Below are 57091 nucleotides of genomic sequence, written 5' to 3'. Positions count from 1 at the left end.
ACCACCCCCGCGCACGCGGCGAAGCCTACCGGCGCCTCGCGGAGCTGCTTGGCATCGAACCGAGCCAGTGTCACATCGGGATGATGGACGTCGAGGACTGCAGGCGGGTCGTGGAGGCGTGCACCCGCGAGGCGCTGACGCCCCGTCCGCCCGGCCGAAGAGAGTGACATGGATCGCCCGTGCGGCTCCGTGCCGCTCCGCTCTCCCCGCGTCGCGATCCGCGGACGCGGCCACTGTTCCGGCGCGGCGCATGGGGACCGGGGTTCGCGGGCGCGTGTGCAGCCGTCCTGAACACGCGGTCCATGCCCGGACGGCTCCCTCGGCGGTACGTACGCGACGCGGAACCAGTGAAGAGGGGCCGTCCAGGATGGACGGCCCCCTCTTCACTGGTTTCCTCTGGGCCGAACGTTCAAGCAAAGATAGTCAGGTCCCGACCCTGAACCTCACCTTCATGTCCCGTCCCAGGATGTAGACCCCCCCGTCCGGCCCGTCGATCATGATGCGGTCCGGATCGGAGGCCGCCACGAAGAACAAGGCACCCGAGCGGAAAAAGGCGAGCCGGATGGTCCGGGAGAGCGCACCTCTCCGGTGCCGCTCCACCGCGGAACGCAGCGCCGCGCACGTCGCCGCGTCCGCCGGATCCGTGAGGGCCGCGATCTCCTCGACGCTGGCAGAGTCAAGACCAAGATCCTCCCGGGCACCGGGGAACGAGAGCACCACCGTCTGGTGCACTCTTGCGCTGTCACTTACCGAGGCCGCCGGGCACCCGCGCGTCTGCTGGGCAGCCGCCGTTTCCGAGTACCAGGCCACCGAGCCGGTCACGATCATCGTAAGAAGGCTGATCCTCATCGCGGATCTCCGGAGGTTAGTATCTGCAACGCGATTTCCGAATCGTTTCGGTACCGACGGTCTTGTCCGTCACGACGCCGATCCCCATTTCGTCCAGGATGTATGCTCTGTCGAAACCCCACAGCCTCATCGTGTCGATGTCGGCGCTGCTGGCAGTGCCGCCGTAGTAGATGTCGCAGATCGGTACGTTGCCCAGGCCGTACGGGTGGGTATGAATGTACCCGACGGCCCCCGGCGGAGGCGGCTCCAGGGACGGAGCGGAGCAGGGCGTGCTTTCGGTGAGCATAGGGACCGCCGTAAGCACCCCGTTCCGCTCCAGAATCCAGGCCGCCTGCTCCCGCCGGTCCGCGTGCTGCGCCCTCGGGTTGCTGCGATCCCACAGATCCGTGAAGATCGCGTTTACTCCCGGACTGTCAATCGTCCGATCACCGCTGGTGCACGGCGTATTCGGATCCGGCTGCTGACACTCCCAGCACAAGGATGGCGGCGGCGGTCCCCCGGTCGGAGTGGCAGGAGAGGGGGTGCCTCCCGCGTCTCCGCCGCATGGATTCCACCAGTCGCAGGTCTCGTACTCCACGGGGAGAGCCCCGCAGCCGGTGCCGGGGCTTCCCCGCTCCATCTGTTACTGCGTTCGGGCCGGGTGTGCGAACGGCTGCACAGGAGAGCCGTGCAGCCTGTGGAACGGCGAGTAATCTCGCTCGCAGCATAAGAGTACGAGCGGTCCTGTATTCAATGGTGTAGGGCCGCCCTTACCGTTCCGACGCTTCTTCCGGATCAGGGCCGGCAGTCGCCCTGCGCCCCAGCGCAGCGAAAGTAGGTGGCGGTGGGGGGCTCACCCACACGGAGACCGGGCGAGGCGGTGGCGCCCGGATCGAAGGTCGCTGTGAGCTGCGCCGTGCCTCCCGCGAAGAGCCCCCATTCCTGGGTGGCGTCGCCGCGGACTACATCCGCCAACCCAATGGCCGCCGTGTTGGGGGGCAAGGAGCCCTCGTTGTGCGCCCGTATCACAATCACGTTTCGTCCGCGACGGTACTCCACGGGAATGGTCATCCCCGCATTCGTGAGCGAGAGCGATGAAGCCACGGTCGCCCCGTTCACCGTCACTGTCACGATATCGCCGTCCTGCGTGCCGTAGTCCCACAACCGCAGGGTGGACTGCCCCCGGTTCACCACCACGGACGACAGCTGCGGCCGCACCCCCACCCGCAGGTACGTCCACGCCACCACCCGCCCGTCCTGCATGGCCACGATCGGAACGATCTCCTGCGACTCGGGCGCTGAGGAGTGGATACTGGCAGCGATCCGCACCGTCCGCGATTGCCCCGCGGAAATCGACGACGGCGCGCCGGTGATGGACACCTGCATCCACGGATACGGCTCCCAAGCACCCGTCCGGGGATGCGCCAAGCGGAAAGTAATAGGCCCCGAGGCGGTCGTCGCCTCGTTGGTCACCGTAACGTCGCGCGACCCGCTGGCGCCCGCCTCCAGTTCCAGGTCCGCCGGATCGACGAAGCGAAGGCTGGAGACCAGGGTGATGCGAAACCCGTTCTGCCCCGCGCCCGGGTCCGCCCCCGAGGTCGCTGCCGTGCACTCCTCCGTGGCACCCGCGCGGGCCGCAAAGGTCACGTCCTCGGAGGAGGTGGCCTGGATGCGCCCAACGGTGCGGAGCCCTCGCGAGATCGCCTGCGGACCGTCCGTGAACTCCCATTTTCCCGATCCGCTCGGAGTCATCGAGAGCGACTCGAACGAGACCTGCGTTTCGCCGCCCAGAGAGCCCATCGCGGAGCCAATGTAGTCGTTCGCGCCCGCGTCGATCAGCCGGAGGATGCCATCTACAACCACGTCGATCCCGGCGCCCTTGAGCGCTTGACGCATCCGCTCGGAACGGATCATTCCACGGATTTCCTGCGTCTGGCGGATGGCGTCACGCGCGGCCGCCATCCCCCGGCCCAGCCCCACCGCCGAGCCGATCACCTCCCCCTTCGACCGGAAGCGCAGCCACGCTGTAGCGCGCGCCGTCCCGCCGTCCTCTTTCACCCTCCCGGGCGACACCTGCAGGCGCAGCCCATCGGGCTCGAACAGCTCGGGCATCAAATTCTCGATGATAAGGATTGTGTCCAGCAGGAGCGCCAGCTTGGCCGTCATCACGAACACGAACGGCTCGAACTCCGGCGCGAACACCGTGGTCCCGGTGTTAGCCAGCAGCCCGAGACCGAAGAGCCACAGCTGGATCTCTTCGTACATCGCGATGTCGTCCCGGCGTTTCTCGCACCTCTGGATGAGTTGCGGAACTGTCGCCAGTGCATACGCTGGCGCGGGGCTGGCCTGCGCGCGGCCCGATCCCGCGCGGATGGTGGGCGGAACCGCCGCAAGTGACGTCAACTTCTCGCTCAACAGGCGCGCCGCGCCGCGGAACGCGTCCGCCTGTGCGGAGAAGAGCGCTGCCGCTTCCTGCCGCTGGGTGGGCGTCATCCGCTGCACCTGGTCCTGCAGCGTCTCCGCGAGCATGACGGCCGCGTTCAGGCGCGCGTAGACCACAGAATCGAGCGAGACGTCCATCCGCCCCAAGGCCAGCCCGGCCTCCACCTGCATGGAGTCGAGCAGCGCGTCCATCTCCGCCAGCGCCGTCGCCGGCGAGCCGCCCGCGTAGGCCACGGGCGCCACCTGCAGCGTCGCCCGAACTTCCGCACCGCCCGCCATTGGCGCGGGGACGACGACCTCGGCGCGCCCGGGCGCCAGCGCGGGGACCAGAAAGCGGTGCACGCCCACTGCCTCGTCGAACGCGATCACGCTGGGCTGGCCGCCCACGGTAATGGCGAGGGGGGCGGTGCCGGCATACCGGTCAGGGAGCCCACGTACCTCCACGACCGAGAAGGGAACCGCCGATGCGGGCGAGAGCTCCACGCGCTGGTCGGGGCCGCTACCATCAGACTCACAGGCGGCCAGAACGGCTAGGAGCAGGGGGAACCACGGAGCGCGGAATCGCGAACGGGACATAATGGGCCTCCAGATGAAAGAGAACACGATGAACCAGGGAGACAGAGGACCCGCAGGAATGCGGGGGAACGAGGGATAAAGGTGAGGGAGATGAGGAGCGGACGATGAGAATAAGCACTGTAGTCGGTCGCTACCGAGGCGTCAATAATCGCGCACTGAAGTCTTCAGCCGCCTATCCTGTGATTGGCGACGGCCCATCGAACATCCCGGGCAGGCGGAGCAGTCGGCTGGTCGCCGCGACTCGCACTCCGACCAGCAGCGCGAACAACCGACGGGAACATGGAATCCGAACACCCCCGATTCCGGTTTCCTCTACCCGCTCCGTCCTCCGAGGCAGCAGCACCGATAGGGGAGAGCATGATTACCTCTCCGCGTCTTCCGCGGCTCGCGGAACTGGTCAGCACCAAGCCGGGCCGATGTCACATCGGAACCATGCACATCGAGACCCCATGGGCTCCGTCGAGCTGTGCAATTCTGGGGAACTTGCGGCACCCCGCCCCGGCATTGCGAACATCCGCGCGTGCCATCTTGTCATGATGTGCTTCCCAGAAATCCTCCCCAATGTCCCTCGGTCCGCACCCGCTGAGAGTACTCCGAGTCGAACGGTCCGGAGCCTCTAGAGAGCATGAGGCAGTGGGCCAAGTCCCGTCTTCGTGGGAGGCCTCCCGTTGCCCTGGGGCACTGCTGGGGCCCGCCCATTCGTCCTGATCGAAGTTCGTCCCGGCAATTCTCTGGACTGCACCGGCCGCACACGGCCGCCGCGCACCGCCAGTGTGCGAACCGGACGGGAGCCGAGGGCAGTTGCGGCGGCCCACCGAGAGCGACCCTACCGTTGCACGCGTGCAACGGTAGGGTCTTTCCTTTCGCGGAGCGACAAGCCGATGAGACACCTCCCGGAATCTCAACCGGCGCACGTCCGCAGCGTGGGCGCTGGCGAACGAGCCGTCTCGAAGGAAGAACCGGGAGGGCACAGGGCAACCGCGCCCTGGACGACCCCTCGCGAAGAGAACTCCGATGGCCACCACCGACCGCGCCACCCCCGCCACCATTGATCCCGCGGAGCCCGGATCCGCGGTCCGGCTGTTCGACCAGGATCCGACCCGGGAGCACCCCGCCGAGATCGTGCTCGGCGAGCTCCTGCGCATCCGCGCGATGGACCTGCCGGACGGCCGCACGTACCGCCTGCGGGAAGACCTCATGCTCTGCATCCTCGGCTCCAAGGTCGCGAGCGGCGACGTGCTGGTGCCCAGCGACCTCACGCTCAGTGAGTTCCTCCGTCTGACTGAGCAGATGTCCTTCAACGACATGTACCTGGTCGGCCATGACCGGGCGCTCGCGGAAGACGCCGCCGCGCAAGCCGCCGCCTCGGCGCGGCTGGCTCCCACGAACGGTTCCGCCGCCGCCTCCGCGGCCTCTCCGGCGTGAGCCCCGGGCATAAGCCGGTGCCCGAACCCGGGCGATCTGACCCCCCGGGCGCCGCCGACGCGAGCCGGCCCAGCGCATACCAGATCGCGATCCTGCGCGCCGCGGGGTGCCGCGTGCGGCCGCGCAGTTGGCAGAGCGCCAGGCAGCGCATCGACCGGCTGGCGCCGAGTGACGCCCAGGCCGCCCTGCTCGCCGAACTGGGGCTTCCCGTGCCGGCCACCCGCGAGGCGGCGTCCGCCGCGCTCACCGCGTACGAGCTGGAACATCCCGAATGGGCGCAGGCGCGCCGCGCCGCACGGACCGCCCGGGGCCGCGCCACGCGCGAGGCGGCCCGGAGTGAAGGGGCCCAGCCCCGGTACAACGAGACCCTCCAGGCCTGGCACGCGGCCGGTCGGGAGCGGTTCGGCGGATCGGCGGCGTCCCTGGACGCGCTGTCCTTTCTCCGCGCCCTCGCCCTTCGGCTCCCGCAGGACGGGGAGGCGCGCCTGGAGACGTTCAGGGCGATGCGCGGGGGGCTGAGCGCCCGGGAGGCCGCCCACCGGATCGACGCGCTGCGCGGGCCGCCGGGCGGACCGCCGGGCGAGCCGCCGCCCGCGGCGTGAGGCGGAGAGGCAACAACCAAGGAAGAACCGATTTGGGTGGGATGAGGAGGGCAGACGGTCCTCCCCCCGGTAGCCACCGGCACGACCCGCCGCTGGCACGAGTCCACACGTCGCAAGCCCCAAGGAGAGCGAGCCATGCGCAACAACACCACCACCGCCCCGCGGTCGACCACGCCGTCGCAGTACCAGGTCAAGGAGATCACCTCCCGCGGCCTTCCCGTGCCGTCCACGTACGACGCGGCCCAGGCGCTCATCGACAGCTTTCCGCCGAGCGACGCCCAGAAGCGGCGGATGGACGAGGTCGGCCTGAGCGCGGAGACGCGCGGCGAAGCCAAGCAGGTGATCGCCGACTTCGTGGCGGCCAATCCGGAAATCGGCCAGCGGTGGGACGCCGAGAACGCCGAGGCGCGGGTCACCCGCCGGCAGGACCAGCGGGGCGAGCAGGATCCGAAGGTGACGACGAAGGCGATGTTCCAGCTCCTCGCCGACCACGGAGTCCAGAACATCCCGAGCGACTTCGCCACGGCGGCGCGGATGATCGACGACCTGCCGCCGTCCGAGGGGATGGTGCAGGTGCTGAAGGAGCACGGGCGCGCGGTGCCGGAGACGCGCGGCGCGGCGAACGAGGTGATCCGCGGGCTGCCTGCCACCCCGGACCAGATCGTCAGCATCATGCGGCAGACCGCGGGCCGGTACGCGCCGCGGACCCGCGGGGAGGCGGAGCGGTGGTTCTCCAACAACCGCCGCACGCGCGCGAACGATCAGGAGGCCGCGGCCGCGGCGGCGTAACCACACCCCTGCGTTACCTCCGAACGGCTCCGCCCGGCACCACGCCGGGCGGAGCCGTTTTCTGTTCTCCCAGGCCGGCCGGCGGCACACCGCTTGGGCGGTCCACCTCAGGGTTTCCCATGATCACCCATTCTGGGCGACAGCCTGAAACGGCCCTTCCGCCCCCGGATCTTCACAGACTCAAGGACGAGTCGGGGCCCGCAGGCGACGCCTGCGCGAGCGCGCTGCACCCGCAGGACTGGCGCAGCGTTCCGCTGGCGACGGCCCGCGCGTTCGCCGGCGAGGAGGCGGCGCGGACGTCGATCAAGGCCACGGCGAAGAAGTTCGGATGCGGACGGGCGACACTCCGGAACTTCATCTTTGGAAGAACGAATCCAAGCGTGGCGGTCCAGCGCAGGATCGCGCTCCAGTACCTGGCGTCCGCGGCGTCGCTCGCGGCCCGAGCCCTCGACGACCTGACCTCCGGGCTCCCGGCCCACGCCCAGCCGGAGGCGCGCGCGGAGCTGCTCGCCACCCTGGCGGAGCAGTATCGCGCGGCGGGCATGCAGCAGCCGCCCTGGAGCCTCTCCGGCGAGGAGTGATGCAGCCGGCCGACACCGCGCACGCGCCCGGCCCGCCCTGGGCGGGGTACCACCCTCCGCTCTCCGCCGCTCACCTGGAGCACTCCATGAAACCGACTCCGCCGCGACCTTCCGCCTCGCTCGGCGCGCTCGGCGCGCTCGACGTCCCGCTGTCCCTGCTGGGCATCGCGGGCATGTGGACCCTGGCCGGGGTCATGGCCGCGGGATTCGGGCTCCCGGATCCGGTGCTGAACATCGCGGGGCTCGGCACGGCCGGCCTCGCGTGGTGCCGGCACCACGCGCGCTGTCGGCGGCGCCCGCCGCCAGTCCGTTCGCTGGCGGGGTTCCTCTGGGCACCCCTCGGCCGCGTGCGGCGCGTGGAAGCGGGCACCCCAATCCTGGGTGGGAAGCGGTACTGCTTCCAGCCCACGACGGTCTCCGAGCCCCTGATCGTCTGGGCGGGCTGGTGGAACGGGGGGCGCTTCGCGGGAGCCGCGCAGACGGACGACTACTTCTTCGTGCAGCGGCGGTCCCGCCTCGCGATCCCCGCGGCCTGGATCGTCACTCCGGCCCGGTAGCCGAGCATGTGCCACACACCTCCCGGCGCCCCGCCACGCGATAACCCGCGCGGCGGGGCGCTCCCATTTCAACCCGACACCGATCCGACCGATGAACCGCAGAACCGCCTTCGTGAGGTGGTACGACTCCCAGCTGGGCCACGGCTTCCTGATCCCGGAGGAGGGCGGCCCCGACGTTTTCGTGCACCACTCAGCCCTCCACGGCAGTGGTCTCCGGGCGCTCGAGCCCCGGGACCGCGTGGAGTACGAGGTGATCGAAACCGCGTACGGGCCCGCCGCCGAGGGCGTATTCCGCACCCGGTGAGCGCTGCGCGCGCGCTGGCGGTGGGAAGCACGGAAGAACCGGGCGATTGATGGATAAGCCGCGGCTTCCATCGTCGCGCCCGCCAGGCCGGGGTTTCCATCAGATCGGAAAACCTCACCGAATGGGGCCTCTACCGTCCACAACGCCCGTCCAGTGCCGTCCCCGCGGGCGGAATGAGCCGCACACGCCTGTGACCTCGTTCGCGAGATCCACCATCTGCCCCCGTCCGGCATCGCCGGGCGGGGGCGTCCGCGTCCAACTCGAATCCCAGCCATTGCCATGATGCCGACGGACCGGGGCGAACGCCCCGAAGCTCTCGCCGACGCCTGCCGGGCGCTGCTCGCGGCCGCGGAGCAGGCGCTCGCCGCGCCGGACAGCCTCTCAGACGGAGGGCGCGCCGAGGGCCCGGGACTGATCTCCCGGTTGCGGGACGCCATCGCCGTCGGGGGAGACGACGCGCTGCTTGCGGCCGGCGACAAGGCCACCGCGTGGCTGCGCTGCTCCACGATTCGCACGTCCCATGTCCCCATGTTCGGAGGCCGGGAGGTGGCGCGGTACATCCGGCTCGCGCATCCGCCGCGGGGACTCGCGGCCACCCTGCGCTGAAGGACTGCACCGGTCGGCAGCCGCGAGACCCGCCTGACCCTGCCCGGCGCGGATGCCCCGGGATGGGGGGGCGCGCGTGCGAGCGGTCCCCGGCCGGTGCAGTCCGGGGCGGAGCAGCCAGGTCCTCCATCCAGCCGCCGCGTTATCGGAGCGAGGGAAGAACCGGGGCGAGTGCATTGAACTGACCCGAAACCACTCCCCAGGAGAATCGAGAATGCAGATCAAGGTGGTGAACAGGCCGCACAAAGGGCGCAACGGCGCCGTCTACATCGGCCGGGGCGGCCGGGGCTCGGCCGGGAGTCCGCTCGCGAACCCCCGCAGGCTGGGCGACCGGAAGCCAGGCGGCGGCGTGTGGGCGCGGGGCGAGACCATCACCCTGTTCGAGCTGGATCTGCGGCGCGTGCTCGACCGCACGGTGGCGGTCGCGGAGTGGTGGGACGGCGGGAGGGGAGGCTACCGGCGGCTGAGCGCCGCCGAGAGATCGGGCATGCAGAACGAACTGCAGCGGCTGCTCGGGATCGCGCTGCGGGGACCGCTCGAGCTGGACTGCTTCTGCAGCCCGCTCCCCTGCCACGGCGACGTGATTCGCCGTGTGCTGGAGGAGATGGCCGCGGGGCCGCCGCGGGCCTGAATCCGCCGCGCCCGCCGGCCCTGCGCAGCCGAACGGGTCACGGGAAGAACCGGTGGGATGTTCAGCACGTCCACGGGATGGGGGATCACGGACACGCGTCCGCCCCCCATCCCCACCCCGGCCCAGGAGGCGTCATGCCGTCGTTCCGCTTCACCGTGTACGGACCCGAGCAGGGGTTCTTTCTTTCGTTTCTCCACGATTTCAAGACCCTCGCCTACATCGTCGGCCACTCCGGGACGGTGCAGCTCCCCCGGCCGGGCGCTCAAGTCGAGGAGATCCTGTCCGTGATCTTCGCGGAGGGCAACGGAGAAGGGAGCGGACCCGGCTTCACGATCGAGGGGCGATCGATGTCGGTGGGTGACGTCGTTCACGTCGCCGGATTCGGCGCATGGCTGTGCGACTCGGTGGGGTGGAAGGGCATTCCTCCCGCCGATGCACGGCGGTTCCCGCTCGTCGAGTAGCCGGATCAGGATTGGTCATCCGAGTTCACCTTCCAGCCGCCCGCCGGCGGCCCATCCCGGAGATCAGCATGCAGCGCACGACCGACCGCACCCTCCTTTCCCCCGACCTGCGGGCGCGCCTGGAAGCCGGCGGGGTCACGAACGGGGAGTACCACAGGCTCCTGCCCACCTTCCCCGACGCCGCGCTCTGCGACCATGCGGAGGTCTACGCCGGGCACTGCATGGCCGCCTCGCTTCCCGCGGACCAGGGGCTCCCCGAGGCGTGGCTTCACCACTTCATCCTGCCCGCGCTGGTGGCGCGCCTCCGGGGATCCAGCGCGCCCGAACTGAGCCAGCCCGATCCGGATAGCCCGTTCCGCCGCCTCTGCCGCGACTGGAACGGCCTGCGGGATCGCATCCTCGCTGGCATCCAGGAGCAGCGCCGCCTCGCCTCGCTCACCGGTGCCGAACTCGCTGCCGCGGCCGAGGCCGCCCGAGCCGCCGTCGACTGCCGCTGGGCACCCCGCGACCTCGTGTACGACGGCGCCATCTACCATACCCTGATCCCCGAACTCATGCGGCGCGTGGCCAAGCTGCCGAGCACCAGAAGCTGATTTCGCGGCACGCGCACGGCCGCCTGCTTCGGCACGCGGCCCGGCTCCGGGCGCGTGCCGGTCAGAGCACACGGCGCTTCGTACGCGGCTGAACGTGCAGAACGCCGCGAAGTGGCGCCGGGAAGAACCCCGCTAAGGTAAGGAAACGCGTGCCGTGAAAGGATCCGCGCACGCAGTCGGTGCTTCTCGGCACGCGGAATCGCACGCGTGGCCGTCTTGCACGCAGGTGCAGCAGCCCCCCGGCTAGGGTAAGGAAACGCGGCACGCGAATCCTTTTCCGAGTGCCTGCCACATTCGCCTCCGCTGCCTCCCTGCCGTCCGCCCCCGCCCCCCTCCCCACAGCTCCCCGCCAAAACAACCGAGGCGACCCCTCGTCCCTTGCTGTGCCACCTCCGAAACGACCCCGCGCGCCGGTCCCGGGGGGGATGGACGGGGTAGAACACCCGGAACGATCCCACCCGCAATCCGCGTCTGCCGATGGTACAATCCGCCCCCCCGAAGCTGGCCGGACGCCAGAAGGTCGCCCCGGAACGCCGCTTCACGTCACGCATCGTCTTCCGTCTGCTCCCTGCGCAGTACGCCCGCCTTTCGGCCCGGGCGGAGAGCGCCGGACTTACCCCCAACGACTACGCGCGCGACCGGGCACTCGGACGGGTGCGCCCGTCCCGCGCGGTTCGCCGGCTTTCGGCGGGGTGCCACGAGCCGCTGGAGGAGCTCGCCCAGTTCATCCGCTTCGCCGACCAGCTGCTGCCCCACCTGGAGCCGGAGTTCGACCCGGCGAGCGAGATGGGGCGGGTCATCCACCGTGCGCGCCGTCGCTTCCCCGATCCCGTCGGCACGCTGGCGTCTCTGCGTACGCTGATCGAGGAGGCGGTGGGCTGATGATCGCGAGGACGGCGCACGCGCGCGGGTTCGCGGACCTCACGGCGTACTTGGGCCGCGACAAGATCCAGCCGGACCGGAGCCGGGCCGCCTGGTGGGCGCCCTTCAACCTGTCCGCTGGCGACCTGCGCGCGGCCGCGCGGGCGATGGAGCGGACGGCGGAGCGGAACCGGATGGTGCAGCAGCCGGCTTACCACCTGTTCGTGTCGGTCTCGCCCGCGGACGACGCCAGCCACGCGCGGATGCGCCTGGCCGCGGGCCGCCTGCTGCAGGCGCTCGGTCTCGGGGAGCACCAGGCGGTGGCGGTTGGCCACGAGGACCGCGGGCACCCGCACGTGCACCTCGCCATCAACCGCGTGCACCCGGTCACGCACCGGGCGTGGAACGCAACGCGTGACTGGCCGCGCATCGAGCGGGCGCTTCGGCGGATCGAGCAGGAAATGGGCTTCCGGGCGACGCCCGGACGGCTCGCGCCCACTCCCGATGGCCAGTGGGCGGACAACGCCCGCGCCATGCCCGTCGGGGCGTGGCGCTTCGAGCAGCGGGAGCGCGACAAGGCGGTGCGCGCCGTTGCCGCCGGGCTCTCCCCCGCCCCGCCGCGGCCCTCGTTCCTGCGCTCCGTGCGGGAGCGGTTCGGGCCGGTGCTCATCGGCGCGGGCAGCTGGGCCGAACTGGACGAGGCCGCCGCCGCCCAGGGGCTGACGCTCGTCCAGACCGGCCGCGGCCTTCTGGTCACCGATGGCGATCACTTCGCGGGCGCCAGCCGGATTGCGCGGGGCTGCTCGCTGGGCGACCTCACCCGCGATTTCGGAGAAGACTATGCCGCATTCACCGCGCGGACGCGCGAGCCTGGAAGAAATCCTCTTGCCGCTGGACCCGGCGGAGTCACCACCGCACCCGCAGACGCCCTCTCCTCCGCCGTCCCCGCCACAGCAGCCGACCGTTCGCGGACCGAGATCCCCCGGCAGGCCGGGGGCGCCGCCCGCGACGCCCGCGACCGCGCCGGATCCGGAGACATGGGCGGAGGAGCTCGTGAGGCAGATCCAGTCTCGTCAGCAGGCGGTGGCGGAGACGTGGGAGAAGACCGTGGAGCGGCTGCGGGAGAAGGTGGAAGCGGAGGTGGAGCGCCTCCGCCGAAGCGGAGCAGAAGCCGCGGAGCAGATCCGGGAGAGCATGGAGGCGGCGGGCCAGGGGGCCGCCGGGATCACCACGGAGCTGCGGACGCACACGGGCGAGATGCAGAAGGCGGTGGACGACCACACGACGGCGCTTCGGGAGGCGGTCGCGGAGCAGGGCAAACTGCTGGCGGGGAGCACCCGGGAGGCGGCGAGCAGCATCGGGGTCGCGCGCCACGAGCTGGCGCTCTCCGTCGCCGAGCTCAAGCGGCGCGCCTTCCGGCACGCGGTCCTGCTCGGCGCCTCGACGGCGATCGTGATCCTGCTCTCCGCCCGCCTGTTCTTTCCGTTCTGGGGAATGACGCGGGGCGACGTGGAGGACCTGAGCCGGGGCGCGCGTCTGATCGACACGTGGGAGCGGAAACCCCCGGCCGAGCGGCAGGCCCTCCTGCGGGCGCTCGGGTGGGAAAGCATGCCGGGGGCGGCCCCGGCCCCGCGTTCCACGTCGAACGCGCACCCGGCGGCTGGGCGGTAGTGGAAGCCGCGAGCGGCCGCCGGTGGACGCTGCTCCACGAGACGGCGGCCACGCACCTCGGCTCCGCCGCGAACGCGGCGACCACCGGCGCCGCCCTCGCCCGCGTGCGCCGGACGCTCGAGCGGGAGACCGCCCGGCGATCTCACCGGGAACGCGTCGCACGGCGGGCCGCACGGGAGCTGCTCGAGCACGCAGGCGGGGCCGTGTTCGCCGACCCCGCCCGCGCGGCGGACGCGGTCGCGCGCCACTACGAGCATTTCGGCGCGGCGGGGCTCCGGCTTCACCTCCGTGGCGCTCCGCAGGACTTCGGCGCGCTGCTCGTCGATTCCGCGCCGTCCGACGGCCCCCGGCACCCGGAGCGTCTCCCGGATGCGCGGCGCCAGGCATGGCGGGCATTCGGGGCCGCGGCCGAGTCCTGGCTGGACGTTCGCGAGGGCAGGCGCTGGACGCCGCCCGCGCGCTTCCCGGACCGGCCTGTGGGAGCCGTGCCCCGCGTCGACGCCGGTGAGGCATGGCTGCGCGACGCCCCCACCCGCGACCTCGGCCCGCGCAGTCGCGGACGTGACCTGTGACTGCTGCCCTCCTCCCCCGCTCACCTCTCGCATCTGGATCAGCATGAGAACCATCTCGTTCGCCGCCCTGGTCGCCTGCGCCGCCGCATGCAGGCCGGCCGACGGCGACCTCGCTGACCGCCGCGCCGACGCCCGGGCGGGACTCGGCCGCTGCACCCAGGAGGAGCCCGGCGCATCGCCCGACGAGGGCCACGCAGTCTTCTACATCGACCGCACGCCCACGGCGCCCGATGCGCAGGTAGGTCGCTACGCGGTGATGCTGACCTGCATGACGCCCGGGCCGGGGGGAACGGCGATCACGCTGATAGTCCCTAACCTGGCCGATTCCGTCATTCAGCCGGGCCGCTTCCGCATCCACGGGCCCGGCGTGGTCCCCGGGGCCGACCAGCTGGCGCGGCTCGCGTGGGCGGAGGCACAGGTTCCGGCGGACGACGGCGTGACCTATCGCGGCATGGCGGGCGAGCTCGTGATCGAGCGGGATCCTGCGGGCGGGCTGGTGGGCAGCTACCTGGTCGCTCTGGAGCGCGCCCCGGAAGGGCCGGCACGCGGACCTGAACGACTGGTCGTCGGGGGCGGGTTCGCGGCGCCGCGGAATCGGCTGCCCCTTCGCACCGCGCTGCCGCGGCAGGCCCCGTGAGGGCACAGCTGAAGGCGCTCTGGCCTCTCGGCGCAGCAATCGCGCTCGCGCTCCCGGTGCCGCTCCTCAACCTCCATTTCATCCGTACGGAGAGCGCGCCGATCGGGCTGTGGCGCGCACATTCGGGCGCCCCCGTTGTCGGCGACGTAGTCCGATTCTGCATGCGGGAAGCGGAAGCGAGGACGACGGCCGGACGGCCGTATGCGGGCGGCCGGCGACGCGGCCCATGCCCGCATGGTACGTGGATGCTCGCCAAGCCGGTCGTGGCGGGTGCCGGTGACACGGTCATCCACACCCAGACGGGCGTCTGGATCAACGGCTGGATGCTCCCGAGGAGCGGCACCCGCCCGCGTGACTCGGCGGGCTGGCCCGTGCCAGCGAGCACGTTCGGGCTGATCGTACTCGGCCCCGGCGAGGTCTGGCTTCATTCACCGTACGCGGAGGGCTCCTTCGACAGCCGGTACCTGGGAGTGGTCCGGCGGGATCAGATTTCCGGAACAATGCAGCCACTGCTCACTTGGCTGACGGACCGGCAGCGATCATCGCTCCGTGCGCGGGGGCTCCGCCCCACCCGTTGCGGTCCGGTTGCATGCGTGCAACGGAGCAGGTTGGAGTGACATGCGCCGAATTACCTGCCTTCGGGCAGAAACGGCGCAGCCGACTTTCGGCTGTGCCCTTTCCGTGCGGTGGGTGCACCGCGAGATCCAGATTCCGGCAAACTTGCCCGCAGAGGGGGGCACCCGCTGATACCCTGGCTCCTGCAGCAGTCCCCGTGAATTCGTCGACGAGCCGCGCGAGCGTGTGATCCAGAGGCTGCGGGCGCCCCGCTCATACCGCGCCGCAGCGCGCTTTCTCCTCTTCCGTCACGCTGTCGAGTTCGTTGGGTCGATTGAGGAGGGAATTGCAACGCGGCGGCCTTCATCTGAATCCACGACTGACCGGATAGATTGTTGAGCATCACAGGCTCCACGCGCACCTAAGATCATCACAGTGTGTCCAAAGCCGGTTCAGTGCTACACATTCTGTTCATAGGCTGGTTGGGACAGGACTCGTTTGAAGGTCAGCCGCAGCTATCTCACCCCGGCTAAGCGCGACACACCGCTCGCCCCCCAGCTCCGGGCCGCGGTTGAAACTCCTGGCCATTCTGCGGAGGAAGTTCACAGGCCCATCTTACTCGATCTAAGTCACCCTCTTAGGATTGCAAATGGCTCATACCTCGTGACCAACTCCCAGCAAGCCTGACTCCCACTGATGTTTTGGCAACCGATACCGTACAGTTGCCCATCAGGGCGCCGCCACATGCGGTAGTGAAGGAACTTCGGTCCGCAGTAGGGACAATTCACGAACGTCCGAGTTTCAAAAAGGAGCATCCCCGGAGGCGAAGCTTGCACACCGTCTGGCAATAGCGCTATTCGCAGGACCTCACCGCTTCTCAGTTCCCCGACGTAGTATTGCTCACTTGATTCCTCGCACCCGTATCCGATCACCGCGTCCCAACTGCGGCAAATAACTCGCCTGGCGTCACGTTGATCCCACACCTCGCTCATCAGTCGGGCGCCGACTGCCGCAGGCGTCACCTCAAACGAGGTCTCGGAGCACGCCTGTAGATCACTTCCGCAGTGATGAACGCGGTAAACGTGTTCGGCTTCACGGTACCAGTGCTGAATCAGGTCGGAGCTCGATACTCCGAGAACTGTGTCAGAGAGCGGTGGCCCGTAACGCGCCGTCCATAACGCATGAAAGCTCTTCGTTGCCGCAGCATTACTGGTGGTAGCGATGAACCGGCTAGCGGAGATAACCCGGTCGGACATGAGTTCGTAGCGAAGACCCATCCCGCCCCGGTGGACCGTTTGACAAACCGTGAAGGCCTCTTCGTCCTTGCATTTCACCTCTAGATCAGATGCGTTGATCGCTCTCCGCAGGGCATCGGCAGACATCCCCACGTAGACAGGACCAACTGCTCCGAGGTCAGTTGAGGGCGGGGCAGGCTTCGGCGCGCAACTGACGCAGAGTAGTGCGACTAAGATGTGCCACAAGACGCGACTTCCCACTTCGTGCCCTTGAGGAGCATCGCAGGCGCGGGGGCGGGAGTGACTCAAGGCGTTGTATGCGCAGCCCATCAGTGGTCGGGTTCCGGTCCCGAAGATTTCTGCCCGCGCCCGCTCTGCCCCCGTACCTGATAGTCTCGACACAGCCAGCATGCTGCTTCTCCAATCGCACAAGTTTCTCCTCGATGAATCGCGGGCCACCACAGGTTGCCGGTTCGCGAAGTCTCAGTGCTTCAAACCCTTCCAACTTTCAGGGTAGCGTCCACCGCATTTTCGATCACCGTCCAATTAGCCGCAGAGCGGTCCTTTATCTCAGGTGCGTCAGGAAGGACCGCCAATTCCGGAGTGTCGGCGAGCGCGATCGCACGTCGCATCGACACTCTCCAAGTCTTCTCCATTCGATCCAGAGCAACGTGTTCCGTGCTCTGCAATTGCTGGAATGCGTCAGCAAGATGGCGAGGCCAGCCCAGACGCTCAATTTCGCGTCTTGTCTCCGCTTGGTACGTGCACCACAGCCGAGTTGAATACACAACCATTGCGAATACCGCCAGGACCAGAGCTATGATCGTAGTCGAAATGGCAATTGCGTCGTCAGAGTCGCGTAGGAACGCGATTAGTATGGTTGCGATCAGTCCGCCGCCCATTGCTCCAGCTGCCGCGAGCGGACGGTTGGGGATCGAGACTAGACAGACTCCCACGACGAAGCAGGAGACCATGGCAAGTCCCACCGCCATGAATGGGCTATCCGATAAACCGACGGAGTTCACTCCGAGGAGCATGGCGGAATACAAATCAACCGCTCCGCGCGGCTCATCTGGGTAAATGACACCATATTCGTAAGCGAACCGTCGAAAGTGCGCGACGAGTATGATTGCCGTTACTGCGAAGACAATCAGCCCAAAGAGGAGGACGAGCGTAGACAGCCGAGCACGATCCACAAAGCGGAATACGGGAGAGAGATAACCTACTTTGCGTGCCCGTGCCTTCAAGTAAACTCGAGCTCGTGCTTCGCTGGCGGCGAGAGTGCGGTTAACGTGGCTCAGTTCTTCTGCCATTCGCGTATCTATGGTAGCGGCAAGTTGTCTTGCCCGCGCCTCCTCTCGGCTGTAACGTTGCGCGAAGCGGAGAGGGATGTTCATGAAAGATGTTTTGGCGAGCGCCGCGCTGATATGTGCGTCCGCGGTGCGAAGTACTTCAAGAGCCATACGGGGATCGGCGATTCCCTCACAGTAGGCACGCACCAGTGCGTCATCTAAGGACAGCAGGAACCGTGACCAGAGCTGGGCTTCCACGCCTTGGCTTGCGCCGGGGGGGATGACGGTGCGCAGGAACGAGGACAACCGCTCCAATCGCTGTTTTGGCGCGGCGAGGGCCCGCATCGATTCGACTACTAGTAGGTCGACGACTCTCTCCTCTGCCGCGGACAGGACTATCGAATCCGTGGGGTGCGCAGCGTGCAACGCGTCGAACAACATGCCCGGCAGACTGTACAACACAATGTCAGCTGGATCCGGGAAACTGGCAGCGTGACCGGCAACGTAAGTCGCCATTCTCAATGCGTAAGGATCGTCCGGTACAGCGCGTAGCCGATCCAGCGTGGGGATTACGAGTGGCACAGAATGAAACGTTGTCAAATAGCTGTCGACGCACTCGCGAACCCCCTCATCATCGCCCCAGAGCGCCGACGCTAATCCAGCCGGAGGATTCACCACATCCGCCGGGGTACGAATTTGGAATCGGCCCACCCTCACCCCCAGACCTACCGCATACGCCAGCGTCAGAGGATCGCGGGGGTGGACGCGGCGCCAAGCGCCCACCAGTCCGCTAAGTTCTGGTGCCCGCTCCTGTACCCATACAGAAAGAATGGAGGCGGGGTTGGTGAGGGCTGCTGCGATCGCTACAGACTTCACGTAAGGAAGCCCGGCAATCTCCGCCGGAGCGGAAAGATACGTCCCCTCGAAAGTGAGCCCAACATCACCCCCCATCTGGCGCAACCACAAAATAAGCCGACTTAGCGCCGTGGTGACCGCGTCGTCGGTAACACTTTCATCATGCGGCGACGTGAATGCTGCAGAGAAGGCATGCATGCCCTCCCGCACGGCTGACTCGGTACGCGCGGCAAGATATAGCCATAGTGGGTGTCGGGGTTCGCGTAAGGCGACTTGGTACAGGTCGGAGTGCAAACTCAAGTGCGTGGCGAGAGACACGAGATTGTCCATCACTTCCGTGCCACTCCGATAAGGACGTTGCGGATCCAGCAGGTAAAGTGCCGCCGTCAATCCTGCCGTCTTGTCGTTTGGGTAGCGTTGTTCGGTGAGCGCTCTAAGTGCAGCGCACAGCCCCGGATTCGCACTGTCCCACCCACTCGACTCATAGTAGCGGCCATAGAGAAAGACACGGCCGTTGACCGGATTCCTGTCCAGTTGCTCTGCTAGTTCAGTGGGCGAGCGCACCTGTACTTCTTCGCCGAAGTCGGCGACGAAGCGGAGCGTCGGATACAGGATGCGCGCTTCTGTTCCCCCTTCCCGCCCATTCGACGGCTCAGTGCGTGAACTCCAAACGTCATCCCAACTAATCCGGGCAGTCTTCCCCCTGGATCTGACCAGCGTAACCAGACGGGCGGCAGTCTGCTCCCGTTCCTCATCCGTCCGAGCAAATAGTCCTTGCCGGGATCGCAGGCCATACAGTGCGGACGCAGACTTCTCCTCCAAGTCCTCGATAAACACCGGAACAACCAGATGTCGCTCAGGAAACCTCCGCATCAAATCGATAATGATGGTGATCTCCTCCTGGGCATAATGGGCGTTGCTGATCCGCGGCGACACAAGCACAACCGTGATGTACGCGCCGCGCAACGCCGTATCGAGGACCTCGCGCCACGCCTCACCCGGATTGATAGAGTGTTTGTCGAGGAAGACGTGGAGCTCAGGGGTGAGCAGATCGTAGAGCTTCACAGCTTCCTGTTTATCAGGACTTGCATGAATAATGAATACGTCCCAACAGGGTAGTTCGGTGCTCATGTCTTCCCGGATGGTAGCGGATTGGGGGGAGCGGTGAGCGATCCATGCGGGCGGAGTTCCCTCGTGCGGCTAAGCGCTGCACTGGCCAGAGGATCGTGTCACATGATGAGAAGATACAAATAGTTCGGTAAAGGCCGGCGCTGGGGGGTGACGGAGACGAGGTATCGGTCATCGCAGCTTTCCTAGTTGCGGCGCATCGTTTTAGCTTGGTTTGTGGAGGCGAGAAAGGCCGGCAAGCACCAAATCGGACACGCGTTTGAGCACGCGTGTGTTGAAAAGTTCCTCATTCTCGCTCTCAGTCAGTCCATTTCCGATGAGTCCGGCCACACCCGCGTGGCGAAACGCCGACCACGCGGCGATGGGGTCCAAGACCCGGTCCCCCTGCGTCAGCTCAGCACGTTCCTCGATCCCGTTCGGCGGCCGTATGTACAGCGCTCCAACTCCCGAGTCGCCACCGAACGTACTCGGCATCTCTCTCCCCTGCACAGCATCAATGATTTGCTGCGTTGCACCGCCCCAAATGCCAGCTAAGTACAAGGGCATATTCTGATTTAATGCAATCAACGCTTCTTCTACAATCCCCGGGTACCGGCCACTTGAGCCGTGGACCCGCCCTCCGATGCACAACCGGGCAGCGGATCGCTCCGCTAATTGGAGGCGCATGTGCGTTAGGCCGCGTGCACGTAGATAGGCAAATAGATTCCCCTCTGCGTTGCGCATCTGCTCGAACATCCTTAGTTCCTCTGGCAGACCAGCCTCTTCCACACATAAACTGGGAGCGAGCCGAGCCCGCTCTTCCACTGTTAAGAAAGGCCGGTCCGGCCACGCCACCATATTGATCAACAGAGGCTCGCCATCCCCTTGGAGTTGCACCCGGCTGGCGAACCCAGTGATCGCCGCCATCACACCGTCCGACCGCCAATCGTGGCCAAACACCACGCCAGCCCCCATTCCAATCAGCGAGTTTACCAGGTACAGCGTGGTGCGGTTCACCTGCCAACTAGGAAAACCGAGATGCTCGGACTCTTCGCTTCCGGAGATTGACAGCCCTACGCGAATCCCGGCCAAAGGGCGCTTGAATTCGCTCATGGGCGACTCATCGTGACCAGTGTGTCCGGGGTTACCAAGTACACACCATCTCCATGCACGGTCACCAGCGCTTGGGCCGCCTCGTACATGCCGGCCCGCAACGGGGGATCAGGATAAAGTATGTAGCGCGGCGTTGCTGGATCGACTGCGGCCAGAGTACGGCAAGCACGCAGCAGGGCGGACATGCCCGGGGGATACGAGAACACCCGCAACTCGACAGGTGCAGGTAGGCGGGCGTCTGTCCTCATCTCCTCCACCATCCGAACGAAGTACAGAAACCGCAATCCTTCGCGAAGCGCGACAAAGATTACCCGCATCAGGTTCCCGTCGGGGATACGCACAGTTGGCACGCGATCGAAAGGCAGCGAGTTCGCTGGCAGGTGAAGCGATGTTCGCGCATCAACCAGCACCGCTGGTGTGGCGTACTCATCCGACCACAGCACCTCTTGCTGACACCAGTGACGGCTGTCGTAGATGTCAGTGCGGAGCATCACGATCAACGACGAGCCAACACCCTCTTCCAACTCGCGCTGCCAGTTGGCTCCCTCACGGATATCCCGCGCGTCGTAGAAGCTGCTAAGCCAGGGCATGCTTGCGATCTGGTGCATGAGCGCGTGCGCCAAGGGCAACCCATCCACCTTGGCATGGCTGATAAACAGCCGCAGGAAACCGGTCGGGTGCCCGGGCACAGTAGGAAGCCCGCCGGCCAGCAGGACACGACAGTCGTGCAGAGTTCTCAAGGCCAGCATGGTAGGGCGAAGGGCGCGCTCTCCTAGCTCCTGGACTGGCCGTACCTGCAGTTTGGACAACGCGGAATGTCGGGCTACAAACCGGTTGCCTATGCGTTCCTCCATGGGTAGGGCTTGCATACCATGGCGCCCATCAGAAGCGGCTACGTGGTCCCAGCATGCACCAAGCCACATCCAGAGTGCACTGTCTCCTGTATCAACGAAGCTGTCATCTACGAGAACCACAATAAGCGTGTGACAAACGCGGTCCAGCGTGCCCGCGGGGGAATCTGGCGGGGCTGCAGAGAACACCTCAAGTTGGATACCGAGATCCTCGCCACTGGTAAAGTACCCTCCCGCCGCCTTACCACCCTGAAGTGCACCGACAATCGCCTCCTCATACGGCGCGACATCGGTATCGTCCGGATGGCGGAAGAGCAAGATCTGCAGTGGCGCGGAGGGAGACATCGGAAGTACGCAGGTGTGAGTGCGGCAGTAAACCATCTCTGGATGAAGAGGGGAGAGATGGTGTGAGATGCTGCTCCTGATGCCCAGCCACCAGACACAAGGCCAGATGCTGTTCGATGTGGCACAAAATGGCGCTGGGCACCAAAATCCGCCAGTGTTTTTGGCGAGATCCTCCTGCGGTCTATCCAGAAGTTGAGCAAGCTCGAAGCCTCTCTGTGTTACCAACGGGCCATCGCTCGCGAGGGCAGGCCCTAGACGCCACCCACGCGCTTCCCGGATCGGCCTTTGGCGGCCGGTGCCCCGCGTCGACACCGGTGAGGTATGGCTGCGGGACACACCCGCCCGCGACCGCGACCCGCCCACCCGCGGACGAGAGCTTTGAACACTACCCTCCTCCTCCCGCTCACCTTCTCGCAGCCACACCCTCATGAGAACAATCTCGTTCGCCGCCGCCCCGATTGCCTGCGCCGCCGCATGCAGGCCGGCGACTCCGACTTCACCGACCGCCGCGCCGAAGCCCGGGCGGGACTCGGCCGCTGCACCCAATAAGGGCCCGGCGCATCGCCCGACGAGGGCCACGCCGTCTTCGACGTCGACCGTACGCCGACGGCGAGCGACGGGCGAGTGGGGCGCTACGCGGTGATGCTTACGTGCATGACGCCGGGGGGAACGGCGATCACGCTGATGATCTCGAACCTGACCGACTCGCTCGTACAACCGGGTCGCTCCGCATCCACGGTCCCGGCGTGGTCCCCGGGGCCGACCAGCCGGCGCGGCTCGCGCGGGCGGAGGCCCAAGTCCCGGCGGCCGACGGCGTCACTTCTCGCTGCATGGCGGGCGAGCTCGTGACCGAGCGGAGTCCGGCGGGCGGGCTGGTGGACAGCTACCTGGTCGCCTTGGAGCGCGCGCCGGAGGAGCCGGCACGCGGACCTGAACGGCTGGTGCTCGGGGGCAGGTTCGCGGCGCCGCCGAATCGGCTGCCCCTTCGCGCCGCGCTGCCGCGGCAGGCACCGTGAGGACGCGGCTGGGGGCGCTCTGGCCTTTAGGGGCCGCCATTGCGCTCGCCCTTCCGGTGCCGCTGCTCGACCTCCACTTCATCCACACGGAGAGCGCGCCGATCGGGCTGTGGCGCGCACACCCGGGCGCCCCCGTTATCGGCGACGTGGTCCGGTTCTGCATGCGGGAAGCGGAAGCAAGGATGACAGCGGGGCGGCCGTACGCGGGCGGCCGGCGCCGCGGCCCCTGTCCTTATGGTACGTGGATGCTCGCCAAGCCCGTTGTGGCAGGTCCCGGAGATACCGTGATCCACACACCGGAGGGCGTCTGGATAAACGGTCGTACGCTCCCGAAAAGCGCGACGAGGCCGCGAGACTCGGCCGGTCTTCCCGTGCCAGCAAGCAAGTACGGGCTGATCATACTCGGTCCTGGCGAACTCTGGGTTCACTCACCGTATGCAGACGGATCGTTCGACAGCCGCTACGTAGGAGTGGTACAAACGCACCATGTCTCCGGGACGATGCAGCCGCTATTCACTTGGCTCATGCCGGCGCAACGAACGGCGCTCCGCGCGCGCGGTGTTAGTCCAAGCCGATGTAGCCTGGTTGCGTGCGTGCGACGGTAACGACTACAACATCTTTGCTTGGTCCAGATCGGCCCTGCTCGACCGTAGTACCACACGATCTGGAAACTTCCAACGACGATTCGTCCGCCTGCACTCCGATCTCTGAACGGACAACGCTCGATCGGCCCCGCGCCGAAATCTGTTCGATGCTCGGCACCTGTCAGACGTGCCTGGTCGACCAAGGCGAAGGCGCTACGGAAGATCTCGCGCACGTGAGCCGGGTCAGGCACCACCGAGTTGCAGAGCAGTTCTCGCGGTACAGCCTACAGCCGACGACAGCGCCAAAGCACGGCTGAACCTCAGCGGGCTTGAGGTCCTGTCTCGCACTCGTCGGCCGGGCTGTCACGTAAGGAGGAGACCCTACGGAGCGTATTCAAAGGCGGCGGTGACGTGACCCTGAGTAGGGCGCCGGATCCGAAGCGGTGAGCAGGAAGAGCGGCGTAGAGAGTGACGGGGACATACGACGCGTCCGCGCCCCGCCGACTTCGGCGCCGGCCTGGCACTCCCCGGCTACGCCGGGAGAAAGGGTGAACAAACCGCGAAGCCGTTTGTATGCATGGGGGTGCACTAGGAGGCATGCCCGAGATCGGCCCGGTTCACCTCGATCCATGCACGACGACCTTACCGCGCCCGCTTCGCCCCTCACCGCCGCGAGGGCCACCTCGCCCGTAGGCGCGGTCGCCCGACTTCTGGGGCTGCCGGAACCGGGCCTCGGCTTCTCCGTGCCCCCCCGGCACCGCGGCGGGATTGAGGCCAGATCCGGTCTGGACTTCCAAGACCAGGACGCGCTCGGGCAGGTAGGGCGGTTGCTTCGCCAAGACGGGCGGCGGGCGCTCAGCGTCCGGCTAGAGGGCGCAGGCGACACGGACGTGCTGGCGCCGCGCGGGAGCGGCGGCCTGGTCGAGGAGTACCGGCAGGTGAAGGGTCGCAGGGAAGGGTTGGCCAGATGGACGCTCGCGGAACTGGGAACGGAGCGCGTCTGGTCCGAGTTCATCCGGACGGCCGTGGGATTCGCGGAACATGCCGAGGCAGACCGCTCCCTGCTGCTCGTCTTCGTCACCGATGGAGAGCTGGACCGGGACCTCCAGGCGCTCCGCGACGCGCCGGCCGTGTTCCGGAGCGGTTCCGCCGACTCGCCCCCCCGCCGCGAGGTGATCCGGGGCGGGCTGCTCATGCACTGCGCCTTGGGCCTGCTCTCCCCCACGGAAGGTGCCCGCATCCTCTCCTCCGGCGGGCGGGACGGAATCCGGCGGGTTTGCGAGGAGACCGCTCGGGTCCTTGATCGCGCGTGGCCTCGGCAGGAACCTACGCGACGTTTAACTGCCGATTGGCCCGCGGAGGCGGTGGACACTTTCTCGCGCCTTGCGCCGCAACTGGATGGTGAGGGTGGGGCGCTGCTCTCCGGCGCGCTGGAAAAGGCGGCTCGACACTTGGACTTCCTGCTGGAAAGCCTCCGCTTCGAGTCGCGAGTCGGACGCTCCGGCGCGGGCGCACCCGGGGACGAGGAGGTGCCGCCGGAGCAGGCCGAGGTGGTGCTGCTCCTGATTGAGGTTGGTCGCCTCGACGCTGCCTCCGCCCGGGAAACCGTCCGGAAGCTACGGACGGCCGTCGCGGACCGCTCCCTTTTGGGCGCCACGCTGGACGAGGGCGCGCTGCGGCGGATCGTGGACCTCCCGCCTCCCCTCCAGCTCGATCCGTTCCCGACTCCGGTCGTGGCGCCCGTCCCGCGAGTGGAGTCCGGGCTCGCCATCCTGCACGCCCTTCACACGGGCCGCGGCGCGTGGATCTATGGTGCGCCGCGGGTTGGGAAGACGGAAGCCGTGCGCGCGGCGCTGGAGCTGGGCCAGTTGAGGGAGCGAACGGTTTGGCTGCGCCTTTCCGGCGACGGCTCGGACCTCGATCGCATCTGGCTCCACCTTGCGTTCTGGATCGGAGAGCGGACCGGAAACCGGGAGCTGTACCGCGCGCTCCGCAAAGGCGGCGTGCAGGCGATCGAGGTTCGCGGGCAGATCGCCCGGGCAGGCGGCGAGCAGCAGGCCATACTGGTGGCGGACGGTCTGAACGTCGTCCTGGAGACCGGGCACGGCGCCCTGCTGGCCACGTTGGAACAGGCTCGGCTCGGCGGCGTCCGGGTCGTGGCGGTGGCGGAGGACCGGCCCGCTGGGACGGGCACCGGGTTTACCGCGTCGGCGGAGCCGGTCGCGATCGAGGGATTCACCCTGGCCGAAGCGCTGGAGTTCTGGCGAGCCCTCGGGACGTTCCCGGCGGACGATGCCGCGACGCTCGCAGCGATGCAGATCGTCCATCGGACGGCGGGGCACCCCGAGATCCTCCGCATGATCGCCAGAGAGCTCCCCAAGAGCCCGAGCGCGGCCGAGCTGGACGCGGTGCGCGACGCGCTCCCCGCAGGGGAAGGGGCCAGCCTGCTGCGCGAGCTCGCCCGGAAGCTCTTCCGCGCGAACCCCGGCGACGATTTCCAGCGTGGGCTGATCCCCCGGGTGGCGGTCGTCACCCACGAGGTCACCGAAGCGCAGGCGAAAGCCATCGCAGCCCTGCACCCACCGCTGCGTTGGTCGGCGTTCGGCTGGCTCGACCTGAGCACCACGCTGCTGGAAGAGGTCCGACGTGGCCGCTACCGTCTGCCGTCGATCTACCAGGCGGTGGCCCGGCTGGAGGTGGCGGGCGACGACGCGCTCACCCGTGCGGTGCACCGGGCCTGCGCCGACACGGTGCTCGAGCGCTTCTCCCGCGAGCGCACCATCGAGTGGCCGGATCTCTATGAGGCCACACTCGACTACGTCTTCGCGCTGGACTGGAAGCAGGCCGCCCTCAACGCGCTCTGGCTGGCGAGCTCGGCGCCGCCGATCCCCGCCGCGCAGGAGCGTCTCCAGCTCGCGCTCCTTGTCTTCCGCGGGCCGGCGGCGACTACCTGCGGTCTGGAGCCCGACCTCCACGTGGCCGTGCTGGGCGCGTCGGTCATGGCCGAGCGCGCGATGGGCGACCTGGACGGCGTGCGCGACGCGCTCGCGGCCATGCGCCGGGTGGCTGAGGGGGCGTCCGGCGACGCCGGCTACCGCGCGCGCGCCGCGGCCGCGCTGTTCACGGGCGTCCACGCCTTCCTCGCCGGGGACCACGCCGCCGCCTTCGCCGCAGTCGACCCCGCCTGGCGGGAGGCGGCGGAGCAGGGCGACGCCCTGCAGCTCCGGCTTTTGGGGGACATCCGCATTTCCGCCGCATTCTTCGGGGCCGCGGGAGCGGGCGCCGTCCTCGAGCAGATCGAGGCCATCGAGCGCGCGGGCGAGGCCGTCACCTCTCTCGCGGACTTGGCCCTCAACGAGTCCACCCCGGGACTCATCCCGGTCCTCTACTCGCGGGTGAGCCGCGCGGTACACGACGGGACGCGCCCGGAACTCATCGAGGCATACACGGGATACTTGGCAGCCTTCCGCGCGCGCTGCATCCCAGAAGGCGTCGCGGCGGTCGCCCCCAGCCTCTGCGCCCTTCTCTACGACGCGGGCCGCAAGGACGACGCGCTCGCGCTGGCGGGCCAGGTCACGCGCGAACTGGCGGGGACGCCGAAAGAGGGCGAGGGCATCCTGCTCTTGGCCGACTTCCACCGTCTTCAGGAGGAGTGGGGTGCGGCCGTGGAGGCGTACGGGCGTACGATCCCGCTCCTGCGCGCGGCCGACTCTCCGTGGCTGCGCGCGGCCCATACTGGCGCCGCGCTGGCCCTTCACCACCAAGGCGACCAGCGTCTCGCCGGCTGCCACGCCTTCGCTGCATACCGCCTCCTCGCGGCGGAGGAGGACGCGAGCCCGCGCGGGCTGTACGAGGCGCTGGGGCGGGCCGCGGTCCTGTCCTACCGGGCCGCCCGGTACCGCTTGGCGGCAGCGTGCCTGCCGCGGCTCCTGAGGCACGCGGCCGACGCCGGAGACGCGAAGCGGAAGCGGCTGGTCTTGATGCTGGCGCGGCAGATCGCCGAGTCGATCGGCGCGCCCGAGCCCCACTTCGGTGCCGCGCCCAAGGCCTTCCCCACCCCGGACGCCGACCTTCCCCCTCCGCCCGCAGCAACCGCACTCGGGGTCTACTTCTTCGAGCAGGAGCTGGATGCCGTCGGCCTGCTCGGCGAGCCCGAGGACGTGTCGAACCTCGCCCACCATTTCGTCTTCCACACGCTGGCCGCCGTCGGACTGACCCGGCAGGCCGTGCGGGCGGGAAAGAAGGCCGTCGACGAGTGGCTGCGCTCCGGAGACTGGGCCGGTGCGATGATGTCGTTTGACCACCTGCGCCACGTGGAAGACCTCGCCGGCGACGTGGAGGGTGCCCTCGCGCGCGTCTGGGAGGTGCTTCCGCCCGCGACGGCGCTGGCCGAAGACGAGGGGAAGGAGCAGAGCTACGCCGAGCAGGTAGTGCTGGATTACTGGACTCCCGCTCCGCTCAGCCGCTTGGCCGGCCGCGCGCGCGAGGAGGCCGAGCGGCTGCTGGACGCCTTCGTCACCCGATTCAACGCGCTCACGCCCCAGTCGCGGAAGGAGTGGGCCGCCGAAGCCGAGATCGCGCGTGCGCGTATCGCGCTGGCGACAGGCGATCGCCGGTCGGCGGATCACGCGCTCATCGCCGCGTCGGAGTCGGCGGACGGTACCCGGATCGCGGAGCGGGTGCGTGTCCACGCGGTGAAGCTGCGTGCGTTCGGCAACGGCGCCGGCTATGCGTTGGACGTGCTGGAGGCGCTCCAGTTGCAGGCCGAATACGCCGAACTCCTTGCGGCCGCCGGCGAGATGGCGGAGAAGGATCGTGGGGAGCTGGGACACAGGCTCCAGTCCTTCTGGACCGTGACGGTCAACTCCTCGGACCCGCCATTCGATTCCTTGGCGGAACTATTCTCCCGCGACGGAGAGCCCGCCCCGGGGTTCCGGGGCGCAGCCGCCAACCTGCTCGCTGCACTCGACCTGATTGGCGCGCCCAGGAACGTCGGCGCCGATCTCGCCGGACGACTCTTGGATCGTGGCGGGGCCGAACTGGACGACGCCCAAATGGAAGCGGTTCTCCGGGCGTACGTGGCGGCGGGGCTCGAGCGCGCTGTGGCCGCCGGGTTGATGGGGAACGCGCGTCTCGCGCGGGAGGAGTTCAAATCTATGTCGGAGAAGCTCCGAACCCGCCGGTCCGCCTTCGAGCCGGCGATGAGGCGGCTTTTTCCTCCCGATGTAATCGACCGGCTTCTACGGTTTGGCGACAGCGCTGGTCCTCCCTTGGCCTGATGGCTTCCTGTCGGCCATGACCGGTGCAAAGCAAGAGCGCAAACTCCTGACGATCGGCCACGCCCTGCAAAGTCCCCTGCCCGTAGTTTCTGCCCGAGGAAGGTACCTCAGTCCCAGACACTCTCGTAACCTGCCAGCCGGCGCTACGCCGCAGGCGGAGGGCCGGCTACTCCGAGGCGGGCGCGCCTCGACGAGGGGGAGAGAAGACGAGAGAGGCCTGCGCGGCTGCCGGTTCAGGGTCACCAGACCATCCCACCTCGGGATGGCACCTTGGGCAGCCTACGACCACAGGCCACCTTTCGGCACCAGTCCGCAGCGCCCCCAGAAAGGCGCCATGGGGTATCAGCGTTAAGATCAACGCTGTGCTGGAAGCCCACTTGCGGCAGCGCGCAGCGAGGGGAAACTCACGAGCAGCGCACGAATTGGGGGCCGCCCACGAACGACTCCGAAATCCTCAGCCGAGCCGCGACTACATCCCGAACGTATCCGACAGCCAAGCGGAGCGGCTGTCCGGCGTTTCCCGGTACCCCATCAGGCGGATCCGTAACGGAGAGTCGATGCGGCTGCATGCAGACACGCGGAGGCGCCTGGACGCTCCTGTTGACGGAAGGTCGCCGGGTGAGGAGATGCCTGACGAAATTCTACCCGACCCGCTGTATCCCCCCGGAAGAAGCGGCCTTCCTGCTGGGGTCCCGTTCCGATCGTGGAGCCTAGCTTGGGAGTTCCAATCCCGGGTGCATCGCTCCAGAAAGGTTCGATCTTCACTACGCCGAACCTACCAAGCGCCGCTGAACCATCGATTCATGTACTGGTGCTTCACCGCTGCGGTTATTAGGCGGAGGAGCGGCTGGTGGATAACCAGCGATTTGCCGAACTTCGCGCGGAAACGCGCTTGAATGGGTTCAGGGGGTCGCCCGGTTTATTCGGAGCACGAGACAATCCCAAAAGTAAATTCCGGAAGATGTAAGGCCGTAGCGCTGGTAGCTTCAAGACCAGTTGGACAGCACAGCTGCGACCGTACAAGACCGATCAAACGTTCAGGGGGCTGGCGCGTACACGCGTCGGCCCCCTGAACGTTTCGATTGAACATTTCGATCGAGGGGAATCGCGCGTCGAGGCGGGCGCGCCTCGACTTGGACGAGAGAAGGCGGAGGGGCCAATCCGTGGCGCTAACATGGATTTTGATCCGGCGAGCTCGCTGGAAACGGAACTCCATCCTCCCCTCGTCGACCCGAACATCTCACTCGTCCCCGCTGTGACATCACGGGGTATAACGACGAAAGCCGCTCTACCACATCAGCCCTGAGGAATGCGTATGCGCATTCCTCAGGGTAGTCGTGTCTTCAGGGTCGCGATCAGCCACCAACATCAGCACTCGGACAGAGGAATGCCGCGAAAGCGTAAGACAGCACTGCCCTCCGGAGCCAAGCCCCACCCCCGAATCACATGGCGGGATCAGGGCGGCCAGCTCCGGGCATATGCCTACCTCAAGGATCTCGGAGGTGGCCGAGAGGCGTTGAAGGCGCCAGGGGACACGCACGCGAGTACTGATCCCGTGATCGCGGAAGCGCTGTTGAACCAGCGGATCAGTGAACTGATGGAGCAGCGCCGCGCCAAGGTGCTGCTTCGGCTCGACCCCGACGCGGACCTTGCGGCTTTCAGCATCCACCATCTGGAGGAGAAGGAAGAGGCGTATCGGGAACGGGCGGAAGAAGAAGACGCAGAAGTAAGTACGTGGGCCGAGCAGTGGCTCGCAACCAGTGAGACGTACCTCACCCGAGCCGTGGCATTCTTTACGGTCCACCAGTTTGCGATCAATGGCGCGGAGTTGCCTGACCCCAAGCCCCGGAACTTGGCGTCGATTGGCGTAACCGACGTTCAAGCCTACCTGAAGTGGCTGAAGATCCAGCCAAATGGACGGGGCGGATATCTGGGTCGCTCATCGAGACGGCTGCATCTGACCGTCTTGAGCAACATGATCGACCGCGCGATCAGCGAGGGCAAACTCCCCCTCGGAAGCAATCCCGTCACGGCGCTGATCGACAAACCAACATCCCCTCGAAGCAGAACCATCTGGCTGGAGGTCGACGAGCTTGCCCTTCTTCTGGAAAGCGCGCGGACCCTGCGGGAGTTTGGCCCGACGTACGGCGGCCGTCCCCTCGAATGCGCCTACGAGCTCCTCGCAACCTTCATCCTCACGGGGGCACGCGAGGACGAGATCCGCCGGCTGAGGACCCGCCACGTCCGCTTTCGGGATCAGACGATCCACATCCCAGGCACGAAGACCCAGACGTCCGACCGCATCATCCCGATGCACCCCCAATTGCGGGAGATCCTTCAGGCGTACGTGGAACGCTTGGGGCGGGGTCGGGACGACCTGCTGTTCACGAACGCGGCAGGCGACCCATTCGGGGACTGGAGAAAAACCCTCGACACGATCGCCGTGCGAGCGGGGTTCAAGCAGGGGAAGATCCGGACACGGGTTTTCCGCACGTCGTACATCACGCATCGCCTCGCATGCATCGATCAGGGCGCATTCATCGAGCCGTACAAGGTCGCCCGCGAGGTTGGACACAAATCCATGAACACGACCCTCTGGATCTATGGGCGTGTCCAGCTCAGGCGTGTACGAATGGAGGAACTCGCCTTTCGGGTTACCGCGATCGGACCCGATCTGGAGGATCGGCTGCACGTTCTCTACAGCCCTCCCACGCCTGGTGAACGCGCCGGAGCCAAAGACTCTGCAGAGCTTGTCGCCCGGTTCCTGTCAGCGACACAGGAGATGTCGACCGGGGAGATGGTCGCTGTTACTGGCCTCTCGAAGGCGACGATAAAGCGCCTACGTGCCGGCGGATTCGCGGTACTCCAGGCAAAGACTAGCAACCGCTTGCGAGCGTTCCTGGAGCCCGAAACGGTTCCGCAACCGCCTCACCTCATGGCTCCCCGGCGCACCGGTCCCCGGCGAGCAGCATCGCGCCGAGGCTGACGCGGCAACCGGACACTCCGAAATGTGGACACCCGTCAGCCCAAGAAAAGTTTGGAATTCCTGCTGGATTCCGGGGCCCGGATAAACACTGTTTGTGACACTGGCGGGAAACGTGTGTACAAAAACGAACATAGGATACGCAACGTAAACCGTTGCGTATCCTATGCTTATATCCAGTAGCAGGGGGGGGACTCGAACCCCCGACCTTACGATTATGAGTCGTACGCTCTAACCAGCTGAGCTACCCTGCCGAACCACAAACATCGGGCCGGTCGTGCCGGCCGCTTCCGCATAGCGGGGGCGGGATTCGAACCCGCGACCTTCGGGTTATGAGCCCGACGAGCTACCAGGCTGCTCCACCCCGCGACAGAACCGGAATGTAGCCCTGAAAGCCGTTCCGGTCAACCCCCGCCCCGCTTTTCTATCGCGCGGGAGCCGGGGCGGGCGCTCCGGAATCCACCGGGACAAAGCGGTACAGCAGCTCGCCCTCGCGAATCATCCCGAAGCGCTCGCGGGCAATGCGCTCCACCGCGTCGTCGCTCTTTTCCAGCGTGGCGGCCAGCGTGCGAAGGCTGTCCACCTGGCGGCGCGTGTCCGCCAGGCGGGCATCCGCGTCGCGGCGCTCGGCCGCCAGGCGGCGCAGGCCAAAGACGGAGTACTCGCCGCCCCACAGCGCGTAATACGCCGCCACGGCGAGCACCGCGCCCGTACCCATGCGCCGTACGGCGCGCGGGCTCAGCGCCACAGCTTGCGGCCCGGGTAGCGCGCCGCGTCGCCCAGGTGCTCCTCGATGCGCAGCAGCTGGTTGTACTTGGCGATGCGGTCGGTACGGCTGGCGCTTCCCGTCTTGATCTGCCCCACGCCGGTAGCGACGGCCAGGTCGGCGATGAAGGTGTCTTCCGTCTCGCCGGACCGGTGCGACATGACCGCGTTGTACCCCGCGCGGCGCGCCATGTCGATGGCGTCCATCGTTTCCGTCAGCGTGCCGATCTGGTTTACCTTGAGCAGGATGGCGTTGGCGATCCCGCCCTCGATGCCGCGACCCAGACGCTCGGTGTTGGTCACGAACAGGTCGTCGCCCACCAGCTGCACGCCGGAGCCGATTGCCTCGGTCAGCGCCTTCCATCCATCCCAGTCGTTCTCATCCATGCCGTCCTCGATGGAACGGATGGGGTAGCGCTGGCTCCACTCGCGGTAGAACTCCACCATTTCCGCGGGCGTCCTGCTTTCCCCGGACGACTTGTGAAAGACGTAGTTGCCGCCGCGGAACATCTCCGACGAGGCCACGTCCAGCGCCAGGACAAGGTCTTCGCCCGGACGGTAGCCGGCCTTTTCAATCGCCTGCAGAATGACGGCGACGGCTTCTTCGTTGTCCTTGAGGTCCGGCGCAAAGCCGCCCTCATCGCCCACGGCCGTGTTCTTTCCCGCCTTGGTCAGCACGCCCTTGAGCGCGTGGAACACCTCCACGCCCATCCGCAGCCCCTCGCTGAACGTTTCCGCGCCAATGGGCATCACCATGAACTCCTGAAAGTCCACGTTGTTGCCGGCGTGCGCGCCGCCGTTCAGAATGTTCATCATGGGAACCGGCAGCAGGTTCGCCATGGCCCCGCCCAGGTAGCGGTACAGCGGCAGGCCGGCGTCCTCGGCGGCGGCGCGGGCGGCGGCCAGGGAAACGGCGAGCAGCGCGTTGGCGCCCAGCCGGCTCTTGTTGGGCGTGCCGTCCAGCTCGATCATGGCGCGGTCCAGCCCGGCCTGATCGTACGCATCGGCGCCGATCAGCAGGTCGGCCAGTTCGCCTTCCACGTGGTCCACGGCGCGCAGCACGCCCTTGCCCAGGTAGCGGTCCTTGTCGCCGTCGCGCAGCTCCACGGCCTCGTGCTCGCCGGTGCTGGCGCCGCTGGGCACCGCCGCGCGGCCGACCGCGCCGCTGGAAAGGAGGACGTCCGCCTCCACGGTGGGGTTGCCGCGCGAGTCCAGGATTTCGCGCGCGCGGATCTCCGTGATGATCGCCATGTACCGGGAGTCTGGGGTCGGTGCGGATAGGGAAAAGCGGTGGTTCCGTGCGGCGGAACGTACTTTTTGCGCGCCGTACTGTCAACGTCCTTGCTTTCCCCGGCCCCGCGCGATGGCGGGGCGGGACAACGGCAACACCGTTTCACGCGGAGGACGCGGAGGTTGGCGGAGGTGCGCGGGGGAACAGCGGAGGGTGGATGACGAAAGCCCCGCTCCCGAACCCGGGAGCGGGGCTGGACAGCAGGCCGCGAACGCTCCGGTCCAGGCCCCGGGCCGCGCCGCGGACCTTGATCAGACCGCGGCCGGCAGATCCAGCAGAATCCCGGGCAGGTTCAGGCTGCTTCCGGGAACGGGAACTTTCAGCAGCGCGTCAGGGAGCACGTCCGCCACATCGGTCGGCAAGAGGCCACGGCCGCGACCCGCGAGTTCCGCCGCGCGTCCGCTGAAGTACAGCCCCGCCGCCGCCGCGTCCGCCGGCTCCATCCCGCGCGCCAGCAGCGCGCCGATCACCCCGCCCAGTACGTCGCCGTTGCCGCCCGTCGCCAGCCCCGCATGCCCGGCGACGTTCACCCGCGTTCCCCGCCCCGTTTCCGCCACCAGCGACGGCGTTCCCTTCAGCAGCACCGCGCACCGGAAGCGCTCCGCCAGCGCGGCCGCGGCGGCAAACGGATCGGCGGTAATCTCCTTGATGGACGATGACAGCAGGCGGCCCGCCTCCCCGGGATGCGGAGTCAGCAGCAGCGGCCGGTCCATCCGCTCCCGCAGGCCGGGGTCGCGCGCCAGCAGCGTCAGCGCGTCCGCGTCCAACAGCAGCGGCACGTCGCTCCCGCGCGCAATCGCATCCAGAAAGGCGAGCGAATCGTCATCCGTCCCCATCGCGGGGCCGGCGACCACGGCGGCGGCGCCCCGCTGCACCTCCATCGCATCCGCCGTGTCGCGATCCGTGTACAGCGCCTCCGGCAGCGCGGACTGTACGATCACGCGGTTCGCCTCCGGCGTCACCAGGACGGCCATCCCCGCCCCCGCCCGCAGCGCGCCCGTCCCCGCCAGCACGCACGCGCCCGCCATCCCCGCGCGCCCGGCCACGATCACCACGCGCCCCATCCGCCCCTTGTGCGCATCCGGCGGCACCGCGGGGAGAAGTTGATGGGCCCACGCGGGGGTGATGAGCCGCGCCGCATCCCCCTCGCGCGGCGCAAAGCCAACCTCCACCGCCACGATGCGCCCCGCGAGCCCGCGTCCCGGAAAAAGGAGCAGCCCGCGCTTGGGGGCGCCGAACGTCACCGTCACCGCCGCGCGAACCGCCTCGCCCGGCGCGGCGCCCGTCGTCAGATCCACGCCGGAGGGCCCGTCCAGCGCCACGACCGGCCGCGCCGAATCGTTCATCGCGCGGATCACAAGCGCGTACGCCTCGCGCGGCGCCCCGGTCGCCCCCGTCCCCAGCAGACCATCCACGATGGTCGCCGCGCCGCCGAACGCCTCCGCCGCGCCCTCCGCCGGAACGACCGGAATCCGCCATCCATGCAGCAGCGCCTCATCCGGCATCCGCGATCCCGCCTGGACGGCGATCACGTCGCGCCCCCACGCCGCCAGCGTCCGCGCGAGCACCAGCGCATCGCCGCCGTTGTTGCCGCTCCCCACGGCGACCGCGACGCGTCCATGGGGATACAGGCGATCGACCACGGAAGCGGCGGCGCGGGCGGCGGTTTCCATCAGCACGCGCTCGGGAATGCCGGTGCGCCGGATGGTCGACGAATCCCACGCGCGCATCTCGTCCGCGGTCAGAACGGGGACGTCGGTGGATCCACTGAAACGGGACATGAACAGGCGCCGGTGGATGAGAGAAAGCCCACGGCACCGGTGGGCGCCGTGGGCTGTCGACGGATGGGGCCCGGCTACTTGAAGCTCTGGCCGATGGTGCGGCCGAAGCTGATTTCGCCGTTGTCGATGCGGATGTTGAAGCCGCACTCCGGGTTGGTGCACACCCAGGCCTTGTAGGTGATGGGTGCCCCTTCGCGGCCGTAGTCCGAAAGCGGCAGCAGAACGCCTTCGTCGCACTTGCGGCACTGCGGAAACTCGCGCTCGTCCGGCATGGCACGTCCCCTCCCCCTCAGGTTCCCACCCACCCACGGTCGCCGAGCCGGTGCGCCCTCGCACGCGGACGTGGCGGGGCGCCGCAAGGGCTGTTCCATGGATGGTGCCAGATCCCCGCCCGGAGAGCGGGTGTTTTGGGGAGGACGAACCGGCGGATCAGGTCTGCAGTTCCCGGGGCGCGCACCAGGGATAGTTGTTCTCGAACGCTTCGCAAAAGCAGAACACGTCCTCGAAGTCGTGGACGCAGTCGCCGTCCTGCTTCACCAGCACGCCGCACTCCACCAGAGCGAACACGATTTCGCCCAGGTCGCGGGTGGAGCGGATGCCCCAGAACTCCAGGACGCTGCGGGCCATGAGCCCGAACCGCTCCATAGCCAAGTCGCGGCACCCTTCGGCCAGCTCGCGGCCGGTGATGTGCCGGGCCTCTCCCGCGCGCTCAATGGTGAAGTGAAGGGCGGCGAGAAGGAAAAGGTAGGCGGTTTCGTTGTACGCGGGATTGCGTTTCCTCAACCGCTCCATGATCGGCTCGGCGAGCACGGCTCCATCCATCCGTGGTTCTCCTTCAGGTCCTGCGGGCGCGAATCGGCCGCGAGGCGCGGCCGGTACGGAAAGTGTGGGTTCCGCAAACCAGCGCGGAACGGGTACGGCTAGGAATACGCCGATCCGGAGTCCGCGTTCCGATACAGGGTCGTTTCGCCCTCCCGCTCCGGCGTCACGGAGCCCGCCGTCGCCTCCCTGAGCTCGTCCACAAGCGCCGCCACACGGCCCCGCGGCACGGAAACGCGGATGATTCCGGCGCTGCCGCCCTCCGCGTATCCGTGCTCCATTTCCTCCGCCCCCGCGCGCTCCACCGCCCGCATGACCGCCGCCGTGTGCGCGTACGCGTAGGGGATGGCCAGCCGCTCGGCGTACGTTCCCCGCAGCCGCGGCGCCGCCTGCAGTGCCTGCGCGGCCGCGTCGCCGTACGCGCGCACCAGCCCGCCCACGCCCAGCTTGGTTCCGCCGTACCAGCGCGTGACGATGACGATGCAGTCCGTGACGCCCGCGCCCTCGATGGCGGCCAGGATGGGGGCGCCGGCGCTGCCGCCGGGCTCGCCCGCGTCGTTGGCGCGCCGCACGCCGTCGCGCATCAGCCAGGCGGAGCAGTTGTGGGTGGCGTCCCAGTGCAGCTTCTCACGCGCGGCCAGCACGGCCCGCGCCTGGGCCTCGCTGGCGGCGGGCGCGGCGAGGGCCAGAAAGGTGGAGGCCTTTTCCCGGAACTGCGCCTCCGCGGGCGTGGCGAGGGTCAGAAAAGTGTCAGACAAACGGAAGTGCGTGAGTGCGGGGTGCTGGGTGCGTGAGTGCGAAAAGAAGGGGCTCGGTGTGCGTGGCGGGCTTCGCGGGCGGCCCCCACCCGGGCCGGCACCACCGGCCCACCCTCCCCCAAAAAAGACTGGGGGAGGGTTGGGACGGGGCCGCGGGTTCGGCGCGGAGAGCGGGGTTTGGCCCGCGCCGACACTGTCCTGAGCGAATGAATCCGCCGCTCAAACAGCGGGAACCCCCGACACCGGCCGCTGGCGCGTCCGGTTCGGGGCTTCAACTGCCTGGGGAGTGGCGACCATCTCTCGGGCGCAGTCCGCGGAGGCGGACTTCGTGTATTTCGAGGCGCGGTTTCAACCGCCGGACCGAGAACCGCCCCGCGCGCCACATTCTCGTCCCGCGCCGAACTGGGGTGTGCCCCCTCTCCCACATCTGTTCGTGGGAGAGGGTCGCCGTGCGCAGCACGCGGGGTGAGGGCTCCCCGCCTGCCGCCGCGCCGATCCCTGCCGGCCCCGAGCACATCCGCCCCCCACTCTCGTACTCTCGTACTCCCCTTCCCTCGCACTAACGCACTCACGCACCCCGCACTCACGCACTTCCCCTAAAAAAGCCGGCCCCGCGACATGCGCGGGGCCGGCTTCATCCATCCCTCACGCCGGCGAAGTCCTCAGACCCCGGCCATCGTGTTCGCGTCCTCGAGGTAGTAGTCCAGCCCCAGGTGCGTGATCTGGTCCTCGCCCATCATCCAGCGCAGCGTGTTCTTCAGCTTCATCTGCTGAATGAACAGGTCGTGCTCCGGATACAGCCCCTCGGCCGCCAGCGGGCTCTTGAGGTAGAACGACAGCCACTCCTGAATGCCGCCCATCCCCGCGCGCGAGGCCAGGTCCAGGAACAGCGCCAGGTCCAGCACGATGGGCGCGGCCAGGATGCTGTCGCGGCACAGGAAGTCCACCTTGATCTGCATCGGGTAATCCAGCCACCCGCGGATGTCGATGCTGTCCCACCCTTCCTTGGCGTCGCCGCGCGGCGGATAGTAGTTGATCCGCACCACGTGGCTGAACTTGCCGTACAGCTCCGGATAGGTGGCGGGCTGAAGGATGTGCTCCAGCACCGACAGCTTGCTTTCTTCCTTGGTCTTGAACGAGCCCGGATCGTCCAGCACCTCGCCGTCCCGGTTGCCCAGGATGTTGGTGCTGAACCAGCCGTCCAGCCCCAGCATGCGCGCCTTGAGCCCCGGCGCGATGATGGTCTTCATCAGCGTCTGCCCGGTCTTGAAGTCCTTGCCGGCAATGGGCACGCCGCGCTCTTCGGCCAGCTTCATCAGCGCCGGGAAGTCCACCGACAGGTTGGGCGCGCCGTTGGCGTACGGAACGCCTTCCATGATGGCCGCGTAGGCGTACAGCATGGACGGGGCGACGTCCGGATGGTCGGCGTCGATGGCCGCCTCGAACGCCTCGATCGTCTGGTGGATCTCGCTCTGCTTGATGTAGATCTCGGTGCTGCCGCACCACACCATCACCAGGCGGTCGCACCCCTTCTCGGCCTTGAAGGTGCGGATGTCCTCCCGCAGCGCCTCGGCCCACGCGCGCTTGCTGGTGCCGGGCTTGACGTGCGTGCCCTCCAGCTTCTTGACGTAGTTCTGGTCGAACACCGCCTTCATGGGCTCGATGCCCATCAGGAAGTCGGCGATCGGCTCGATGTGCTCATGCCGGTTCAGCACCCCGCTCACCAGCGCGCTCTCGTACGCGTTGGCGGGGAACGGGTCCCACGCGCCGAACACGACGTCGTTCAGCGACGCCAGCGGCACGAAGTCCTGAATGCGGGGCACACGGCCTTCCGTGCGCTTGCCCAGGCGGATGGTGCCCATCTGGGTGACGCTGCCGATGGGGCGCGAGATGCCGCGCCGCACCAGCTCGACGCCGGCGATGAAGGTGGTGCTCACGGCTCCCAGCCCGGGGAGCAGGATGCCGAGGCGCCCCTCCGAGGGACGCGGCGAGTGCTGTTCGTTCCGCACGATCAGAAAGACCCTTTTACAGGTGATTTGGCCTGGCTCCGCTTCGGCGTCGCCGGGGGCGGGGCCGCGGTGGCCCGGGTGTGTTGGTAAACCCAGTAGATGCGGTACAGTGCCGTCAGGTTGGTGGTGACCGCCATGACGATCATCACCCACGTCAGCACCACGCCGTCCTTCCAGCTGCCGAAGAACAGCGTGGCGATGCCCAGCAGCAGAATGCGCTCCGCGCGCTGCATGAGCCCCACCCGGCAGTCGATGCCCAGCCCCTCCGCGCGGGCCCGGGTATACGACACCAGCAGCGACCCGGCCAGCGCCGAGGCCACCACGTACACCATCCACGGCTCGCCCAGCGTGGGATAGTCGCCGTTGTACAGCGACAGCACGCCCAGCAGCACCACGACCTCGCTGATCCGGTCCAGCGTGCTGTCGTAGAACGATCCGAAGACGGTGCTGAGCCCGCGCTTGCGGGCCACGTATCCGTCGATCACGTCAAACAGCCCGCCCAGCAGCACCAGCAGGCCGCCAAGCTGCAGCCGTCCAAAGAAGAACGACACGCCCGCCCCCGCCGTCACCAGAAACCCGATGGTGGTGATGACGTTGGGTGAGAGCCCCGAGCGGACGAAAAGTTCCAGCAGGGGGTTCAGCAGGCGCGTCCCCTGCTCGCGCCAGGCGCTGGGCTGGATCTTCATTCCCTGGGGGCGCCGTTCACGAGGAGAGGATGATGCGGCTCTGCTCCCCCGCCTGGATCCCCTTCTCGATCTCTTCCTGCACCCGCATCATCAGCCGGTCCAGGTTGCCGCGCGCGGCCTCGTACGCCTGGTAGGCGGGCATCACCTGCACCTCGCCCACCAGCTGCTCGAATTCCTGCTGCTGCTCCACCGGCGGCTCGGTGCCGCTCTGGATGGCGCGGGCAAACCCCGCCTCCATCTCCTGCAGGCGGTTCAGCCGCGTGACGGCTTCGCGGTCGTCGTTCAGCATCTGTCCGGCGCGCTTCATGGCGCCGTACTCGCTGCTCTGCGCAATCATCCGGCCCACTTCGCGGGCCCGGTCCCAGATCAGCTCCATCCCCGTATTCCTGTTCATCGCCGTTCGGCCAGCACCACGCGGTCACGGCCGGCCAGATCCGGCAGCACCCGCGCGGGGCCGAAGGCGTTGGTTTGCTCGATCAGCCGGCACACGGCCGCGCCCTGCGCCGCGCCCATTTCCAGGGCCAGCAGCCCGCCCTCTTCCAGGTGGTCCGCCGCCCCCGCCACCAGCGGGCGGATCACGCGCAGTCCGTCGGGCCCGGCGAACAGGGCGCCCGCGGGCTCCCAGTCCACCACCTCGGTGTCCATCGCGGCGCGCTCGTCCTCCCCGATGTAGGGCGGATTGCTCACCACGACGTCGAACCGTTCGTCCCCCACCGCGCGCCACAGGTCGCCCGGGCGGAACTCCACCGGCGACTCCGGGGCGGTGCGCCCGTGGTTGTCGCGCGCGGCCCGCAGCGTGTCCCTGTCCACGTCCGTGGCCACCACCCGGCGGAACGGACCCTCCGTCGCCAGGGCCAGGGCGATGGCGCCCGACCCGGTCCCCAGATCCACCGCGGACAGCGCCCGCTCTTCCCCCGCCCGCTTCGCCGCCCAGTCAAGCACGTGCTGGACAAGGACTTCCGTTTCCGGCCGGGGGATCAGCACCCGGCCGTCCACGTGCAGCACAAGGTCACGAAAGGCCGCGGTTCCGTCAATGTACTGCAACGGCTCCCGCCGCGCACGCCTTCGCAGGCGGGAGCGAAACTCGTCCAGCTCTTCCGGGGTCAGCGGCCGGTCGTGCTGAAGATACAGGTCCAGGCGCTTCAGGCCCAGCATTCCCGCCAGCAGCAGCTCGGCGTTCAGCCGCGGGTTGTGAAAATTCTTCCCCGCCAGGTACTCCGCGGTGGATTTGATCATCTCCACCACGGTCCACCGCCGCGGCTGCGTCACGCGGCCATGCCCTCGCGCTCGGCCTGCGACGCCAGCTTCAGCTTCTCGATCATCTCGTCCAGCGCGCCGTCCAGCAACTGCTGCAGGGCGTGCGTGGTGTAGCCGATGCGGTGGTCCGTCACCCGGCTCTGCGGAAAGTTGTAGGTGCGGATCTTGGCGCTGCGGTCGCCGGTGCCCACCTGGGCCTTGCGGTCGCGGGCGCGGGCGGCCTCCTGCTCGGCGATGCGCGCGTCCAGCAGCCGCGAGCGCAGCACGCCCATGGCCTTGTCCTTGTTCTTGTGCTGCGACTTCTCATCCTGGCAGGTCACCACCAGCCCCGTGGGGATGTGGGTGATACGCACGGCGCTGTCGGTGGTGTTCACCGACTGCCCGCCGGGTCCGGAGCTGCGGTACACGTCAATGCGCAGGTCGCCGGGATTGATCTGCACGTCCACCTCTTCCGCCTCGGGAAGCACCGCCACGGTGGCGGCGGAAGTGTGGATGCGCCCCTGGGTTTCCGTCGCGGGCACGCGCTGCACGCGGTGCACGCCGCTTTCGTAGCGCAGGTCGCCGAACGCCTCGGCGCCGCGCACGGTGAAGATGGCTTCGCGGTACCCGCCGCTGGCGCCTTCCGACATGCTCACCAGTTCGATCTTCCACCCCTTGCGGTCGGCGAAGCGCTGGTACATGCGGAACAGGTCGCCGGCGAACAGCGCGGCCTCGTCCCCGCCCGTCCCGGCGCGCACCTCGACCACGGCGTCGCGGTCGTCCAGCGGGTCGCGGGGGATGAGGAGCAGGAGCAGCTCGTTGTCCAGCCGGGCCACTTCGCCGGTCAGGTGCTCGGCTTCGGCGCGGGCCATGGCGGCCATCTCGGGGTCGCCCGCGGCGTCGGCCAGCATGGATTCGGCGCCGGCCAGTTCGTCACGGGCGCGGTCGAGCCGCGCGGCCGCCTGCACGATGGCGGACAGGCGCGCGTGCTCCCGCGACAGCTCGCGAAGGCGGCGCGGGTCGGCGTGAATGCCAGGGTCGGCGAGCTGGACGGCGAGGTCGTCGGAGCGGCGCTGCGCGTCGAAAATCCGGTCTTGCATGAACCGTGGTACGGACGAACGCGCGGTAAGGCAGGTGGCCTCCGCGCTGGCTTGGAGCAGAATACTCGGAGAGCCGGGGCAGAACCCCGGCTCTCTCGCTGCGGCTTACTTCTCGGCGGTGGCGTAGCGCTGCCGGAACCGCTCCACGCGGCCCGCCGTGTCCATCAGCTTCTGCTTGCCCGTGTAGTACGGGTGGCACTGGCTGCAGACGTCGACGCTGATGTCACCCTTGGTGGTGCGCGTCTGGAAGGTGTTGCCGCACGCGCAGTTCACGTTTGCGGTCTCGTACTTGGGATGTAGATCGGCCTTCATGGCGCACCACCTGATTCCGTAGTTTCGGTCATCCGACCGTCCCCGGAGCATCCTCCGAGCGGTCGGGCAAACAGCAAATGTAATGGGTTGTGTGATTTGGGGCAACGGGTCGGAATGGACGCGCCGGAAGCGGCCGGCGGAACATCAACACGAAACACCAACAGCCCTCACGCGGAGGTGCGCGGGGGTGGCGGGGGGAACGCGGGGGAACCGCAACGGACAAGGACCTCACGCAGAGACACAGAGCAGCAGAGGAGGAGGCGGATCAGAGAACCGGGGTTGGCGCTCCGGCATCCAGCTCCCCATCAGTTCCCCCGCGCACCTCCGCCACCCCCGCGTCCTCCGCGTGAACTGGTGGTACAATCCGCCCCACGCCCGATCTCGTCAAAAAAAAGAAGTGCCCGGCGCCAGAACGGCACCGGGCACCTGGTTCTGGGCACTTCCATCCTTCTACTCGCGCCAGTCCATCAGCATGCGGCGCAGGTCGTCGCGGTGGCTGCTCTCATCCACGACCAGGTTTTCAAGCTGCAGCTTTACGCTCAGCTCGCCCAGCGCCTCGGCCTGCTCGATGCGCTTGGTGTAGCGCTCGATGGTGTCCACCTCGGCCTGCAGCGCCACTTCCAGCATCTCGCGGTTGGTGCGCGGAATGGGCACCGGGCCCGACTGCGTCACCGGCGTTCCGCCCAGCGCCACGATCTTGTCGGCCAGAAACGCGGCATGCCCCAGCTCGTCCGGAATCTCGCTCTCGAAGAAGCTGCGGATCTCCCGGCGGTACGGGCCGGTCACCAGGCTGGCGTAGGTGCGATACATGATCACGGCCTGGTACTCGGCCGCCAGATCCTCGTTCATCCCGTCGATCAGTTCCTTCACGTCCGACATTCGTCCGTCCTCATGGCTGGTTCCCGTCAGTCCCTCCGCCCGGCGGCGCCCCCGTTCAGAGCGCCACTTCGCGGCGTTCGGCCGCGGAGCGGTACGCGGCCTCCACCAGCCGCATCAGCACGAGGTGTTCCGCTGGCGCCTCGACGGCCCGCTCGCCGCGCACCACCTCCACGAACGCCTGCAGTTCTGCACGGTAGCTGGCGGTAAAGGCGTTCTCTCGCGACGCGGGAACGGGAGGCGTCACTTCCACCAGCCCGGCCGGCATCTCCTTGAACACGGCCAGCGGCGTCAGCGACGCGCTCCCCGTGGAACCCAGCAGGTGCAGGAACTGGCGGTCGTTCTTGGCGCGCAGGTTCCAGGTGCAGTCCAGGTTGATGACGCGGTCGCCGTCCAGCCGCAGGATGAGCGCGGCAGCGTCCTCCACCTCGTTCCCCGGCGCGGAGTACATGTGCGCGCTGATGCGTTCCGGCGTGGGGTAGCCCAGCGTCCACAGCGCCAAGTCCAGCATCTGGATCCCCAGATCCATGAACGCGCCGCCGCCCGCCGTCGCCTTCCGTTCACGCCAGGTGCGGCCGCGCGGACGGTAGCGGTTCAGCCACCCGGTCTTGAGGTAGTAGACGTCGCCCAGTTCGCCACCGACAACGAACTGGCGCAGCGCGGCCGCATCGGCGCGGAAGCGCTGGTTCATCGCCACCATCAGGCGGCGGTCGGCGCCTTCCTCGTCCAGAATGCGCTCCACGCCCTCGGCCGTGAGCGCCAGCGGCTTTTCGCACAGCACGTGCTTGCCGGCGCGCAGGGCGGCGCGGACCTGTTCTTCGTGCCGGTTGCTGGGCGTACAGATGACGACGGCGTCGATGTCGTCCGTCAGCACCTGTTCGAACTCGGTGGATACGGCGGGGACCTGAAAGCGCTCGGCGATCGTGCGCGCGGTGTGCGCGTCGCGGTCGGCCAGCGCGGCCACCTGCACGCCGCGCATGCGGGAAAGGATGGGCAGGTGCACCACCTGCGCGATGGATCCCGCGCCCAGCACGGCGACGCGGATGGGTTGGCGTGCGGAGGCCATCAGTTCGATCCCCGGGTGGTCGTCGAAGGCGGAGCGGGCGGCGCGGCGGGCGGAACCACCGGGCGGCGCATGTCGGCCGGGAGCGTCCAGCCCCCGCCGATGCCGAACGACATGTAGCGGACGTTGCCGGTCAGCACGCCGCGGGCTTCTCCCATCAGACGCAGGTTGGCGGCCAGCGGCACCTCCACGCCTCCGACGACGTTCAGGCCGGGCGCGATGGCGTCCACCAGTTCCTCCACGAACGTGTCGTCGATGAACTCGCCGCCGCCGTTCAGCAGGTGCAGCGAAACGCCGGCGCCCGCGTACGGCTCGATGCCGAACGGCGTGGTCCACAGGTAGTGGCCGTCCAGGTCGAACGAGAGGTCGCTGAGGTCGATGTCGCCCAGTTCAATCCCCGGGCAGCCGGTGCCGCCGCGTTCGCACGCCGCCTCGATGCGCCGTTCGATGCGGCTGACTTCCGACTCGCGCAGCTTGGACGACCAGTAGGTGAGTCCGGGGCTGATGCGGATGCCCGGCCCCAGCAGTCCCAGGTCGGCGCGCAGGTTGATGCCCAGCGTGGCTTCCGCGCGGTGCGGGAAGACGGCGCTCACGTGCCCGCCCACGCCGGTAAAGACGAGGTTGTCGTAGTCGTAGTCCGCCGCGGTCTGCGCCGCGGCGGGCGCGGAGGCCAGCACGGCGGCGGCGAGCGCCGCGCGGGAGAATCGGGAGATGAGCATTCGTGATTTGCTTGTGTGACGAGGGGCGGTGGTCAGTGGCGCACTCCGGAGATGCCGCGCGTGGGATGGGGGACGGGGCTGGTGTGCTCCGGATGGTGTGGCGCGGCGGCGGGCAGCCCTCCCCCCCCCCCGGCCCCCTCTCCCGCAAGCGGGAGAGGGGGAGACCTCAGCGCGGGTACAACCGGCAGCACCGATCGCGGGCTCTGGAGGCCCCTTCCCCGACCCCTCCCCGTGCAAACTGCCGCACGGAGAGGGGAGAACGGCAGAATCGTGTGCTCCGGATGGTGTGGCGCGGCCGCGGGCAGCCCTCACCCCCCGGCCCCCTCTCCCGCAAGCGGGAGAGGGGGAGACCTCAGCGCGGCGGCAACTGCGGCTCGTTCCTGCTGTTCCGATGCAGTTGAAGCCCCGAACCGGATGCGCGAGCAGCCGGTGTCGGGGGTTCCCGCTGTTTGAGCGGCGGATTCATTCGCTCAGGATACTGTCAGCCGGGAAGAAGCTGCGCCTCCAGCACCGAGCAACCCGCCCGCCCCAACCCTCCCCCAGTCTTTTTTGGGGGAGGGTGGGCCGGTGGTGCCGGCCCGGGTGGGGGCCGCCCGTGAACTCCGGGCACCAGGCACTGAGCACTTATCCCTCGCACTCACGCACCCCGCACCCCGCACTCACGCACTTCCCCTCAGTACAGATCCTGAAGCTCCGCCCCCTGATAGTACGCCCGGAGAATCGTGCGGTAGTCCTGGCCGGCGCGGGCGCGGCCCATCGCGCCGATCTGGCACATCCCGATGCCGTGCCCCCATCCGCCACCCGTCGCCACGATCTCCGTCACGCGGCCGCCGGAGCGCGCCAGCTGCACGTCGAACTTGCTGCTGTTCAGCGTTCCGCCGCGCGCGGGCGTCAGAATCCACCGCACGCGGTCCTTGCCCACGGTGAACGAGCCCGCATCCGTGTCGATGCGCATCGCGCGGACGCGGCCGGAGGGCGTGCGCTCCAGCAGCCGCATGTCGCGGATTTCGCCGATGCGGCGGCCGCGCAGCGAATCCGCCAGCGTGCGGTTCAGCACCGACACCAGCTGCTCCTGCGTCCACCGCTCCGTCCACTGGTACAGGCGGCTGGAGCGGTCGTACGCCTCGCCCGTGCGCGGGTCCACGTCGCGCACGGCGCGCAGGTACGGCACCGGGGCGTTGTTCCACACTTCCTCGATCGCCGCGGTGTAGCCGGCGCAGGTGCTGTGGTAGTAGGCGCTGATGGGCCGCCCCTCGTACGCCAGGATCTCGCCCGCGGTTTCGCGCACGGCCCGGTTCACCACCGCGTTCTCTCCCGCCACGCCGCCGTACACCTGGTCCTCCACCGTGGCGAACACGTCAAAGCCCTGCGCCGACCGCCGGCCCTGGTACGCCACGGCGTACGTCCGCGCGGCCACCGCCTGGGCCTTGATCGCCTCGTAGATGTCCAACTCGAACCGGCCGATCTCCCGCGGCACCACGCCCAGCAGGTAATTCTCCATGTCCAGCCGGTTGACGAGCGTCAGCCCGCCGCGCGGCCCGCGCTGCACCAGCATCTCTCCCCGGTACGGTGCGCCCCTCACCAGCAGCGTTCCGTGCGGGTCCGCCGAACGCACCACCAGCGGCGCGGGAAGCCCCGCGCCCCCCGGCCCGCCCGCGCCCGACGCCTGCCGCGTCGTGAGCGAGATCGTGCCGCCGGAACCGGAAAAGGTCGCCGTTCCGCCCGCGGGGACGGAGGCGACGGTCCGCCCATCCTGCGTCAGGACGGTGAACGCGCCCGTGGAGCCCACCTCCACCCGCTGCGAATCCACCACCAGCCCCACGCGCACCGCCGGCGCCAGCAGCGCCTCGGGGAACGCGGCCGTGTCGGGAACAGCGGGGCGCGGCGGCGTGGTTGTCGGTGGCGGCGTGGCGGGAAGCGTGACCGTGTCGCGAATCACCACCACGGGAATGGTGGGGATGGCGGGACGCGGCGTGCACGCTCCCAGCGCCAGCGCCGCGGCGCCCGCCAGGCTACGCCAGCGCGTCGCGGAGCGCGTCACGGGCGCGGGAAATCGTCTCATCAATGTCCTGATCGGTGTGCGCGGTGGAGAGGAAGCCGGCCTCGAACGCGGAGGGCGCGAAGAACACGCCCCGCTGCAGCGCACCGTGAAAGAAGCGCCGGAACATCGCCACGTCAGAGCCGCTCGCGTCCGCAAAGGTCCGCACCGGGCCCGCAGCAAGGAATACGCCCCACATGGAGCCGTAGCTGCCCCCCGACATGGGCACGCCCAGCTCCGCCCCGTTGGCCAGCAGCCCCGCCACCAGCCGCCGCGTGCGCCGCTCCAGCTCCGGATACGGGTTCTCGTCGCGCAGAATGCGCAGCTGCGCCAGGCCGGCCGCCATCGCCAGCGGATTGCCGGACAGCGTTCCCGCCTGGTACACGGGGCCGACCGGGGCGATGTGGTCCATGATGTCGGCCCGGCCGCCGTACGCGCCCACCGGCAGCCCGCCGCCGATCACCTTGCCCAGCGTCGTCAGGTCCGGGACGATGCCGAACCGCTCCTGCGCGCCGCCGGGGGCCACGCGGAAGCCGGTCATCACCTCGTCAAAGATCAGGAGCGAGCCGTCCGCTTCCGTAATCCGCCGCAGCCCGTGCAGGAAGCCGTCGTCCGGCGGCAGAAAGCCCGCGTTGCCCACCACCGGCTCCAGGATCACGCAGGCGATCTTACCCGCGTGTGCGCGAAAGATCTCTTCGACCGCTTCCAGATCGTTGTACGGCGCGGTCAGCGTCAGCTTTGACAGTTCCGCCGGGACGCCGGGGGAGTTGGGCAGGCCCAGCGTGGCCACGCCGGAGCCGGCCTTGACCAGAAAGCTGTCGCCGTGGCCGTGGTAGTTGCCCTCGAACTTGAGGATCATGTCGCGGCCGGTGAACCCGCGCGCCAGGCGCACGGCGCTCATGGTCGCTTCCGTGCCGCTGTTGACGAAGCGCACGCGCTGCATGGACGGCACGAAGTCGCGCACCAGTTCCGCCAGCTGCACCTCGGATTCGGTGGGCGCGCCGTAGCTGGTGCCGCGCTGGGCCGCGTCCGTCACCGCCTGCACGACGGCCGGGTGCGCGTGGCCCAGGATCATGGGGCCCCAGGACAGGACGTAGTCGATGTACTCGTTGCCGTCCGCGTCCCACAGCCGCGACCCCTGCGCGCGCGACACGAAGAACGGCTCGCCGCCCACGCCGCGAAAGGCGCGCACGGGCGAGTTCACGCCGCCCGGGGTGATTTCGCACGCGCGGCGGAAAAGTTCGCTGCTGGCCGCGGTCTGCCGCGGCCCCGCGTTGTTGATGTCGGTCATTCGATCCGGCGATGAAGATTCCGATGACGAAAACGCACACTGCCCTGCTCCCCGCCGGCCGCTGCGCCAGCGACGACCTCGTCCCGATTGGCGAATGGCGGCGGCGGGACGCGGATGTACGGCATTCACCGGGCCGCGGGCACCAGGCGCCGCGATCCGCGGGTCATGCGGCGTGTCGCAGACGGGCGAAAACCGGGGCGGCTGTTCACGCCGTGGCCCGCCCCCGCCGCCGTGGCCGGGCATTTGCCTGCGACGGGACGAGAAGTTCAACGTCCCCCTTCCTGACGGAGCAACACCTTGACCAAGCGTATCTGGACCCTTCTGCTTGCCGGCATGCTGGCCACCGGCGCCGCGGCGTGCAACGACAACGCCGAAGACCACGCCGAGGAGGCGCAGAGCGACCGGCAGGAAGCCAGCGAGGAGATGCGCGAAGGCGACACCTCCAGCGCCCGCAAGGAAATGCAGAACGCGGCCGGCCACGAAAACGCGGCGGCCGTGGACACCGCGCAGGGCGACAAGACCGAAGGCATGAACTGACCCTGGCCTTCGCCGGCAAAGAACGCCTCCGCGGCCTGGGCCGCGGAGGCGTTTTCCGTTCTACGAGCGGAAGTTGCCGAACGCCAGTTCCAGCCCGAAGTCTTCCTTCTTCAGGTGGGCAATCACGGCCTGCAGGTCGTCGATGGAGGCCGAGGTCACGCGCACCTGCTCGTCCTGGATCTGCGCGTTCACCTTCTTGAAGCCCGCTTCCTTGATGGACTTCACGATCTCCTTGCCCTTTTCGGTGCTGATGCTCTGCACAAGGGTGATGGTCTGCCGCGCCTTGCCGCCGAATGCCGACTCCACCTCGCCGTAGTCCAGGTTGCGGATGGGCACGCCGCGCTTGATGAGCTTGCTCTGGATGATATCCACCAGGGCGGTGAGCTTGTATTCGTCGTCGGCCAGCAGCTTGAGCGTGCCGTCCTTCTTGCTGAATTCGATCTCGACCGTGGCGCCCTTGAAGTCGTAGCGCTGCGCGACTTCCTTGTGGGCCTGGTTCACGGCGTTGTCCACCTCCTGCAGGTCTACGCTGGAGGTGATGTCGAACGTGGAGGTCTTGGCCATACGTAAGTCCGGGTGGCGGTTGAACGTGCAGCCGCGAATGTAGGCCGCCCGAACCGGGCGCGGCAAGACGGATGGGGTGGTGCGGCCGCGTTCTGCCAAAACACCCACAGGATAAGGACGAGGAATAGGAAAGATTGCAAGGAAGGTTTTCGGCCGATTCCGTGCGCGTAAAAGAAAGGCAAAAACATTCATTTACATCAAGAGAAACAAGGTACTTGCAGGACCAAACGGCCATGATTAGCTTGAAATCCACCTCCAATGGAGACGTTTTTCCAGTGCCGTGCCGCTGATTCACGCAGCATACATCCCTCCGCGTTCGTGGGCCCCACCCCTCCTTTCAGATAAACCCATGCAGAAGAACACCATCCTTCGCGCCGCGGCACTTGCCGTCACGGTCGGCGCGGCTCCGCTCGCGTTTTCCCCCTCGCAGGGCATCGTGGAGAACACGGCCTGTGCCCAGGTCATCAAGAACCCGGGCTTCGGTACCTGTTGTCCCCAGGCCGAAGCAACCTGCATCACTCCGACCGGCAATCTCACCTGGAAGTACTACAAGTCAGACGGTCCGTGCTGAGGCACACCAGCCCTAGACGTACTCGCTGAAAATCGCGGGCCCACGAACTCCCGCGATCCATCCAACGCCTTACTCCCGCCATCCACTACCCGGATGAAGAAGTTTCTCCTCCTGGCAGCCTTTGCCTGCGTGACTGCATGCGGAGAGCGGGCCCCTTCCCTCAAGTACGGCCCCGCCGAACTGGACCATAGCTCACTCCGGCCGGTAAAGGTAAACAGCCGGGTATTTGCGTCCGGCTCATTTCTGGGAATGCCGGGGCGGATGCTCGTCAGCGGAGACTATCTGCTTGTGCTGGATGGGGCGACCGATTCCGCCGTCCACGTCATTTCCACCAGGGACGGCCATCGGGTACGCTCCATTGGTCGAAGAGGTAAAGGACCGGGTGAATTTGAGGGCGCGAGATCCTTCGCGGTCAGGTCCGCGGGAGACCCGCCCTGGGTTTTTGACATCTCGTTGGGACGTCTCACACAGGTGGATCCGGCAACCCCGTTCCACCCCGCGAGCGCCCGCACCCTCCTTCTGGCGGGAGAGGTCCTGCCGGTTCAGCCTCTATGGCTGAACGATACGCTCCTGGTGAGTCCTAACTTCTCTGATCGGGGACGTCTCACGTTCTTCAACAGCGAAGGAAAGTTTCTGCGGGGTGCGGGAACACTCCCAAGCGCCCCGGGAACACCACCCAGCGTGCTGCAGCAAGCCTGGGTGGGGGGGATGACCGCGTCGCGCTCGCGCGGGCTGCTCGCGATCGCCACGTTCTACGCCGACCAGCTGGAGATCTTTCGGAACGACGGAACGCTGGTACGCAAAGTTCGCGGCCCTTTCCACTTCGATCCGCAGTACACCGTCGCGAATGCCGGAGGCATGCTGACAATGTCGTCTGGAGACGCCATGCGCATCGGATATTCCAGCGTGGTTTCCACGGATGAGTACATCTATGCCGTGTTCTCCGGGCGTACCCGCGAGGGATTCGGGCCGTCCTCATCGTTCGGACGATACATTCACGTTTTCGATTGGGATGGTGAACTGGTGAAGGTGCTGGAGCTCGACACAGCTGTGCTGTCACTCGCGCTCTCCGCCGACCATCGGACCCTGTACGCGTCGCGTCACGAGCCGGAACCCGCCATCCTGACCTTTCAGATCCCGAACTGAAGATGTCCACCAAGAACATCGTGTCCAACCTGGCGACGGGGCTTATGGTCCTGTGCGCACTGGCGGTGACCGGGATGGCGGTGCGGAACAACTTCTTTCCGCCAAACTCCGGGCAGGCGCGCGAGCAGGGGCCCCGCACGATCCGCAACTGGAAGCAGTACGCGCAGACTGGCGCCGCGCTGGGAAGCGCGGATGCACCGGTCACCATCGTGGAGTTCTCGGACTTTCAGTGCCCGTTCTGCGCGGGGCTCAGCAAGACGATCCGGGACATGCAGGCCCGCCAGCCGAACCGTTTTCGCGTGGTCTACCGGCACTTCCCCCTCGCGCAGCACACGCACGCGGTCGCTGCCGGCACCGCGGCCGAGTGCGCGGGCGAACAGGGGCGCTTTGCGGAATACCACGACCTGCTCTTCGCCAATCAGGACTCCATCGGCGAGCGCCCGTGGGCGCGGTTCGCGACGGCGGCGGGCGTGGCAGACACGATCGCCTTCAACCGCTGCGTCGCGGGCCCGGCCGCCCGCGCACGGGTAGAGGCGGACGCCAGGACGGCCGCCAAGCTCGAACTGCCGGGCACGCCCAGCCTGATCGTGAACGGCCGCCTGTACTCCGGCGCCATCAGCGAGGCGGAACTGGACTCGATGATCTCCGGAGCCCGGTAACTTCCGGGATTCCGGAGCGAACGAAAATGGCCGCCCGCGCGACAGTCGCGCGGGCGGCCTTTCTGTTTCCGTCAGGCGCGTGCTACTGATCGAACACGCGGGCGCCGGCGGGGGGCGTAAAGGTGAACAGGTTGTCGGCCAGCGCGTGGTTGGTGCGCACGTTCCGCAGGTCCACGCGGCGGACCGAGTTGTTCTCCTCCGTCATCTCGAACCGGCGGACGATGGAATCTTCGCGGTCCACCCAGATCTTGAGCAGCTTGTACGCCGAGGCGCCGCGCGGAACCAGCGTCAGCACGTACGCCGGGCGGCCGCTTACGCTTTCCTCGCCCACCAGCGTGGCCACGAAGCGCTGGTTGGGGTTGGACAGGAACTGCGCCTGCAGGTCCACCGCCTGCCCGCCCGCGGCAATGCTGGTGCGCACCACCTGGGTGCGGTCGCTGCTGGGATAGTACAGCCAGAAGTGCTGCCCGTCCGCCACGATCACGTCGCCCTGCGGATCGCTGAAGCGCATCAGAAAGCGGTCCGGCTTGCGCTGGTACAGCTTGCCCGTGCTGCGCTGGCTGTTGTTGAGCAGCGGCACCGTGAGCGACTGCGTGAAGTCCGCCTCCAGCGAGCGGATGCCGTTGGCCGCCCGCTCCGCGCCCGCCAGGATCTGCGCCGCGCGGTCCTGGCTCTTGGCCGGCGCCGGCGCGGCGGTCGATGCCGCCGGCTTGACCGGAGCGGCGGATGCGCCGCCGGGGACCGTCGCGGCGCCCGGAGCCGTCACCGGGGTGGCGGCGGTTCCGGCGGGAAGCGCGGTTCCCTCCGCCGCGCCCGCGACCCCGGCCTGCGCGCCTTCGCCCGCGGCCGTCACGGTCTGCGGCGCGGTGCCCTGCGGGGCCGGCGCGGCGGACTCGGGACGAGTTTCGGCCGGGGTGTCGCCGGGAGCCGCGCTGCTTTCACGGCCTCCGCAGGCGGCCAGCGTCATGGCCGCGAGGGCGAGCGTGGCGCGGGAGTGAAGCTTGATCATCTATCGTCTACTCGATGGAATTCGGTTCAGGACCTCGGTCGTGGATACCCGGCCGAAGCAACCTGCGTTCCTGCCGGGTCAATCGCCAGCCCCGCCGCGCATTCGCCGCCCGTGGTCTCCGGCTCCGGCATCGCCCATCCAGGATGCAGGATCGGGCATCATCGAGGGAGAACGGATGATCGATGACCGGCGTCGATGATCTTCGATGATGATCCCGGTTTCACGCTCGACCCGCCATCGTCGACGATCTCCCACCGACGGTTCGCATCCACCATCGACCGCCGCTGATCATCATCATCATCATCATCATCATCCACGTCGCGCATCTACCCCGACCTCCGCCGGCGGATGAACCGCGAACGGCGGCCGATCAACCGCTCGACCGCCGTTCATCAACCGAAAGCGCGGACTGCGCGGATCAGGAGCGGGGCAGCGGCTGTGCGATGGCCTGAAGCTGCGCCTGCACCACCGCGCCGGGAATGGGCAGCGAAACCGTTCTGCCGCCTCGCGTGGACACGCGCACCGTGTAGCCGGCCGCGGCCGCGCGGGTGAGCGCCGCGTGCGGCAGCGTGACGCCGAACGCCTCCACGCGCGGGCAGCCGGCCGTGTCGCCGCACTGCTCCACGTCGCGGCTGATGGCCACGTACTGCAGCGTCTGGCTTCCCGGCCCCGACGCGCGCGCCCAGTTGCGGTACTCGCGCGCCCGGTAGCGGTCCGTCACGTACAGCTGGTGCGACACCGCGCCCGAGGTCTTGTTGCGAAAGCTGCGCAGAAAGTAGCTGGTGTTCTGCCCGTTTTCCGTCACCCGCTGCTCGCGACCCACGTACTGCACGTTGGGCGACGCCGGATCCACCCGCGTCTCCACCCCGCCCGGACTGGTGTTCGGGCGCGAGGCCCCCGATCCGCCGCCGCTGGCGCACGCCGCCGAAGCCAGCACCGCCGCGCACCCCATCACCCAAAGAACTCGTGCTCTGAACAAGTCGCTCCCTCCGTCCATGCCGTTGTGGAGGATCGATGGAAACGGATCCCCGCCTCGGCGCGAAACTGGAGCGGGGATTGTGCCACGGGAGCAGATCCGGATGTTCCGGCGCCTCTGATCGCACCCGGAATGGCGCCGGCCCGCACGCAGAGAGGGGCCGGTGCAGTGCGCACCGGCCCCTTTGTTCATCCGATCGCGGAGTGCTGGCCTACGCCGCGACGGAGGTCACCAGCTTCCAGGTGGCGGCCGTTTCCGAGCTGGCCGTGCACACCCACTCGTACGCCGTCCCCGCAGCCGGCGGGGTGAGGCGCGCCACGTCCCCGATGAAGCCGGGCACCGAGCGTCCGATGGGCGACGAGGCGACGCGGATCAGCCGGCCGCCGCGGTACTGGTTGTCCTGCAGCCCGTAGCTGGAGGTGATGACGTTCTGCGCCTCTTCCAGCAGCACGTCGCGCTGGTCAAGCACGTTGGCCGTGCTGCGGTTGGCCACGTGCATGTACCTGGTGCCGTTGAAGAACACCCGCTCGATGCGGATGCGGCCGTGCGTCAGGTCGCCGAAGTCCGTGTTGCGCGCGTTCCAGTCGAACGCGGTGGCCGCGTTGATCTCCACGTCCTTGACGATCCAGATGCCGCCCTGCCCCATCTGCATCGCCGTCCCGTACCCGCCGGAGACGGAGCCGCCCTCCACGTACAGCTGGTTGTCGCGGGCCGGGTAGTCCGGCTCGGTGTGGATGGCGACGGCGGTGCCCGCCGTGGCCACGCTCGCCGCCGCGGTGAAATCGCAGTCGCGAAAGCGCAGCCGCTGGTGCTCCGGCGCGGCGCCCAGCCCGTTCCACTGGACGTTGATGGCGCGCGTGCCCGCGGCGAGTTCGAACTTGCAGTCCTCAAAGGCCACGTCGTGCGGGAACACGATGGTGGCGCCTCCCGCATCCAGCTGAAAGCGCGAGTTGCTGATGCGGACGGTGGAATCCGCGGCCGCCTCCAGGTAGAAGGCCGGCCCGCTGATGACATCGTTGACCAGGACGGTGGAGCCCGTCCGGACCGCGATGTCGAAGTCGCCGTCCAGCACCAGCCCGTCGAGCGTGATCCGGGTGGCCAGCGTGTTTCCGTACCCCGCCCCGTCCGGCTCGATGTCGATGCCCGTGCGGTCCGTCTTGCCGGTGGTGATCAGGTTCTGCACCTGAACGATGGTGTATCCCCCGCCCACCACCACGCCGCCCCGGAAGCAGTCGTCCGCGCGGCAGTCCACGATCTGCGCGTCGACGTTGCGGTAGATCTGCACCCCGTCCGCGACGGAGTTCTTGAGCACCAGGTCACGCAGGGTGGCGCGCAGCCGCCCGGCCTGCGCGCCGTCCGCGGACAGAAAGATCAGGTGCGACTGCTGCTGCTCGTAGTTGCGGTACGCCCCCTGGTTGGCCGAGTTGCCGTCGATGGTGAGCCCCTCGATGACCAGCGGCGCCGAATCGGTGGCGCCGCCCCACGACCCCGTGCCGCTTTCCGGGACAGACAGGGTGCGGGTGAAGTTGGGCTGGCTGGCCGGGCGCAGCAGCGTGGCGCCGTAGCCGCTGACCCGGATGCCGGGCGCCAGGATGATGGAGGTCACCACGTAGGTGCCGGGCGGGATGAGAACCGTGCCCCGCACCAGCGCGGCGGCGTTCACCGCGGCCTGAATGGCGGCCGTATCGTTCGTCACACCGTTGCCTGTGGCGCCACCCGCGTAAATCGAGCTGCGCACGTCGAATACGGCTCCACCGGTGTCGCGAATGGTTCCTTCGTAGGTCGGCATCGTTCGATCCCTTCGTCTGCGGCTCTGGAGTGCTGCGGGCCATCACCCGCGATCCAAGATTAGCCGAAGATAAGCCGAAGCGGCAGCCCAACTTTGCACTCGTTCCGAAGCGGTTTCCGTGGACGTGAAAAGCCCTCTCCCGGGGTGCGGGAAAGGGCTCTTCGTCATCGTGTGCGGCGCGTTTCCCGAACGGCGGAGGAACCGTCAGACGACTGCCGCGGGCGGACAGACCGGACAGGTCTCTGTGGCGGATCAGACCGTTCGGCCAGTACGGTTTCTCCGCGTGCCGGGGCTCGAACGAGATCGGATGCGGATCAGCGCCGCTTGCCGAGCGCGGGATACACCTCGGAGCCGGGGACCTTGGCCGCCTTTCGCGCCATCCGCTTGTACTGCGCCTCCGCCGTGGCGACGATCTGCGTGCCGCCCAGCGGCTCGCAGGCGTGCAGCACCCGCTCGATCAGCGCGCCCGCGGCTTCCGAGTCCGACCTCCACCGCAGCCCGGAGCGCGTGACGAAGATGATCCAGTGCGGCACCTCCGGCATGGCCGACACCTCCTTGCGCACCAGGACCGCCCGCTTGATGCCGCCCACCATCGCCAGCGCGGTCCGCAGCGCCTGGAGCTGATCCGCATCCAGCCCGTGCGGCAGAAAGCGGTCGCCCGCACGCAGGTTGGTGGTCAGGCGCTCCTCGTGCGCCACGTTGAGCACCCGGGCGTGCTGCTCCGCCCACGCGCGGTACGGCACCGCCTCGTCCGGCCGCCCCGCGCCGGCCAGGTAACTGGCAATGATCGCGCATCCCTCGATGATGAAGCCAGACTCCAGCTCCATCGCCGTCTGCAGGTGTGCCAGCCCGGCCTCGTCGCCGCGATCCAGCAGCGCCTCGCCCAGATTGTAGTGCACCTCCGCGTTCTGCTCGCCCCGGTCCACAAACGCCTGCATCAGCGGCACGGCATCGTCCATCCCCCGCACCTCGTGCACCAGGCGGATCCGCTCCAGCTCCTCGTCTCCCGCCAGCGGAACGAGGAAGCCCTTTGCCTCCAGCGCGGACAGCCGCTCCTGGTTGCGGAGGAACTGCTGATGCCTTTCGCGCCACGCGACGTCCACGGCGGACTCCCACGACCGGCTCATGGGCTCTACCCACCGGTCCGCCGCCGAGCCCAGCAGCGCGTCCGCCGCCGACACCTCCACCGGCGGGGGCACGGGCGCGGTGGCGGACAGCGCGGCCAGGCGCTCGGCGAGCGACGGGTGCGAATCCCACGGCGCGGTGGGGGCGCCCAGCGAGCCGCGCAGCCACTGGTCCGCGCGCGGCTCGGCGACGGCGGCGCGCGACTCCTGCCACAGGCGGCGGTAGATGCCGGCGGGCGGCGTGGGCTGCTGCCGCGTGTCGCGGAAGACGCGGGGCCAGAAGGTGGTTCCCAGGTACATGTCGGCCACGGCAATGCGGCAGAGCGCGGCCGCGGCCGCATCCTTTCCCGCCGCGGCGGCGGCCGCGCGGTCCGCCTCGAACTCCTGCTGGCGCGACAGCACGGCGCAGTAGCTGGCGAAGTACGGCGCGTACCAGGCAAAGAACTTGGTGAAGATGAACTGCGCCCCGTGCGGCCGCTCGCGCAGTTCGGCGTCCACGCGGTGCCACGTGGCCGACACGCGGTGCAGCCAGGTGCCGAACCGGCTGTGCCGCCCGGAGATGTGGCCGAACTCGTGGGCCAGCACCGCGCGGAACTCGTCCGTCGTCATGCTGGCCAGCAG

At 68.2% G+C, this 57091-nt stretch carries 52 protein-coding genes, 2 tRNA genes and 1 pseudogene (2 of these 55 cut by a window edge); 25 read left to right on the top strand and 30 right to left on the bottom strand.

Annotated elements, in window-relative coordinates:
- Positions 1-167 carry the 3' end of a zinc-finger-containing protein gene (locus HNQ61_RS29845; protein WP_170035681.1) on the top strand. It extends 265 nt beyond the left edge of the window, so 167 of the gene's 432 nt are visible here — the last part of the coding sequence; its start codon lies off the left edge, out of view; it ends in the stop codon at positions 165-167.
- Positions 168-423: 256 nt separating this feature from the next.
- Here HNQ61_RS29845 and HNQ61_RS09340 read toward each other — a convergent pair whose 3' ends face one another.
- Both HNQ61_RS09340 and HNQ61_RS09335 read right to left on the bottom strand, forming a co-directional pair.
- Positions 424-828 (bottom strand): hypothetical protein, encoded by a 405-nt coding sequence (locus HNQ61_RS09340; protein ID WP_170035680.1) that lies wholly within the window; start codon positions 826-828, stop codon positions 424-426.
- A 795-nt stretch (positions 829-1623) separates the two neighbouring features.
- Positions 1624-3846 (bottom strand): hypothetical protein, encoded by a 2223-nt coding sequence (locus tag HNQ61_RS09335; protein WP_170035679.1) that lies wholly within the window; start codon positions 3844-3846, stop codon positions 1624-1626.
- A gap of 1014 nt (positions 3847-4860) precedes the next feature.
- On the opposite strand from HNQ61_RS09335, the gene HNQ61_RS09330 reads away from it, so the two are divergent.
- The 16 genes and pseudogenes from HNQ61_RS09330 to HNQ61_RS29835 all read left to right on the top strand — a co-directional run bounded on the left by HNQ61_RS09330 (position 4861) and on the right by HNQ61_RS29835 (position 14753).
- The gene (locus HNQ61_RS09330) at positions 4861-5271 is read left to right on the top strand and encodes a hypothetical protein (RefSeq protein WP_170035678.1); all 411 of its coding nucleotides are present in this window, start codon (positions 4861-4863) and stop codon (positions 5269-5271) included.
- A 17-nt stretch (positions 5272-5288) separates the two neighbouring features.
- Entirely contained in the window at positions 5289-5873 is a 585-nt protein-coding gene (locus tag HNQ61_RS09325) for a hypothetical protein (protein ID WP_183685597.1), read from the top strand.
- Between the two features lie 135 nt (positions 5874-6008).
- A complete protein-coding gene (locus tag HNQ61_RS09320; RefSeq protein WP_170035676.1) occupies positions 6009-6662 on the top strand; it encodes a hypothetical protein in 654 nt (217 codons plus the stop codon).
- Between the two features lie 119 nt (positions 6663-6781).
- Positions 6782-7243, top strand: coding sequence for a hypothetical protein (locus HNQ61_RS09315; RefSeq protein ID WP_170035675.1), 462 nt, complete (start codon positions 6782-6784; stop codon positions 7241-7243).
- 86 nt (positions 7244-7329) lie between these two features.
- Complete coding sequence (locus HNQ61_RS09310; protein ID WP_170035674.1) at positions 7330-7800, top strand: hypothetical protein; 471 nt, start codon at positions 7330-7332, stop codon at positions 7798-7800.
- A gap of 91 nt (positions 7801-7891) precedes the next feature.
- Positions 7892-8104: a cold-shock protein gene (locus HNQ61_RS09305; RefSeq protein WP_170035673.1), complete on the top strand. Its 213-nt coding sequence runs from the start codon at positions 7892-7894 to the stop codon at positions 8102-8104.
- Positions 8105-8383: 279 nt separating this feature from the next.
- The gene (locus HNQ61_RS09300; protein WP_170035672.1) at positions 8384-8710 is read left to right on the top strand and encodes a hypothetical protein; all 327 of its coding nucleotides are present in this window, start codon (positions 8384-8386) and stop codon (positions 8708-8710) included.
- A gap of 214 nt (positions 8711-8924) precedes the next feature.
- Entirely contained in the window at positions 8925-9341 is a 417-nt protein-coding gene (locus tag HNQ61_RS09295) for a DUF4326 domain-containing protein (protein ID WP_170035671.1), read from the top strand.
- Between the two features lie 134 nt (positions 9342-9475).
- Positions 9476-9802 carry a hypothetical protein gene (locus tag HNQ61_RS09290; protein ID WP_170035670.1) on the top strand — a complete coding sequence of 109 codons (327 nt, stop codon included), beginning with the start codon at positions 9476-9478 and terminating at the stop codon, positions 9800-9802.
- Between the two features lie 68 nt (positions 9803-9870).
- The gene (locus HNQ61_RS09285) at positions 9871-10395 is read left to right on the top strand and encodes a hypothetical protein (protein ID WP_170035669.1); all 525 of its coding nucleotides are present in this window, start codon (positions 9871-9873) and stop codon (positions 10393-10395) included.
- Positions 10396-10872: 477 nt separating this feature from the next.
- The gene (locus HNQ61_RS09280; protein ID WP_170035668.1) at positions 10873-11277 is read left to right on the top strand and encodes a plasmid mobilization protein; all 405 of its coding nucleotides are present in this window, start codon (positions 10873-10875) and stop codon (positions 11275-11277) included.
- Positions 11277-11711, top strand: a pseudogene (locus HNQ61_RS29840) (relaxase/mobilization nuclease domain-containing protein); the annotation flags it as partial. The gene HNQ61_RS09280 and the pseudogene HNQ61_RS29840, both read left to right, overlap by 1 nt.
- Before the next feature lie 598 nt (positions 11712-12309).
- A complete protein-coding gene (locus tag HNQ61_RS28630) occupies positions 12310-12927 on the top strand; it encodes an apolipoprotein A1/A4/E family protein (RefSeq protein WP_240978490.1) in 618 nt (205 codons plus the stop codon).
- Positions 12927-13499, top strand: coding sequence for a hypothetical protein (locus tag HNQ61_RS28625; RefSeq protein WP_240978489.1), 573 nt, complete (start codon positions 12927-12929; stop codon positions 13497-13499). The genes HNQ61_RS28630 and HNQ61_RS28625 overlap by 1 nt, the downstream gene beginning before the upstream one ends.
- 43 nt (positions 13500-13542) lie before the next feature.
- Positions 13543-14136, top strand: coding sequence for a hypothetical protein (locus HNQ61_RS09270; RefSeq protein ID WP_170035666.1), 594 nt, complete (start codon positions 13543-13545; stop codon positions 14134-14136).
- Positions 14133-14753 carry a S26 family signal peptidase gene (locus HNQ61_RS29835; protein WP_170035665.1) on the top strand — a complete coding sequence of 207 codons (621 nt, stop codon included), beginning with the start codon at positions 14133-14135 and terminating at the stop codon, positions 14751-14753. Before HNQ61_RS09270 ends, HNQ61_RS29835 begins: the two co-directional genes overlap by 4 nt.
- Positions 14754-16417: 1664 nt before the next feature.
- On the opposite strand, the gene HNQ61_RS09260 is transcribed toward HNQ61_RS29835, so the two are convergent.
- The 3 genes from HNQ61_RS09260 to HNQ61_RS09250 all read right to left on the bottom strand — a co-directional run bounded on the left by HNQ61_RS09260 (position 16418) and on the right by HNQ61_RS09250 (position 21489).
- Complete coding sequence (locus tag HNQ61_RS09260) at positions 16418-19204, bottom strand: toll/interleukin-1 receptor domain-containing protein (protein ID WP_170035664.1); 2787 nt, start codon at positions 19202-19204, stop codon at positions 16418-16420.
- A gap of 201 nt (positions 19205-19405) precedes the next feature.
- Positions 19406-20293 (bottom strand): hypothetical protein, encoded by an 888-nt coding sequence (locus HNQ61_RS09255; RefSeq protein WP_170035663.1) that lies wholly within the window; start codon positions 20291-20293, stop codon positions 19406-19408.
- Complete coding sequence (locus tag HNQ61_RS09250; protein WP_170035662.1) at positions 20290-21489, bottom strand: toll/interleukin-1 receptor domain-containing protein; 1200 nt, start codon at positions 21487-21489, stop codon at positions 20290-20292. The genes HNQ61_RS09255 and HNQ61_RS09250 overlap by 4 nt, the downstream gene beginning before the upstream one ends.
- An 845-nt stretch (positions 21490-22334) precedes the next feature.
- Here HNQ61_RS09250 and HNQ61_RS09245 point away from each other — a divergent pair.
- The 4 genes from HNQ61_RS09245 (at position 22335) to HNQ61_RS09230 (ending at position 31354) form a co-directional block, all read left to right on the top strand.
- Positions 22335-22505 carry a hypothetical protein gene (locus tag HNQ61_RS09245; RefSeq protein ID WP_170035661.1) on the top strand — a complete coding sequence of 57 codons (171 nt, stop codon included), beginning with the start codon at positions 22335-22337 and terminating at the stop codon, positions 22503-22505.
- Complete coding sequence (locus HNQ61_RS29830; RefSeq protein ID WP_170035660.1) at positions 22502-23110, top strand: S26 family signal peptidase; 609 nt, start codon at positions 22502-22504, stop codon at positions 23108-23110. Before HNQ61_RS09245 ends, HNQ61_RS29830 begins: the two co-directional genes overlap by 4 nt.
- A 608-nt stretch (positions 23111-23718) precedes the next feature.
- Positions 23719-28368 carry a hypothetical protein gene (locus tag HNQ61_RS09235; RefSeq protein WP_170035659.1) on the top strand — a complete coding sequence of 1550 codons (4650 nt, stop codon included), beginning with the start codon at positions 23719-23721 and terminating at the stop codon, positions 28366-28368.
- A gap of 1555 nt (positions 28369-29923) precedes the next feature.
- Positions 29924-31354, top strand: a complete 1431-nt coding sequence (locus HNQ61_RS09230) for a tyrosine-type recombinase/integrase (RefSeq protein WP_170035658.1) — start codon at positions 29924-29926, stop codon at positions 31352-31354.
- 177 nt (positions 31355-31531) lie between these two features.
- Here HNQ61_RS09230 and HNQ61_RS09225 read toward each other — a convergent pair.
- The 19 genes from HNQ61_RS09225 to hemL all read right to left on the bottom strand — a co-directional run bounded on the left by HNQ61_RS09225 (position 31532) and on the right by hemL (position 48095).
- Positions 31532-31605 (bottom strand) — tRNA-Met (locus tag HNQ61_RS09225).
- Between the two features lie 41 nt (positions 31606-31646).
- A tRNA-Met gene (locus HNQ61_RS09220) sits at positions 31647-31720 on the bottom strand.
- Positions 31721-31775: 55 nt separating this feature from the next.
- Positions 31776-32069, bottom strand: coding sequence for a septum formation initiator family protein (locus HNQ61_RS09215; RefSeq protein WP_184430716.1), 294 nt, complete (start codon positions 32067-32069; stop codon positions 31776-31778).
- A 20-nt stretch (positions 32070-32089) separates the two neighbouring features.
- Positions 32090-33367 (bottom strand): phosphopyruvate hydratase, encoded by a 1278-nt coding sequence (gene eno / locus HNQ61_RS09210; RefSeq protein ID WP_170035656.1) that lies wholly within the window; start codon positions 33365-33367, stop codon positions 32090-32092.
- Between the two features lie 291 nt (positions 33368-33658).
- Entirely contained in the window at positions 33659-35188 is a 1530-nt protein-coding gene (locus HNQ61_RS09205) for an NAD(P)H-hydrate dehydratase (protein ID WP_170035655.1), read from the bottom strand.
- A gap of 74 nt (positions 35189-35262) precedes the next feature.
- Positions 35263-35460 (bottom strand): hypothetical protein, encoded by a 198-nt coding sequence (locus HNQ61_RS09200; RefSeq protein WP_170035654.1) that lies wholly within the window; start codon positions 35458-35460, stop codon positions 35263-35265.
- A gap of 157 nt (positions 35461-35617) precedes the next feature.
- A complete protein-coding gene (locus tag HNQ61_RS09195; protein ID WP_170035653.1) occupies positions 35618-36010 on the bottom strand; it encodes a Minf_1886 family protein in 393 nt (130 codons plus the stop codon).
- Positions 36011-36108: 98 nt separating this feature from the next.
- On the bottom strand, positions 36109-36765 hold the full coding sequence (locus HNQ61_RS09190) for an IMPACT family protein (RefSeq protein WP_170035652.1): 657 nt from the start codon (positions 36763-36765) through the stop codon (positions 36109-36111).
- Positions 36766-37427: 662 nt separating this feature from the next.
- Positions 37428-38774: an inositol-3-phosphate synthase gene (locus tag HNQ61_RS09185; RefSeq protein ID WP_221239673.1), complete on the bottom strand. Its 1347-nt coding sequence runs from the start codon at positions 38772-38774 to the stop codon at positions 37428-37430.
- Positions 38775-38776: 2 nt separating this feature from the next.
- Positions 38777-39460 (bottom strand): CDP-alcohol phosphatidyltransferase family protein, encoded by a 684-nt coding sequence (locus HNQ61_RS09180; protein WP_170035651.1) that lies wholly within the window; start codon positions 39458-39460, stop codon positions 38777-38779.
- Positions 39461-39476: 16 nt separating this feature from the next.
- Positions 39477-39854, bottom strand: a complete 378-nt coding sequence (locus tag HNQ61_RS09175; RefSeq protein WP_170035650.1) for a YlbF/YmcA family competence regulator — start codon at positions 39852-39854, stop codon at positions 39477-39479.
- Positions 39851-40729 (bottom strand): peptide chain release factor N(5)-glutamine methyltransferase, encoded by an 879-nt coding sequence (prmC, locus tag HNQ61_RS09170; protein ID WP_170035649.1) that lies wholly within the window; start codon positions 40727-40729, stop codon positions 39851-39853. Before prmC ends, HNQ61_RS09175 begins: the two co-directional genes overlap by 4 nt.
- Positions 40726-41796, bottom strand: a complete 1071-nt coding sequence (gene prfA / locus HNQ61_RS09165) for a peptide chain release factor 1 (RefSeq protein WP_170035648.1) — start codon at positions 41794-41796, stop codon at positions 40726-40728. Before prfA ends, prmC begins: the two co-directional genes overlap by 4 nt.
- Before the next feature lie 105 nt (positions 41797-41901).
- Positions 41902-42108: a 50S ribosomal protein L31 gene (rpmE, locus tag HNQ61_RS09160; RefSeq protein ID WP_170035647.1), complete on the bottom strand. Its 207-nt coding sequence runs from the start codon at positions 42106-42108 to the stop codon at positions 41902-41904.
- 450 nt (positions 42109-42558) lie between these two features.
- Positions 42559-42987, bottom strand: a complete 429-nt coding sequence (locus HNQ61_RS09155) for a ferritin-like domain-containing protein (RefSeq protein ID WP_170035646.1) — start codon at positions 42985-42987, stop codon at positions 42559-42561.
- 55 nt (positions 42988-43042) lie between these two features.
- Positions 43043-44050 (bottom strand): Gfo/Idh/MocA family protein, encoded by a 1008-nt coding sequence (locus HNQ61_RS09150; protein ID WP_170035645.1) that lies wholly within the window; start codon positions 44048-44050, stop codon positions 43043-43045.
- Positions 44050-44766, bottom strand: coding sequence for a hypothetical protein (locus HNQ61_RS09145; RefSeq protein ID WP_170035644.1), 717 nt, complete (start codon positions 44764-44766; stop codon positions 44050-44052). The genes HNQ61_RS09150 and HNQ61_RS09145 overlap by 1 nt, the downstream gene beginning before the upstream one ends.
- 673 nt (positions 44767-45439) lie before the next feature.
- Positions 45440-46828, bottom strand: a complete 1389-nt coding sequence (locus tag HNQ61_RS09140; protein ID WP_170035643.1) for a SpoIID/LytB domain-containing protein — start codon at positions 46826-46828, stop codon at positions 45440-45442.
- The gene (gene hemL, locus HNQ61_RS09135) at positions 46779-48095 is read right to left on the bottom strand and encodes a glutamate-1-semialdehyde 2,1-aminomutase (RefSeq protein ID WP_170035642.1); all 1317 of its coding nucleotides are present in this window, start codon (positions 48093-48095) and stop codon (positions 46779-46781) included. Before hemL ends, HNQ61_RS09140 begins: the two co-directional genes overlap by 50 nt.
- 297 nt (positions 48096-48392) lie before the next feature.
- On the opposite strand from hemL, the gene HNQ61_RS09130 reads away from it, so the two are divergent.
- A complete protein-coding gene (locus tag HNQ61_RS09130) occupies positions 48393-48632 on the top strand; it encodes a hypothetical protein (protein ID WP_170035641.1) in 240 nt (79 codons plus the stop codon).
- A gap of 60 nt (positions 48633-48692) precedes the next feature.
- Here HNQ61_RS09130 and HNQ61_RS09125 read toward each other — a convergent pair whose 3' ends face one another.
- Positions 48693-49196 carry a YajQ family cyclic di-GMP-binding protein gene (locus HNQ61_RS09125; RefSeq protein WP_170035640.1) on the bottom strand — a complete coding sequence of 168 codons (504 nt, stop codon included), beginning with the start codon at positions 49194-49196 and terminating at the stop codon, positions 48693-48695.
- 349 nt (positions 49197-49545) lie between these two features.
- Between HNQ61_RS09125 and HNQ61_RS09120 the strand changes: the two genes are divergently transcribed.
- The 3 genes from HNQ61_RS09120 to HNQ61_RS09110 all read left to right on the top strand — a co-directional run bounded on the left by HNQ61_RS09120 (position 49546) and on the right by HNQ61_RS09110 (position 51572).
- A complete protein-coding gene (locus HNQ61_RS09120; protein WP_170035639.1) occupies positions 49546-49767 on the top strand; it encodes a hypothetical protein in 222 nt (73 codons plus the stop codon).
- Between the two features lie 93 nt (positions 49768-49860).
- Entirely contained in the window at positions 49861-50913 is a 1053-nt protein-coding gene (locus tag HNQ61_RS09115; RefSeq protein WP_170035638.1) for a BF3164 family lipoprotein, read from the top strand.
- Positions 50914-50915: 2 nt separating this feature from the next.
- A complete protein-coding gene (locus HNQ61_RS09110) occupies positions 50916-51572 on the top strand; it encodes a DsbA family protein (protein WP_170035637.1) in 657 nt (218 codons plus the stop codon).
- 82 nt (positions 51573-51654) lie between these two features.
- Here HNQ61_RS09110 and HNQ61_RS09105 read toward each other — a convergent pair whose 3' ends face one another.
- The 5 genes from HNQ61_RS09105 to HNQ61_RS09085 all read right to left on the bottom strand — a co-directional run.
- Entirely contained in the window at positions 51655-52581 is a 927-nt protein-coding gene (locus HNQ61_RS09105; RefSeq protein WP_170035636.1) for a LolA family protein, read from the bottom strand.
- Positions 52582-52739: 158 nt separating this feature from the next.
- Positions 52740-52907 (bottom strand): hypothetical protein, encoded by a 168-nt coding sequence (locus HNQ61_RS09100; protein WP_170035635.1) that lies wholly within the window; start codon positions 52905-52907, stop codon positions 52740-52742.
- 92 nt (positions 52908-52999) lie between these two features.
- The gene (locus tag HNQ61_RS09095) at positions 53000-53560 is read right to left on the bottom strand and encodes a hypothetical protein (RefSeq protein ID WP_170035634.1); all 561 of its coding nucleotides are present in this window, start codon (positions 53558-53560) and stop codon (positions 53000-53002) included.
- Positions 53561-53768: 208 nt separating this feature from the next.
- Positions 53769-55346 (bottom strand): glycosyl hydrolase family 28-related protein, encoded by a 1578-nt coding sequence (locus HNQ61_RS09090; RefSeq protein ID WP_170035633.1) that lies wholly within the window; start codon positions 55344-55346, stop codon positions 53769-53771.
- Positions 55347-55660: 314 nt separating this feature from the next.
- A protein-coding gene (locus tag HNQ61_RS09085) for a M48 family metallopeptidase (protein ID WP_170035632.1) crosses the window boundary here: on the bottom strand, positions 55661-57091 show its 3' portion. The gene runs 459 nt beyond the window's last position; only the last 1431 of its 1890 coding nucleotides appear in the window; its start codon lies beyond the right edge, outside the window — the gene reads right to left on this strand; it ends in the stop codon at positions 55661-55663.

The organism is Longimicrobium terrae, from assembly GCF_014202995.1.
GTDB lineage: Bacteria > Gemmatimonadota > Gemmatimonadetes > Longimicrobiales > Longimicrobiaceae > Longimicrobium > Longimicrobium terrae.
This window is presented reverse-complemented; position numbering and strand designations above follow the sequence as displayed.

Bases quoted from the DNA above. Each gene is read 5' to 3' on its own strand.
- prfA (WP_170035648.1), bottom strand. From the start codon at position 41,796: ATGCAAGACCGGATTTTCGACGCGCAGCGCCGCTCCGACGACCTCGCC.
- HNQ61_RS09320 (WP_170035676.1), top strand. From the start codon at position 6,009: ATGCGCAACAACACCACCACCGCCCCGCGGTCGACCACGCCGTCGCAG.
- HNQ61_RS09295 (WP_170035671.1), top strand. From the start codon at position 8,925: ATGCAGATCAAGGTGGTGAACAGGCCGCACAAAGGGCGCAACGGCGCC.
- HNQ61_RS09100 (WP_170035635.1), bottom strand. From the start codon at position 52,907: ATGCGCGACGTGGATGATGATGATGATGATGATGATGATCAGCGGCGG.
- eno (WP_170035656.1), bottom strand. From the start codon at position 33,367: ATGGCGATCATCACGGAGATCCGCGCGCGCGAAATCCTGGACTCGCGC.
- HNQ61_RS09195 (WP_170035653.1), bottom strand. From the start codon at position 36,010: ATGGATGGAGCCGTGCTCGCCGAGCCGATCATGGAGCGGTTGAGGAAA.
- HNQ61_RS09110 (WP_170035637.1), top strand. From the start codon at position 50,916: ATGTCCACCAAGAACATCGTGTCCAACCTGGCGACGGGGCTTATGGTC.
- HNQ61_RS09120 (WP_170035639.1), top strand. From the start codon at position 49,546: ATGCAGAAGAACACCATCCTTCGCGCCGCGGCACTTGCCGTCACGGTC.
- HNQ61_RS09290 (WP_170035670.1), top strand. From the start codon at position 9,476: ATGCCGTCGTTCCGCTTCACCGTGTACGGACCCGAGCAGGGGTTCTTT.
- HNQ61_RS09255 (WP_170035663.1), bottom strand. From the start codon at position 20,293: ATGAGCGAATTCAAGCGCCCTTTGGCCGGGATTCGCGTAGGGCTGTCA.
- rpmE (WP_170035647.1), bottom strand. From the start codon at position 42,108: ATGAAGGCCGATCTACATCCCAAGTACGAGACCGCAAACGTGAACTGC.
- HNQ61_RS09115 (WP_170035638.1), top strand. From the start codon at position 49,861: ATGAAGAAGTTTCTCCTCCTGGCAGCCTTTGCCTGCGTGACTGCATGC.
- HNQ61_RS09315 (WP_170035675.1), top strand. From the start codon at position 6,782: ATGATCACCCATTCTGGGCGACAGCCTGAAACGGCCCTTCCGCCCCCG.
- HNQ61_RS09125 (WP_170035640.1), bottom strand. From the start codon at position 49,196: ATGGCCAAGACCTCCACGTTCGACATCACCTCCAGCGTAGACCTGCAG.
- HNQ61_RS09105 (WP_170035636.1), bottom strand. From the start codon at position 52,581: ATGATCAAGCTTCACTCCCGCGCCACGCTCGCCCTCGCGGCCATGACG.
- HNQ61_RS09215 (WP_184430716.1), bottom strand. From the start codon at position 32,069: ATGGGTACGGGCGCGGTGCTCGCCGTGGCGGCGTATTACGCGCTGTGG.
- HNQ61_RS09145 (WP_170035644.1), bottom strand. From the start codon at position 44,766: ATGCTCATCTCCCGATTCTCCCGCGCGGCGCTCGCCGCCGCCGTGCTG.
- HNQ61_RS09330 (WP_170035678.1), top strand. From the start codon at position 4,861: ATGGCCACCACCGACCGCGCCACCCCCGCCACCATTGATCCCGCGGAG.
- HNQ61_RS09250 (WP_170035662.1), bottom strand. From the start codon at position 21,489: ATGTCTCCCTCCGCGCCACTGCAGATCTTGCTCTTCCGCCATCCGGAC.
- HNQ61_RS09305 (WP_170035673.1), top strand. From the start codon at position 7,892: ATGAACCGCAGAACCGCCTTCGTGAGGTGGTACGACTCCCAGCTGGGC.
- HNQ61_RS09090 (WP_170035633.1), bottom strand. From the start codon at position 55,346: ATGCCGACCTACGAAGGAACCATTCGCGACACCGGTGGAGCCGTATTC.
- HNQ61_RS09205 (WP_170035655.1), bottom strand. From the start codon at position 35,188: ATGTCCCGTTTCAGTGGATCCACCGACGTCCCCGTTCTGACCGCGGAC.
- HNQ61_RS09180 (WP_170035651.1), bottom strand. From the start codon at position 39,460: ATGAAGATCCAGCCCAGCGCCTGGCGCGAGCAGGGGACGCGCCTGCTG.
- HNQ61_RS09285 (WP_170035669.1), top strand. From the start codon at position 9,871: ATGCAGCGCACGACCGACCGCACCCTCCTTTCCCCCGACCTGCGGGCG.
- HNQ61_RS09310 (WP_170035674.1), top strand. From the start codon at position 7,330: ATGAAACCGACTCCGCCGCGACCTTCCGCCTCGCTCGGCGCGCTCGGC.
- HNQ61_RS09335 (WP_170035679.1), bottom strand. From the start codon at position 3,846: ATGTCCCGTTCGCGATTCCGCGCTCCGTGGTTCCCCCTGCTCCTAGCC.
- HNQ61_RS09260 (WP_170035664.1), bottom strand. From the start codon at position 19,204: ATGAGCACCGAACTACCCTGTTGGGACGTATTCATTATTCATGCAAGT.
- HNQ61_RS09235 (WP_170035659.1), top strand. From the start codon at position 23,719: ATGCACGACGACCTTACCGCGCCCGCTTCGCCCCTCACCGCCGCGAGG.
- HNQ61_RS09340 (WP_170035680.1), bottom strand. From the start codon at position 828: ATGATCGTGACCGGCTCGGTGGCCTGGTACTCGGAAACGGCGGCTGCC.
- HNQ61_RS09155 (WP_170035646.1), bottom strand. From the start codon at position 42,987: ATGTCGGACGTGAAGGAACTGATCGACGGGATGAACGAGGATCTGGCG.
- HNQ61_RS09175 (WP_170035650.1), bottom strand. From the start codon at position 39,854: ATGAACAGGAATACGGGGATGGAGCTGATCTGGGACCGGGCCCGCGAA.
- HNQ61_RS09140 (WP_170035643.1), bottom strand. From the start codon at position 46,828: ATGAGACGATTTCCCGCGCCCGTGACGCGCTCCGCGACGCGCTGGCGT.
- HNQ61_RS09280 (WP_170035668.1), top strand. From the start codon at position 10,873: ATGGTACAATCCGCCCCCCCGAAGCTGGCCGGACGCCAGAAGGTCGCC.
- hemL (WP_170035642.1), bottom strand. From the start codon at position 48,095: ATGACCGACATCAACAACGCGGGGCCGCGGCAGACCGCGGCCAGCAGC.
- HNQ61_RS09270 (WP_170035666.1), top strand. From the start codon at position 13,543: ATGAGAACCATCTCGTTCGCCGCCCTGGTCGCCTGCGCCGCCGCATGC.
- HNQ61_RS09150 (WP_170035645.1), bottom strand. From the start codon at position 44,050: ATGGCCTCCGCACGCCAACCCATCCGCGTCGCCGTGCTGGGCGCGGGA.
- HNQ61_RS09300 (WP_170035672.1), top strand. From the start codon at position 8,384: ATGATGCCGACGGACCGGGGCGAACGCCCCGAAGCTCTCGCCGACGCC.
- HNQ61_RS09200 (WP_170035654.1), bottom strand. From the start codon at position 35,460: ATGCCGGACGAGCGCGAGTTTCCGCAGTGCCGCAAGTGCGACGAAGGC.